Source organism: Paenibacillus agaridevorans (assembly GCF_003112455.1).
GTDB classification, from domain to species: domain Bacteria; phylum Bacillota; class Bacilli; order Paenibacillales; family Paenibacillaceae; genus Pristimantibacillus; species Pristimantibacillus agaridevorans.
Map to the genome: position 1 here is coordinate 136,938 of NZ_BDQX01000339.1, position 54,232 is coordinate 191,169.

The 54,232-nt window shown below is 52.8% G+C and carries 45 protein-coding genes, 2 pseudogenes and 1 other annotated feature; of the genes and pseudogenes, 32 read left to right on the forward strand and 15 right to left on the reverse strand.

Features of this window, described 5'->3' with window-relative positions:
* A pseudogene (locus PAT3040_RS26965) lies at positions 1-1,152 on the reverse strand (hypothetical protein); the annotation flags it as partial.
* Between the two features lie 219 nt (positions 1,153-1,371).
* Here PAT3040_RS26965 and PAT3040_RS26970 point away from each other — a divergent pair.
* Both PAT3040_RS26970 and PAT3040_RS26975 read left to right on the forward strand, forming a co-directional pair.
* Positions 1,372-3,099, forward strand: a complete 1,728-nt coding sequence (locus PAT3040_RS26970) for a putative bifunctional diguanylate cyclase/phosphodiesterase (RefSeq protein ID WP_108995119.1) — start codon at positions 1,372-1,374, stop codon at positions 3,097-3,099.
* A gap of 158 nt (positions 3,100-3,257) precedes the next feature.
* Positions 3,258-4,058 carry an undecaprenyl-diphosphate phosphatase gene (locus PAT3040_RS26975; protein WP_087572083.1) on the forward strand — a complete coding sequence of 267 codons (801 nt, stop codon included), beginning with the start codon at positions 3,258-3,260 and terminating at the stop codon, positions 4,056-4,058.
* Between the two features lie 609 nt (positions 4,059-4,667).
* Here the strand turns inward: PAT3040_RS26975 and PAT3040_RS26980 are convergent.
* Positions 4,668-5,702 (reverse strand): ABC transporter substrate-binding protein, encoded by a 1,035-nt coding sequence (locus PAT3040_RS26980; RefSeq protein WP_181376860.1) that lies wholly within the window; start codon positions 5,700-5,702, stop codon positions 4,668-4,670.
* Between the two features lie 108 nt (positions 5,703-5,810).
* Positions 5,811-7,436 carry an AraC family transcriptional regulator gene (locus tag PAT3040_RS26985; protein WP_181376861.1) on the reverse strand — a complete coding sequence of 542 codons (1,626 nt, stop codon included), beginning with the start codon at positions 7,434-7,436 and terminating at the stop codon, positions 5,811-5,813.
* A gap of 863 nt (positions 7,437-8,299) precedes the next feature.
* Here PAT3040_RS26985 and PAT3040_RS26990 point away from each other — a divergent pair.
* A complete protein-coding gene (locus PAT3040_RS26990) occupies positions 8,300-9,277 on the forward strand; it encodes a diaminopimelate dehydrogenase (RefSeq protein ID WP_087572081.1) in 978 nt (325 codons plus the stop codon).
* 117 nt (positions 9,278-9,394) lie between these two features.
* Positions 9,395-10,765: an NADP-specific glutamate dehydrogenase gene (gene gdhA / locus PAT3040_RS26995; RefSeq protein ID WP_108995122.1), complete on the forward strand. Its 1,371-nt coding sequence runs from the start codon at positions 9,395-9,397 to the stop codon at positions 10,763-10,765.
* A gap of 110 nt (positions 10,766-10,875) precedes the next feature.
* Here the strand turns inward: gdhA and PAT3040_RS27000 are convergent, their stop codons facing one another.
* Positions 10,876-12,246 carry a stalk domain-containing protein gene (locus PAT3040_RS27000; RefSeq protein WP_181376862.1) on the reverse strand — a complete coding sequence of 457 codons (1,371 nt, stop codon included), beginning with the start codon at positions 12,244-12,246 and terminating at the stop codon, positions 10,876-10,878.
* Between the two features lie 482 nt (positions 12,247-12,728).
* Between PAT3040_RS27000 and PAT3040_RS27010 the strand changes: the two genes are divergently transcribed.
* The 5 genes from PAT3040_RS27010 to PAT3040_RS27030 all read left to right on the forward strand — a co-directional run bounded on the left by PAT3040_RS27010 (position 12,729) and on the right by PAT3040_RS27030 (position 16,546).
* Positions 12,729-13,115: a hypothetical protein gene (locus PAT3040_RS27010; RefSeq protein ID WP_087572079.1), complete on the forward strand. Its 387-nt coding sequence runs from the start codon at positions 12,729-12,731 to the stop codon at positions 13,113-13,115.
* Positions 13,116-13,183: 68 nt separating this feature from the next.
* A complete protein-coding gene (locus tag PAT3040_RS27015; RefSeq protein WP_258235178.1) occupies positions 13,184-13,657 on the forward strand; it encodes a GntR family transcriptional regulator in 474 nt (157 codons plus the stop codon).
* Between the two features lie 52 nt (positions 13,658-13,709).
* Positions 13,710-14,477: a hypothetical protein gene (locus tag PAT3040_RS27020; protein WP_108995125.1), complete on the forward strand. Its 768-nt coding sequence runs from the start codon at positions 13,710-13,712 to the stop codon at positions 14,475-14,477.
* Positions 14,474-15,799 (forward strand): hypothetical protein, encoded by a 1,326-nt coding sequence (locus PAT3040_RS27025; RefSeq protein WP_108995126.1) that lies wholly within the window; start codon positions 14,474-14,476, stop codon positions 15,797-15,799. Before PAT3040_RS27020 ends, PAT3040_RS27025 begins: the two co-directional genes overlap by 4 nt.
* 15 nt (positions 15,800-15,814) lie before the next feature.
* Positions 15,815-16,546: an ATP-binding cassette domain-containing protein gene (locus PAT3040_RS27030; RefSeq protein WP_087572075.1), complete on the forward strand. Its 732-nt coding sequence runs from the start codon at positions 15,815-15,817 to the stop codon at positions 16,544-16,546.
* An 11-nt stretch (positions 16,547-16,557) separates the two neighbouring features.
* On the opposite strand, the gene PAT3040_RS27035 is transcribed toward PAT3040_RS27030, so the two are convergent.
* A complete protein-coding gene (locus PAT3040_RS27035; protein WP_108995127.1) occupies positions 16,558-17,436 on the reverse strand; it encodes a LysR family transcriptional regulator in 879 nt (292 codons plus the stop codon).
* A gap of 107 nt (positions 17,437-17,543) precedes the next feature.
* Here PAT3040_RS27035 and PAT3040_RS27040 point away from each other — a divergent pair.
* A pseudogene (locus PAT3040_RS27040) lies at positions 17,544-18,220 on the forward strand (adenylosuccinate synthetase).
* A gap of 49 nt (positions 18,221-18,269) precedes the next feature.
* On the opposite strand, the gene PAT3040_RS37470 reads toward PAT3040_RS27040, so the two are convergent.
* Positions 18,270-20,063, reverse strand: a complete 1,794-nt coding sequence (locus PAT3040_RS37470) for an S-layer homology domain-containing protein (RefSeq protein ID WP_181376864.1) — start codon at positions 20,061-20,063, stop codon at positions 18,270-18,272.
* A gap of 180 nt (positions 20,064-20,243) precedes the next feature.
* Positions 20,244-20,516: a binding site (T-box leader), on the forward strand.
* Positions 20,517-20,829: 313 nt separating this feature from the next.
* Between PAT3040_RS37470 and asd the strand changes: the two genes are divergently transcribed.
* From asd to PAT3040_RS27085, 8 genes are all read left to right on the forward strand, one after another.
* Positions 20,830-21,921, forward strand: coding sequence for an aspartate-semialdehyde dehydrogenase (gene asd / locus PAT3040_RS27050; RefSeq protein WP_087572072.1), 1,092 nt, complete (start codon positions 20,830-20,832; stop codon positions 21,919-21,921).
* A 158-nt stretch (positions 21,922-22,079) separates the two neighbouring features.
* Positions 22,080-22,373 (forward strand): RNA polymerase alpha subunit C-terminal domain-containing protein, encoded by a 294-nt coding sequence (locus PAT3040_RS27055; RefSeq protein ID WP_087572071.1) that lies wholly within the window; start codon positions 22,080-22,082, stop codon positions 22,371-22,373.
* Positions 22,374-23,061: 688 nt separating this feature from the next.
* The gene (locus tag PAT3040_RS27060; RefSeq protein ID WP_108995128.1) at positions 23,062-23,952 is read left to right on the forward strand and encodes an ABC transporter permease; all 891 of its coding nucleotides are present in this window, start codon (positions 23,062-23,064) and stop codon (positions 23,950-23,952) included.
* A 3-nt stretch (positions 23,953-23,955) separates the two neighbouring features.
* Positions 23,956-24,849 carry a carbohydrate ABC transporter permease gene (locus PAT3040_RS27065; protein ID WP_108995129.1) on the forward strand — a complete coding sequence of 298 codons (894 nt, stop codon included), beginning with the start codon at positions 23,956-23,958 and terminating at the stop codon, positions 24,847-24,849.
* 71 nt (positions 24,850-24,920) lie between these two features.
* On the forward strand, positions 24,921-26,594 hold the full coding sequence (locus PAT3040_RS27070) for a type 2 periplasmic-binding domain-containing protein (protein WP_108995130.1): 1,674 nt from the start codon (positions 24,921-24,923) through the stop codon (positions 26,592-26,594).
* A gap of 115 nt (positions 26,595-26,709) precedes the next feature.
* Positions 26,710-28,515 (forward strand): cache domain-containing sensor histidine kinase, encoded by a 1,806-nt coding sequence (locus tag PAT3040_RS27075; protein WP_108995131.1) that lies wholly within the window; start codon positions 26,710-26,712, stop codon positions 28,513-28,515.
* Positions 28,512-30,101 (forward strand): response regulator transcription factor, encoded by a 1,590-nt coding sequence (locus PAT3040_RS27080; RefSeq protein ID WP_258235179.1) that lies wholly within the window; start codon positions 28,512-28,514, stop codon positions 30,099-30,101. Before PAT3040_RS27075 ends, PAT3040_RS27080 begins: the two co-directional genes overlap by 4 nt.
* 249 nt (positions 30,102-30,350) lie before the next feature.
* Positions 30,351-33,254: a DUF8487 domain-containing protein gene (locus tag PAT3040_RS27085; RefSeq protein WP_108995132.1), complete on the forward strand. Its 2,904-nt coding sequence runs from the start codon at positions 30,351-30,353 to the stop codon at positions 33,252-33,254.
* Between the two features lie 132 nt (positions 33,255-33,386).
* On the opposite strand, the gene PAT3040_RS27090 is transcribed toward PAT3040_RS27085, so the two are convergent.
* Both PAT3040_RS27090 and PAT3040_RS27095 read right to left on the reverse strand, forming a co-directional pair.
* On the reverse strand, positions 33,387-33,590 hold the full coding sequence (locus PAT3040_RS27090) for a hypothetical protein (RefSeq protein WP_108995133.1): 204 nt from the start codon (positions 33,588-33,590) through the stop codon (positions 33,387-33,389).
* Between the two features lie 157 nt (positions 33,591-33,747).
* Complete coding sequence (locus PAT3040_RS27095) at positions 33,748-34,590, reverse strand: AraC family transcriptional regulator (protein ID WP_108995134.1); 843 nt, start codon at positions 34,588-34,590, stop codon at positions 33,748-33,750.
* 116 nt (positions 34,591-34,706) lie between these two features.
* Between PAT3040_RS27095 and PAT3040_RS27100 the strand changes: the two genes are divergently transcribed.
* The 4 genes from PAT3040_RS27100 (at position 34,707) to PAT3040_RS27115 (ending at position 38,297) form a co-directional block, all read left to right on the forward strand.
* A complete protein-coding gene (locus PAT3040_RS27100) occupies positions 34,707-36,692 on the forward strand; it encodes a beta-galactosidase (protein WP_108995135.1) in 1,986 nt (661 codons plus the stop codon).
* A gap of 176 nt (positions 36,693-36,868) precedes the next feature.
* On the forward strand, positions 36,869-37,198 hold the full coding sequence (locus PAT3040_RS27105) for a group II intron maturase-specific domain-containing protein (protein WP_108995136.1): 330 nt from the start codon (positions 36,869-36,871) through the stop codon (positions 37,196-37,198).
* 254 nt (positions 37,199-37,452) lie between these two features.
* The gene (locus PAT3040_RS27110; protein ID WP_087572065.1) at positions 37,453-37,803 is read left to right on the forward strand and encodes an ArsR/SmtB family transcription factor; all 351 of its coding nucleotides are present in this window, start codon (positions 37,453-37,455) and stop codon (positions 37,801-37,803) included.
* Complete coding sequence (locus PAT3040_RS27115) at positions 37,800-38,297, forward strand: SRPBCC family protein (protein ID WP_108995137.1); 498 nt, start codon at positions 37,800-37,802, stop codon at positions 38,295-38,297. Before PAT3040_RS27110 ends, PAT3040_RS27115 begins: the two co-directional genes overlap by 4 nt.
* A 305-nt stretch (positions 38,298-38,602) precedes the next feature.
* Here the strand turns inward: PAT3040_RS27115 and PAT3040_RS27120 are convergent, their stop codons facing one another.
* From PAT3040_RS27120 to PAT3040_RS27135, 4 genes are all read right to left on the reverse strand, one after another.
* Entirely contained in the window at positions 38,603-38,881 is a 279-nt protein-coding gene (locus tag PAT3040_RS27120; RefSeq protein ID WP_108995138.1) for a hypothetical protein, read from the reverse strand.
* Complete coding sequence (locus tag PAT3040_RS27125; RefSeq protein WP_108995139.1) at positions 38,862-40,304, reverse strand: radical SAM protein; 1,443 nt, start codon at positions 40,302-40,304, stop codon at positions 38,862-38,864. The genes PAT3040_RS27120 and PAT3040_RS27125 overlap by 20 nt, the downstream gene beginning before the upstream one ends.
* Positions 40,305-41,066 carry a prolipoprotein diacylglyceryl transferase gene (locus PAT3040_RS27130; protein WP_108995140.1) on the reverse strand — a complete coding sequence of 254 codons (762 nt, stop codon included), beginning with the start codon at positions 41,064-41,066 and terminating at the stop codon, positions 40,305-40,307. It abuts the gene before it with no gap.
* A gap of 366 nt (positions 41,067-41,432) precedes the next feature.
* Positions 41,433-41,864, reverse strand: coding sequence for a DUF4395 domain-containing protein (locus PAT3040_RS27135; RefSeq protein ID WP_307719180.1), 432 nt, complete (start codon positions 41,862-41,864; stop codon positions 41,433-41,435).
* 169 nt (positions 41,865-42,033) lie between these two features.
* Between PAT3040_RS27135 and PAT3040_RS27140 the strand changes: the two genes are divergently transcribed.
* A complete protein-coding gene (locus PAT3040_RS27140; protein ID WP_108995141.1) occupies positions 42,034-42,390 on the forward strand; it encodes a nucleotide excision repair endonuclease in 357 nt (118 codons plus the stop codon).
* A 1,060-nt stretch (positions 42,391-43,450) separates the two neighbouring features.
* On the opposite strand, the gene pdxR is transcribed toward PAT3040_RS27140, so the two are convergent.
* Complete coding sequence (gene pdxR, locus PAT3040_RS27145) at positions 43,451-44,869, reverse strand: MocR-like pyridoxine biosynthesis transcription factor PdxR (protein WP_108995142.1); 1,419 nt, start codon at positions 44,867-44,869, stop codon at positions 43,451-43,453.
* Positions 44,870-45,004: 135 nt separating this feature from the next.
* Here pdxR and PAT3040_RS27150 point away from each other — a divergent pair, with 135 nt between their 5' ends.
* Together PAT3040_RS27150 and PAT3040_RS27155 are read left to right on the forward strand one after the other, a co-directional pair.
* Positions 45,005-45,715, forward strand: a complete 711-nt coding sequence (locus PAT3040_RS27150) for an aspartate/glutamate racemase family protein (RefSeq protein WP_108995174.1) — start codon at positions 45,005-45,007, stop codon at positions 45,713-45,715.
* A gap of 217 nt (positions 45,716-45,932) precedes the next feature.
* Positions 45,933-47,639: a hypothetical protein gene (locus tag PAT3040_RS27155; RefSeq protein ID WP_146200569.1), complete on the forward strand. Its 1,707-nt coding sequence runs from the start codon at positions 45,933-45,935 to the stop codon at positions 47,637-47,639.
* A gap of 54 nt (positions 47,640-47,693) precedes the next feature.
* Here the strand turns inward: PAT3040_RS27155 and PAT3040_RS27160 are convergent, their stop codons facing one another.
* Complete coding sequence (locus PAT3040_RS27160) at positions 47,694-48,203, reverse strand: SRPBCC family protein (RefSeq protein WP_258235180.1); 510 nt, start codon at positions 48,201-48,203, stop codon at positions 47,694-47,696.
* 50 nt (positions 48,204-48,253) lie between these two features.
* On the reverse strand, positions 48,254-48,592 hold the full coding sequence (locus PAT3040_RS27165; protein WP_258235181.1) for an ArsR/SmtB family transcription factor: 339 nt from the start codon (positions 48,590-48,592) through the stop codon (positions 48,254-48,256).
* 133 nt (positions 48,593-48,725) lie between these two features.
* Here PAT3040_RS27165 and PAT3040_RS27170 point away from each other — a divergent pair, with 133 nt between their 5' ends.
* From PAT3040_RS27170 to PAT3040_RS37475, 7 genes are all read left to right on the forward strand, one after another.
* Positions 48,726-49,496, forward strand: a complete 771-nt coding sequence (locus tag PAT3040_RS27170; protein ID WP_087572089.1) for an NUDIX domain-containing protein — start codon at positions 48,726-48,728, stop codon at positions 49,494-49,496.
* Between the two features lie 57 nt (positions 49,497-49,553).
* Positions 49,554-50,204: a nicotinamide riboside transporter PnuC gene (gene pnuC, locus PAT3040_RS27175; RefSeq protein ID WP_108995145.1), complete on the forward strand. Its 651-nt coding sequence runs from the start codon at positions 49,554-49,556 to the stop codon at positions 50,202-50,204.
* On the forward strand, positions 50,197-51,189 hold the full coding sequence (locus tag PAT3040_RS27180; protein ID WP_108995146.1) for an AAA family ATPase: 993 nt from the start codon (positions 50,197-50,199) through the stop codon (positions 51,187-51,189). Before pnuC ends, PAT3040_RS27180 begins: the two co-directional genes overlap by 8 nt.
* Positions 51,190-51,234: 45 nt before the next feature.
* Entirely contained in the window at positions 51,235-52,146 is a 912-nt protein-coding gene (locus PAT3040_RS27185; protein ID WP_181376865.1) for an ADP-ribosylglycohydrolase family protein, read from the forward strand.
* A 100-nt stretch (positions 52,147-52,246) separates the two neighbouring features.
* The gene (locus PAT3040_RS27190; protein ID WP_108995147.1) at positions 52,247-53,251 is read left to right on the forward strand and encodes a helix-turn-helix transcriptional regulator; all 1,005 of its coding nucleotides are present in this window, start codon (positions 52,247-52,249) and stop codon (positions 53,249-53,251) included.
* The gene (locus PAT3040_RS27195) at positions 53,244-53,546 is read left to right on the forward strand and encodes a putative quinol monooxygenase (RefSeq protein WP_108995148.1); all 303 of its coding nucleotides are present in this window, start codon (positions 53,244-53,246) and stop codon (positions 53,544-53,546) included. The genes PAT3040_RS27190 and PAT3040_RS27195 overlap by 8 nt, the downstream gene beginning before the upstream one ends.
* Before the next feature lie 388 nt (positions 53,547-53,934).
* Positions 53,935-54,232: hypothetical protein (locus tag PAT3040_RS37475; protein WP_181376866.1), on the forward strand; the 298-nt coding region annotated here is incomplete at its 3' end.

A 54,232-nucleotide genomic window follows, 5' to 3' on the forward strand; every position in this document is an offset into this window, starting at 1 on the left:
CATGCGCTTGACATTGCGTCGGCCTTCGATATAGCCGGCCGCGCCTCCCGCCATGTAAGCCGCGCCGCCAATAATTGCGCCGGCGCCGGCAGCCGCGGTAGCCGCGCCATTGAGCGCCATGCCGGATACCTGTCTAACGCTGTTGACCGTGCCCGCGGTAACTCTCGCCAGGTCAGCCGCTCCTCCGGCGCCTTCGCCCGCGACGACCTGCGCCTTGCCGGCTGCGCTGAGCGCGCCGTCATAATTTTGGCTCGCATTATAGATTTGCGACACCGCGGCAACGCCGCCCAGCCCTCCCGCTATCGGAGCGGAGACGAGAGCCGTGCCCTTGGCGCCGGCCGCGCCAAGCGTCTGGCTGATCGTGGAGGAGCCGGATACGCCGCCTGCCGCGCTGGATGTGCCGATCGCCGCGTAGCTGGCGTAGTCGCGATCCTGATCGGCATTGTAGTTGGTGGTGTCGATCTTTTTCGCTTCCCTAACAATAACGGAGAACTTGTCCCAGTCGACGGACTTGCTGATGAAGCCGGACATCATGGTTTTCTTGACGGCGTCGACGGAGATCGCTCTCGCGCTGCCCGCCATCGTGCGGATGGCGCTCATCTTCTGTTCCGGACTTAAAGTATCAAAGAAGCCGAACAGATCCGTCTTTTTGGAGGAAGCAGCCTGCGCCTTCAGCCAGCTGTAGACCTCGCCATAGCCGCCTCGGCCTTGCAGATTCGGCGGTGTCCGGACTGCCGGAACGTCGGCGGCCGGGGAAGACGCCGATGAAACTGCCCGAGCGGGCGTCTCGACGACCGGCGTTACCGAAGCGGCAGTCGATGGGGCGGCTATCGAAGCGGTAGGCGTTGCTGCGGTCGATGGAGCTGCCGGAGTTCGTGTGGATTGAAACATATTGCCGGGACGCGTGATCTGCCGTTGAATCGGAGCCTGCGTGCCCGGGGCCGCCGCGCTGCGATCCCGGAACAGCTGCAGAACTGCCTGATTGCCGGAGGAACGCTGCAACTGCATGACGTCGGCAGGCGACATGCTGCCTTGCCTGAAGTTCGACAAGGCTTGTCCAGGAGCTGCTTGAGGCGTACTTGCGCTGCGCCCCGCGGGGGCAGGAGATGCGGTGGATTTGGATTGATGCACGTGATCGGCGGTTTCGGCCATTGCAAACACCCTCTGCTAAGTGGGAATCTATCTTTGTTTTTTACCATTCCGTGCTAGATTAGACAATTATATAGTAGCATAATCCTGGTCCTTTGGCACTAGGCAATACTTTGCGAGCAGGGTTGTGTGAAAGAGATTGAAATAACGGCAGTCTAGTGGGAAAATATATAGAACACAACATAGAAACGAAAAAAGACAGAGGATAGAGGCGAAGCCGAATTGAATAGCACATACTCCCTGGACGACGGCAACAGCGGGATATCCAGCAGCATCAAAGAACTCGCCGCGATCAAATACGCGCTTGACGTATCCTCCATTGTGGCCATGACGGATGCGCACGGCGTTATTACATATGCCAACGATAAATTTTGCGAGCTTTCGAAGTACAGCCATGACGAGTTGATCGGCAACACGCACCGCATTCTCAATTCGGGTTATCACAGCAAGCAGTTCTTTCGGGAAATGTGGGCGACGATCGCATCGGGCGAGGTGTGGTCCGGCGAGGTCAAGAACCGGGCGAAGGATGGCTCGCACTACTGGGTAAAAACTTTCATCGTGCCGTTTATGAGAAATAATAAGCCCTATCAATATGTCTCGATCCGCACGGACATCACGGAGCATAAACGCGATCAGGAGCTGATCCGGCATATCGCTTATCACGACACGTTAACAGGATTGTTTAACCGGGACAGTCTTCAACAAAGTCTGAAGCAGTCCATCGAGAGGGCTAAGCCGGACAATCGCAGCGTCTCGATTCTGTGTATCGACCTGGACCGCTTCAAGTTCGTAAACGATTCGCTTGGCCACTCGTACGGGGATTTGCTGCTCAAGCAGGCTGCGGAGCGGATGTTGGCATGCATTCGTCCGAAGGATATCGCCTCCAGGCTCGGCGGGGACGAGTTCATGATTTTGCTTCCGGATACTTATGTAGAAGAAGCCTATCAAATGGCGGAAAAGATTGTATCCCGGCTGTCCGAGCCCTACCAATTGGAACACTATGAAGCTTCTATTACGGCAAGCATCGGCATTAGCGCTTTCCCAAATGACGGAGAGCATCCGGAATCGCTGCTGAAGTATGCGGATGCAGCCATGCTTCAGGCGAAGCAGGACAATTCGAACCCGGTCAGAACGTTCTCATGGGAGATGAGAAGGGACTTCGAGCAGACGATTGATCTGGAGAAGGGGCTGCGAGAGGCGCTGGCGGGAGGAGAGTTTTTGCTCCATTATCAGCCGCAATACCACTCGCAAACCGGTCGGATTACGACGCTGGAGGCGTTGGTGCGATGGAATCGGGCAGGCGTGGGGCTCGTATCTCCAGCGGAATTTATCCCTGTGGCGGAATCCACGGGCTTGATCGTGCCGATCGGAAATTGGGTGATGAGAACGGCCTTCCAGCAGCTCAAGGCGTGGCATGAGGAAGGACTGCCTCCCGTCAAGATTGCGATTAACATCTCCGCGTTGCAATTCCAGGCGCAGGACTTCATCGAGGTCGTCACGGCATTGCTGCGCGAGACGGGGCTTGATCCGCAATATGTCGAGCTGGAGTTGACGGAGAGCATAGCCATGCAGGATGAGAAGCATACGCTGGCGACGCTGGGCGAGCTTAAGCGGCGCGGCATTTCTATCGCGATGGACGACTTCGGCACCGGTTACTCGTCCTTAAGCTACTTAAAGCGCCTCCCGCTGCATACACTTAAGATTGACCGCTCTTTTATCCAGGACATAACAAGCTCTGAGGAGAATTTGGCCATCGTCCGAACGATAATCGAGCTGGCGCGCATCCTCCGAATGGATGTTATTGCCGAAGGAGCGGAGACGGGAGAGCAAGTAGAACTGCTGAAGCTGCAGGGCTGCTTTAACGTACAAGGCTATTATTACAGCAGGCCGCTGCCGACGGATGACATGACGGAGCTGCTTAAAGGCGCTTTTAAGTCCGATAAAAACTAAACGGGTTACAATATTGTAAGCTTTCTGTCATTCATTTTCGATTGATTATTGACCCGTTCTTCAACTAAACTAATAATACGTGTGTTGAACAACCTCTAAATAGAGTTTGGGATTTTGGCGGGCAAGAGGCAGACTGTAGTGAAAGGCGGAGTTATGGCATGCAGGATTTTATTAATGCGATTATATTGGGTATTGTAGAAGGATTGACGGAGTTTCTGCCGGTCTCGTCCACGGGCCATCTTATTTTGACCGGCGACCTGCTGGGCTTTGACGGGGAAGCGAAGAAGACTTTCATGATCGTGATTCAGCTAGGCGCGGTAATGGCGGTTCTGCTGCTATACTGGAAACGGTATATGTCGATGCTTAAGGATATGGTAAAGCTCGACTTCAAGAAAAAGAAGCTGAACGTCATACATATGATTTTGGCGATGATTCCGGCACTGATTGTGTACTTGTTGTTTAATGATTTTATCAAAAGCGTGCTGTTCGGATCCGGTCCGGTGCTCATCAGCCTCGTTGCCGGCGGCATACTGCTCATCATCGCGGCGCGGGTAAAACGTAAGATCACCGCCGAAGAGACGGACGACATTACGTACAAGCAGGCGCTTGGCATCGGCCTCTTCCAATGTCTGGCGCTGTGGCCCGGCTTTTCCCGCTCCGGTTCTACAATCTCTGGCGGCTTGCTGCTAGGGACAAGCCAGAAGGCTGCCGCGGACTTTACGTTTATGATCTCGGTTCCCGTCATGCTTGGAGCGACGGTACTGGATCTGTATGACAGCCGCGACATGCTGACCTCGGATGATCTGCTGCTGTTCCTTATCGGCTTTATTGCCGCATTCGTAGTCGCTATGGTCGCCGTCGTGACTTTCCTTAACCTGATCAAGAAGCTCCGTCTGGAGTGGTTCGCGATCTACCGGTTCGTTATCGCTATTCTGTTCTATCTGTTTGTAATGAGATAACAGTATTATCAGGTACAACTTAACGTAGTTTTCCAATGAAAGTACACATGCATGCAACACTTTGTTATAGGGTGTGCGGCGTATGTGTACTTTTTTTGTGCAGCAATCAAGCGGTTTTGGGGCATTTCTTGTGCTTGCATAACCTGCAGCTAACGAACTTGATGGATGTAATAGAGTCTCTGTATTGGTACGCACAAGTAAAGACCGAGCCGTCGGCTCGGTCTTTACTTGTCCTCGTTTAGGAAATGATGCGACATACCAGACTGAAACGCCGATGGTTCGTGAAGTAACTTTGATTAGCGTCCATAGGCGTTAGTAACGCTTATGGCTCCGAAAAGTAGGCGAACGAGCAGCTGTAGGCGTTAAAAACGCCGATGGACCGTGAAGTAACTCTGATAAGCGTCCATAGGCGTTGTTAACGCTTATGGCTCCGAAAAGTAGGCGAGCGAGCATCTGTAGGCGTTAAAAACGCCGATGGACCGGAAAGTAACTCTGATTAGCAGCATAATCGGAAATAGCGTCTATGAAACCAAAATGTGCAAGTCTTGCAGCCACAATGCTAGCAAAGCCAGTTACATACCGTACTCGCTCGCCCTAGAGCCTGCGTTCCTATTGCTGCGTTGCTTGCAGCAGTTCGGCGAAAGCGTCAAGCTGCTTCATGGTGGAGAGCGGATCGGTCGTGAAGTACGTATCCCAATTCAGATCGAAGACTCGATTGTTCCCGGACGCGGGGAGGTTCTTCCAAATCGCTCCTTCCGTCACTTCGGCAGCTCGCTCGGTTCCGCCGTCATTTGCGAGCACGGAGAGGAAGACATAGTCGGAGTTTGCATATTGCGGCAGCAGCTCTAGCGAAATTTCCAGCTGTCCGAGCCCTTTGTCAATGACCTCCTGCTGAACGATTTCCGGCGCCTTCAGATCTAGCAGGTCATAGATGACGTAGCCGCCCATTGCTTTGTTGCCGTAGATAAATTGATTGGCAGGACGAATGTTGAAGATCGTAACCGTCTTGTCTTCGCCAATGATAGAGCCGACGGTTTGCTTCGTCTCCGCGACTTTGGCATCGAATTGTTTCTGCCAAGCCTCCGCTTCGGCCTGCTTGCCCAGAATATCTCCGAAAAGGGCGATCTGACCAGGCGGATCGTATTGAAGCCAAGGAATCCAGATGGTTGGCGCTATTTTGGACAAGGCTTCGTAGGTGTCCTCGACATGTGTCACGATCAGGTCGGGGTTTAACTCGACGATTTTCTCAAGATTCAAGCCTGTCCAAGAATCGCCAACATGCTCGATGCCTGCCCACTCTTGTTCCAGGAGAGGGTACTTGGCCCATTCGTTGTCCGCGCCGACGGGCTTGACGCCTAGCGCTAGCATGGCGCCAGTATATTGAATCGCTACGACACGTTCCGGGTTAGCGGGGATGACGGTGACGCCTTTGCCGTGTTCGAATTCTCTGGTCTCGTTTTCTCCGCTGTTGCTTGCTGCATTGGAACCGCCAGTTGTGTCTGTCGATGCGACTGTTGCCGATGGCGAAGGCGAGGTCGAGTGACTGGCCGTATTCGCGTTCGAACTGTTATTCCCGCAAGCTGCGAGCAGGAAGACTGCCAGCAATAAGAGGCTTGTCATCCATAACTTTTGTTGTGCTTTCACTTGTATTACCTCCTGATATTGATTCTCATTGTCGTAAAGAATCATACCAAAGGTACCTTTGGGCGACCATAGTCTAGTGTAAGAAGTTGTTTGGACTATTGTAGGAAGTTACTCCGGTCTGTCCAGCCATTGCTGGATATCCAACAGCTGCCACTGGATAGACAGCGGATCGTAGCCATGCCAGCGACTCATATCGGCATGGCGGACAAGACCGCCTTGCTTGCGATACTTCACCCACAGCTCGCTGGCCAGCATGTCTTGCGTTCGGGCTGCAGCAAGGGGGGAAGGTGCGGTAACTACAATCATGAGATCAGCCTCAAACCCGGGAAGAATGTCGCAAAGTTCGATTGCCGCGGAAGCGCGATCTCCTATGGCTGTCCTGACGCCGGGCGGCGGATTAAACTTGAGCTCTTTATAAACAACCTGGCTGCCCATGCCTCTGTTGAGGTAAACATAGGAAGTCGTATCCCTGATGTTAACAATAGTAGCGGTAAGGCTAGCCATGCCGCTTTCCGACATGGCCAACCTTACGCAATCGACCTTCTTATCGAATTGTGACAGCCATTCCTTTTCCTCGACGGAGCGCCGACACACTTGCGAGAGTATATGGAAGTGGCCGCGCCAATCGCCGATATACCAGGGCAATACAAGCGTGGGGGCCAATAGCCTGCATGCATGCAGGCGCTCGTGATCCAGGTTGTCGATGCCGATCAGGAGATCGGGACGAAGGACGGCAAGCTCATCGTTCGTGAAATCAGTCGTCCAGTCCCGGCATTCGCATCCGGCGCCCCTCAGAAGGCTGTCGTATTCGCCGAAGCCCCAGGGGTAGGCGGAAGTGGCGGCAGGAACAATTCCAAGCGCGAGCAGATGCATCGTCAGATGGGGATTAAGCGAGACGATTCTTTTGTCCGCAAGAACATAATTCGTAGGAGAGATGCCGACCTCTTGCTTGAACCGCCGGCTGACATAATATTCATCCTTGTAACCGACTTCCTTGGCGACATCGCTTAACCGTGCTCCTGCAAACAACAGCCTTTCTTTAATGTGGCGGATACGCAGCATTGTTATGTAATCCGTCAGACTGCGACCGCTAATTTGCTTGAATAAGGAAGAGAAATATTCAGGACTGAACCCCGCCATCCCGGCAAGTGCGCTGCGCTTTAAATTCTCGTGGTAATGCAAATCGATGTATTTCATAACACGATTTATAACTTCCCCGTTGTCTGACTCGATGTCCGAGGAATAGGTATTGGCGGCTGTCAGCTCGTACATCCATTCGTGGAAGCAGCGTTCCCTCCGGGCAACGCCCAGCAGGTCGTGGCTATGACCAAGATCCGCCATATCTCGCGCGAGCTGCAGCATCCGCTCTGGCATTGGAGAAGCCAATTCTCCCCAATCGGCAAAGCCGCCGTCCTCTCTGGCGTATCGAATGCTCTCCGCGCTACGTTCCAAGGGCATGAGCCTGTCGAATCGGACCAGAATGGCAGCAAATTCGTTGAAATAGGGCTCAATGGAAAAGGGCATGTTAGGCAGCGCGTAATAGCAACGGCCCGAAGAGACGGGATATTTGCGACCGTTCAACGTTAAGGCGCCCATTCCCGATTCGACGATCAGTACGGCGTGCTCATGCGGCAATCGCAGTTCAGCGTGGAGGCTGTAACGGTCGGCGGATACGAACGCATTAATGACGGGAGAAGAAGGCGCTTGCCTTCCGTAGAGGGGGGCATCCACCATGTCGTTTACCTCCATAATAGAAACAGTTGAATCCAATAGTTTTAGTCTATTTGACCACAATAGAATTTACAAGCTCGAGAACTCGGAGACGATTTCCCATCAATATCAAAGTCAACGGCAACCGAAGCCGGCCGCAATTGTGGCAATTGTCGGAACAAAATGTGCGAGAACAGGCGTCAAAACAGGCTGGATACAGGGCCATTCGGGCTAATGAAGCTTTCCAAGGACGTTTTTTTTTGTTTTTTTGGGAAGAAAATAGTAAATTTGTTTAGTTGAATCGGACAAATCGTGTTAGATAACGTACTGTATGGAGTGTATATAAGTTGAATATGAACATGATTGTAGATATATGTCATGTTGTTTAACTTTATGAGTAACTAAATACCTCAAAGATTAAGGCGGAAGAGGAATATATGTACATTTGCTAGCCGTTTTAATGCCATTTTGTATGCGCTTCTTTAAGCCGGGAACTGATATTATTCGGTTGAAAACCTGGATGGGTTACACTGATTCATTAGTCTTTTTAAATTGCAAAACAGTGCGTCTAGTCAGTAAATGCTGATGTAAAATCACCATTTTTCATGCATTTTTATGCATCCGAAAAAGGCAATTGAAAAAATGGTCATCACGTCGGCATTGCATCAATTTTCCACTGGCATTTGCTTCGGATTAGAATTGCTTACTCATGTTAGATTACCTGCGTTTGCATGATTTAATTATTTGTTTGCATAATTGCGATAGATTATTTAAAATAAAACGATATTATGAGGTAAATGAACTCATTTTCGGCAAGAGCGGCAAAATCTTGGCTAAACTCCTAAACGGGATTGTAGGGGTGTGTGCTTTATTTTAGGAGGAGCAAAATGGAAACTGTGAAAGTAGGCATCGTGGGATACGGCAACCTTGGCAAAGGAGTCGAGCTGGCCATTAAACAAAATCCAGATATGGAGCTTGTTGCGATCTTTACGCGCAGACAGCCGGATCAGATGGCTTCGGGTGACGCCAAGTTTGAGCATATTTCGGCGACTGAGCAGTACATCGGCAAAATCGACGTCATGATTCTATGCGGCGGCTCTGCGACGGATCTTCCGGAGCAAACGCCTTTTATGGCTAGCATGTTCAACACGGTAGACAGCTTTGACACGCACGCCAAAATACCGGAATTTTATGATAAGGTTAATGCTTTAGCAGAGCAAAGCGATAAACTGAGCGTAATCTCAACGGGCTGGGATCCTGGACTGTTCTCGCTTAATCGACTGCTGGGGCAAGCCATCCTGCCGGAAGGCAAGGACTTCACGTTCTGGGGCAAGGGCGTCAGCCAAGGACATTCCGACGCGATTCGCCGCGTTCCCGGCGTAAAAGCAGGCGTGCAGTACACGGTGCCCGTGCAATCGGTCATCGAGCGTATCCGCAACGGCGAGACGCCTGAATTGGAGACGCGCGAGAAGCATCTTCGCCAATGTTACATCGTTGCAGAAGAAGGCGCGGATCGCGATGCCATTGCAGAGACGATCGTATCCATGCCGAACTACTTCGCCGATTACGATACGACTGTCACGTTCATCACTGAGGATGAGCTGAAGTCCGAGCATAGCGGCATGCCGCATGGCGGCTTCGTCATTCGAAGCGGCGTAACGGGATCGGGCACGAAACAAATTATCGACTTCGGCCTAAAGCTGGAGAGCAACCCTGAGTTTACAGCAAGCGTGCTTGTGGCCTATGCAAGAGCAGCTAAGCGGATGAGCAAGGAGGGCCAGACGGGAGCGCGCACAGTATTCGACGTACCATTGTCCTATCTGTCGCCGAAGTCGGCCGAGGAGCTTCGCCGCGAGCTGCTGTAAGGCATACCGCATGAATCACGATTGTCGCAATATATATGCTTTACCCTATTCATAGCGCAAACTTCGGATTACCTGTACTAAGGTCCGACGTTTGGAGCCAAAGGAGCGACCACATAAGTGAATGAGTTATTGACCAAGCAGCAGTCGGCGAAAGACTATGTACAATCCGTCTACGAGTTGATTATCCACCGCAATCAAGGCGAAAAGGAATTTTTTCAGGCGGTAAAAGAAATTCTGGATTCGCTTGTTCCGGTTCTGGAAGCGAACCCGCATTACATCGAGCAAAACATTCTGGAGCGGATTACCGAGCCGGATCGTGTTGTCTATTTCCGCGTGCCATGGGTGGACGACAAAGGCAAGGTGCAAGTGAACCGCGGTTTCCGCGTACAGTTTAACAGCGCACTAGGTCCGTACAAAGGCGGACTTCGCTTCCATCCTTCCGTAAACACAAGCATTATCAAGTTCCTCGGCTTCGAGCAGATCTTCAAAAATGCGCTGACCGGCCAACCAATCGGCGGAGGAAAAGGCGGCTCTGACTTCGATCCGAAAGGCAAGTCCGAGCAAGAAGTTATGCGTTTCACGCAAAGCTTTATGACGGAGCTGTATCGTTACATCGGGCCGGACATCGACGTTCCAGCCGGTGACATCGGCGTTGGCGCGCGCGAGATCGGTTATATGTTCGGTCAATACAAGCGGATTCGCAGCGGCAACGAAGCCGGCGTTCTGACGGGCAAAGGCCTGCAATACGGCGGAAGTCTGACGCGTAAGGAAGCGACAGGTTACGGCTGCGTGTACTTCGTTAACGAAATGCTGCAAGCAAAAGGTTTGGAACTGGAAGGGAAAACGGTAGTTGTCTCCGGCTCCGGCAACGTATCCATCTACGCGATCGAGAAGCTTCAACAAATGGGCGCCAAAGTCGTTGCCTGCAGCGATTCCGGCGGTTACGTGCACGACGAGGAAGGTATCGATCTGTCCCTCCTGAAACGCTTGAAGGAAGTTGAACGCAAGCGGATTAGCGAATACGTTCAGTCCCGTCCGAACGCGACTTATACAGAGGGCTGCGAAGGCATCTGGTCCATTCCTTGCGAGATCGCTCTACCTTGCGCGACTCAGAACGAGATCGACGAAGATGCGGCGAAGCTGCTTGTCGCTAACGGTGTTATCGCAGTAGGCGAAGGTGCGAATATGCCTTCCACGCTGGCGGCGATCGACGTATTTATCAATGAAGGCGTACTATTTGGACCTGCCAAGGCAGCCAATGCCGGCGGCGTAGCCGTATCGGCGCTGGAGATGGCTCAGAACAGCATGCGTCTGTCGTGGTCCTTCGAAGAAGTGGACGCCAAGCTGCATGACATCATGCGCAACATCCACCGCAATGCCGAAACGGAAGCGGCCAAATACGGCCATCCGGGCAACCTTGTCGTTGGCGCCAACATCGCTGGTTTCGTCCGCGTAGCTGATGCTATGATCGCTCAGGGCGTTGTATAAAACGACTAAGCTATTATTTTCTTTAATAACCATATGAAAGCACCCCGCAGCTACACTCTAAAAGTGCAGTTTGCGGGGTGTCTTTGTACTTGTTTAGGAAATCATGCTATTTAGTCGGAATCGATATTGACGAATTGGCTTTTACCATCCCAGCTCACTTTTTTCTTAAGCGATTCCCCAATAAATCGAAGGGGAACATAAGTTGAGCCATTCGCGATTCGAGGCGCTTCGGTCAGCTCCATCGCATTTCCATTTACATAGGCGGTGCGCGAGCCAATGGAGAGCTCCAGGCGAAGACCTTCCTTGGAGCCTGTTATTTTTTTGCTGCTGGAATCCCAAGCCACTTTCATACCGTAAGCCTCGAACAATGATCGGAATGGAACCAGTACCGTTCCTTTTTCGTTAATAGGTTTTACGGATAACGGGAGCGGCAAATTATCCGAATACACCTGTACGCCTTTTAAGCCAAACGCGACAATGCCGATATCATGATTAATGGAATAAATATTGTCGTTGGCGCCGATGACGATTTCGGTTATCCTGTGCCAGAAGCCGTTTCGGAGGAACGCGAATATTTCATGGCCTTTGCTATCCAATCCAATTATATTACCGACGCCGGTCGGAAAATAAACATTCCCTTTACTGTCCGTAGCTAAAGGTTTTAACGAGCCTACGCCGTATTTTTCGGATTCTCTAGGAATATACATCCACTTGGAGTTGCCATTCGCATCTATCTTCTGTATAGATCCCCTTATCGAAATATAGTACCCGCCTTGCCCGTCCGTAGGGATGCCTGAGGAGCGAATATCATCGTAATCGAATAAAGAGGCAGCTTTCCTATTTTGACCGTTGCGGCTATCCAAGCCATGAAGCCCTTTATCCGTCAGCATATAGATAGATCCTGTACTGGAGAAGAAAGGATGAAAAGTATTAAAGGAATCGAGATACTTTTGAGGCTGCGAAGTCCATCTCTCGTTTCCTTCCGGGTCCAAAGAGATAATTTGTTGTTTGTTGTTATCTACATAAATATTCCCTTGAAGATCCGTAAATACTTGGGCTTGATGGCCGTTATACTCGACAGGGGGAGAAGTCGTAATGTCGCCATTAATCCAATTAATATCGCCTTGAGCGTTTCTTGAAACCAGCCCTTCATTCGTGAAATAAATCAAGTTGCCGGAAACATCCCCTGAAAATTGGCCTTCAAAACGGCTGATGATATTGTCTGATTCGAGCTTCCACTTGATAGCTCCCTCTTCGGACAGCGCAAAAACCGTCGTTCCGCTCCCCTGATACAAGATGTCGGAACTATAAGCGTATAGGGTTCCGTCATTGCCCAGATGTAAATTGAAAACGGAAAGATCTTGGTCCGAGGCAAGTTGCGTGCTCCATTTTTCCTGGCCGTTGGGATAGATGGCTTGAATCCTATTATCACTGTCTGAAATGTAAAGGATACCGTTACGGGCTTCGGCGATTTCGAACATGAGCGGGTTATCCAGCTTCCATTTTACGGCGTATCGAGCGGAATTAAGAAGTCGGGGATAGGGACGTTTCGGCGGAGTTTCAGTATACTCCCACTGGAGTTCAATACTTGACGAATCGGGTAAATAAAAGCTTGCATTGGCCAATCCGAGATTTGGAAAGCACAACAAGGCACAAATAACCAAGAGCATAAAATGTTTTTTCCTCATTTTGCAATAGCCCCCAACTTTTAATTAATATTATATCTATTATAATTGCTGAGAATGCCTTCACAATACCTAAGAGATGACAAAAAGACGGCTACAAAAAAGAAGCTGCTCGAGATTTCCGAGGCGCTGTTCCCGATCGGGGACTACCAAGGCGTCGCCGCTGCGGAAATCGGGAGGGAGGCCGGGATCGCTGCAGGTCTAAGTTTCTTGTTTCAAACTTTTAGGACTGGGGTAAAAGAACGAGTTGAATTCCTTACAACCGGGAGGTGATTGGCATGAATGCGACTTGGATCGGAATGGCGATCGTTGCCTTTTCTCTGCTGACTTTACTGTTTATAACGATTCCTCTGCTGCGACGGGGACTTCAAAATTCCGGCCGGGAGGATCGTGTTACGGCTAAAAAGGTATTGGAGGAAGGAACGGAGGCCAGAGCTGTCATTCGTTCCATAAAGCCTACAAATGCGAGGCTTGGCGGCGAGCCCGTCGTGATCTTGGAACTGGACGTCTTTTTGACGGACGGCAGTACCAGACGGACCGACGTCAGAACCGCCATACACTCCGTTCATATACCCGCCTTTCAACCAGGCCAAGTGATTGGCGTCAAATACGAGATGGGAACTGGCGGGTTCGTCGTTGCAGTGGAAGGCGCTTATTTGCCTTAAGAGAGATATGCGAATAAGAGGGAATGCCGCTACAGCCTACCCTGTCCGTTGGACAGGGTGGGCTGTTTGTGATATTGAGGTACCGCTTAATAGGGAAAAGAGACTTTACAACATTCGTGTATTACGCATATAATACAAAAATAGAAAGGATCGGTGACGGAAACGTGCTTTCATTCCACGAATTGGCGCTGGACGGCAAGGAGCCGGTCTATATGCAGATTGCCGGCTACATCAAGCGTCAAATTGTCCTCGGCAACGTCTCCTCCGGAGAGCGGCTGCCGTCCAGACGAGAAATCGCCGCGCAGCTGAACATCAATCCCAATACGGTACAAAAAGCTTTTAAGATGATGGAAGACGAAGGTTATGTCCATACGAGCGGCAATCAGGGAAGCGTCATCTTCGCTGATGCGTCTATGCTGGCCAGGCTGGAGGAGGAGTTGACCCAGGGGCTCGTGCTGTCATTTATCTCATCCGCCAAGGAGATGAACCTGTCTTTTAAGAAGATTATCGACTTGGTGAGCGAGCATTGGGAAGTAGAATGAGCAATTTTTTTGAGTATCATGTATTAGTCGAGTAGTACATGGAGGGATAACATTGAAATCATGGTATCGGTTATGGCAATACGAATTCAGCCTGCTGTTTCGCGGGACGCTGTTGCTCGCGATTGGAGCGGTCGTGACGCCGCTGCTGTTTCTGCATGCGGAGATGGGCAAGGACTATGCGGAAATCCGGCGGTACGAGCATCTTTTCGCCGAATCGGGGGCGCTTGCGTCCCTGCTTGTCTACTTTGTTGCCTTGCTCGCTCTTTTTCTGAAGTCCATTTATTCCGGCTATTGGGGCGGCAAAAGCATGTACGCAATGCTGACGTTGCCAGTCCGCAGAGAAAGCTTGTATTTGGGCAAGCTGGCGGCCTTCGCGGTTAGCATGCTGGTGTTCTGGGCGGCTTCGGTCCTGGGGATCTGGCTCGGCTTCGGGCTGCTGGACGATAGGGTTCTGCATGCGACCAACGGCATTGGCATTCCTGCTAATGGCATGTTTCTGGCCGTTATTCGCTCCGATTATTTGCGATTGATAATACCTTATGGCTGGCAGGGGCTCCTGTCCACGATCAGCATAGGCACTGCAGTGACGACTGGCATCTATTACGGCGTTTTGTGCGAGCGCAGCAAGCGGTATTGGGGGCTCTTCCTTGTTGCCGGATCGCTGTTCCTCGTTATCAGAGTGCTGATCTATCGTATCGGTTTGCCGCATCCGTATTTGACGGATTTTAACTTGAACGCCAGCAGCGTAGCCTTGCTGATCTTTGTCCTGTGGTTCGCCGGGCACAGCATTCGGTTGATGAGAAGGGGGGCGATCGTATGAGAAGGGATGGAGTTGCAAGAGTAAAGCGCCTGCTGAAACGGCATGCCGCTCTGCCGCTGATCGCGATAGGACTGGCGATATTGATCATTCTCTACTTTCAGATCTCGGGGGCCAGAAATAACGGGAAGCTGGAGCTGGTCGATCTTTACGGTGATCGCTCTGCGCTCCGGGACGTTGTATTGTCAGGTTACGTCCAGGATAGTTATCACAGGATGAGCTTCGAGCTTACCGAGGACAAAATAGACAAAGAGACAGTCGTGTTTGGCAAGCCTAGCCAGCCGATCGCGAATTATTCTCCCGGTATGCCGTTGCCGAGCGGGGATATGGCTTATCAAATTTTTCCTGGTTTCTATGCCGGAATCGGGTTTGAAATTCAAGCTTGGCGCATGCAAGAAGGCTACAGAATGAACGTGGAAGGAACGGCATTGGTGGAAACGGCTCTGCAGTACAAAGGGACGGCTGACGGCTATTCGTTTTCCAACCATCAGGAAAAGGGGCTGGCTTTCGTAGGAGAACGTATCTTTTACGTTCCTCCTACAACCCGGTACTATACGGGGAAGAGCGGCATTTACGAGGTGCTGCGCTTCGGGGATCGGAACAGTATGCAGAAGCCCGAGGAAGACGAGACGCGCGTATTGGTCGAGCTGAACATGGAAGGGAATCGGCAGGAAGCGTGGCAGGGACTCGAAATTCTAGGGTTGGAGGCTGTCGGAGACAAGCTGGCGCTTATTGCCTTGGAGGATGGAGAGATCGTGGTAAGCGGGTATGACAGCGAGACGGGAGATTCGCTAGGTCGGGTTCGGCTAGCCGAATATGTGTATATGCTGGGCCAAGGAACGGAACCGCCAAAGGCCGACGATTATTACGAGGATTATGAAGCATATGTCGATGAGGATCTTGGCGTGTTGAATCTGAAGTTTTATAATACGGGGTCGCCGGAGAATGAAACGAGGCATATGGTCGCAAGCATCTCCATGAAGGATGAAGTAAAGCTCATCAACAAGCAGGAGTTAAGCTACAAGGGACGGGACCGCTCCCCGTCGGGAGCGTCGAATAATTGGTTCAGCTTCCGGAATGGAAGGTTGTACGTCATGAAGGTCTCCAGCGTAGAGCCGGAAATGTATACTTTATTCGAAGGTTTGTATGACCAGCAGGTCATGATCGAAGTGTATGAGAATGGCGAGAAATTGTATGCCGGCGAGCTCCGTACCGATGTAAACGACGATGTCATCGAGGATCGATATTTGGCTTCGACGCACTTCCAGCAAGAACGCAGCGAGTATCGCGAGATCGGCGGCCTGCGGATCGGCAATGCAAAGTAGAGAGGGGGAGCATGAATGTTGGAGCTGAAGCAACTCTATAAGCCGTTCGGCAAAGGGGCCGCGGCGGCGCTGTCCATCGGCAGCCTGACGATCCCGACGGGCGAAATCGTGGGCGTGCTTGGCCTTAACGGCGCCGGCAAAACCTCGCTGTTGAAAGCCATTGTGGGGCTGGGCGAATTGCAGGAGGGGGAGGTGTCGTGGCGCGGTCGGCCGGTTCAAGAGCAGTATGGCGAAGTCGCCTACATTACGGAAGAAGGCAGCTTTCCGCCTCATATGAACGCTTCCGAATATGCGGACTTTCTTGCCGACTTCTATCCAAAGTTCAACCGGGAACGATACGAGCGCCTGATGAAATTTTTCGAGCTGGACGAATACGTCCGGATGGGGAAAATGTCCAGAGGCCAGCGGGCAAGGATGGAGATTTGCGCCGGCTTCTCCAAGGGGGCCAAGCTCATTTTGATGGATGAGCCGTTTCTCGGCAAGGACGTATTCGCAAGACGCGACTTCCTAAAGCTGATGGTGACCAGTCTGCAGGAGGACGAAACCTTTTTGATCACGACCCATCTGGTGGACGAGATAGAGCATGTCATCGACAGGGCGCTTATTATCCATCAAGGCGCCATACGGGCGGATGTGTATATGGAACAGCTGCAAGAGGGCGGCAAACGGCTGGAATCGCTGCTGGCCGAAGTCGTCGGACATGACGGAGAGCGGTATCGGCGGTTCCTGAGCGGCCCTTCGGATTGAAGGGTCTCGCCTTAGGGCAGCATATCCAGAAACGTTTTGCCCGCTGAGGATAACGGGACTCCTCGCAGAGTAGCGATGCCGATATGGCGGGAAGGCAGAGGGAGCTGGAGGGGGATCTCGACGAGAGAGCCCGATTCCAGCTCCTTTTTTACGTAGTCCCGAATGACGAAGGCAGCACCGAAACCGCTCTGGGCGAACTGGACGAGCAAATCCACGCTGCCCAGTTCGAATTCCGGTTGGAGCGAAATGCCGTGACCGGATGCATAGGCGTCAAGAAAACGTCTCGTGCTGGAGCCTTCCTCCAGCATTAACAGCGGAAGCCCGTCAAGCGCCTCCAGCGTAAGAGGCGGTCCGGCGGCGAGCTCCGCATACTTTTTGCCTCCTACCAGGCAGTCTTGCAACGGAACGCTGCTCTTGAAATGGATGGCGGGGTCGGATGCCGGCAAGCTGACGATGCCGAAGTCGATTCGGCCTTCCTTGAGCAGTGCGAGCGTCTCCGGGGTCGTTCGGTTCGTTACGCCAATGCGGACGCCGGGATACCGCTCATGGAACATCTCCAGGTAGGGCAACAGGTAATGCTTGCACAACGTGTCGCTTGCTCCGATCGTTATTTCGCCACTATGCAACCGATTCATATCCGCGATCGACTTCTCGCCAACCTCGATGGCCGCGAAGGCTTGCTCCAGCTGCCGGTAAAGGATGGCCCCTTCGTTCGTTAAAGTGACTCCCCTGGACGTTCGGAAAAATAACGGACCGCCAAGCGCGTTCTCGAGCTGCTTGATGGTCTGGCTGACCGCTGGCTGCGTAATGTGCAGCCGAAGGGCGGCTTTCGTGAGGCTGCCGGTTCTGGCAATCCAGTAAAATACGCGATACCATTCAAGGTTGATCATGAGATTAGTACTCCTTATATTAGATATTAGTAATATCAATTATTCTAATACATTTTTCTTCCGTTATCATTAGTTTTGTAGGTTAACAAGGATGCGGAGGGGAAAAAATGACGGTTACGGCGATTGTTGGAGCGAATTGGGGAGACGAGGGCAAGGGGAAGATGACCGACGTATTGGCCGCGAAATCTTCTTATGTGGTCAGGTTTCAGGGCGGGAGTAACGCGGGACATACGATTATTAACGAATTCGGAAAGTTTGCGCTGCGCATGCTGCCTTCCGGCGTGTTTAACCCGCATGTTCGAAACATCATCGGTCCGGGTGTGGCGCTGGATATCGACGTATTGGTAGACGAGCTGGACAAGCTTGAGCAGCGAGGCGTGCCTAAGCCGCGATTGATGGTCTCGGAGCGGGCGCAAGTCGTGCTGCCGATCCATCGTGGTTCGATGCCGTGGAGACGCGTTACGGCTGCATGCTGCAAGGCGCCACTACGGTCGCGTTAACGAATCTAGACGTGCTGGGTTATCTCGACGAAATTCCGGTATGCGTGGCCTACGAGACGGCGGATGGAGTGACGGAAAGCTTCCCGGTCACCTCCAAGCTTGCCGTTGCCCGGCCGGTCTTGCGGTGTCTTCCAGGGTGGCGATGCGATATTTCGCAGATAACCCGCTATGAACTGCTGCCGGAGGCTGCGAAGCGGTATGTCCAATTCGTCGAATCTGCCATTGGCGTCCCCGCCTCCATCGTTTCCGTGGGACCGGGGAGAGAACAGACTTTGATGCGGTGAAAAAGAAATGCCCGGCTCGTTGGAGAGCTGGGCATTTCTGATGCAGCAGTTACACTGGAGCAATTACGGTCGTTTCGCAAGCAATCTGTGTTATATTGCTGTTGCTTGCATTTTTGAGGGCGCCTTGTTTGAAGGTTACTCGAACGACGTCACCAGAGTTGAAACTCGTCCCCGGAATTATAATACTGAGGGATGGTGGGAGGATGAACATTCCGCCACCGCCAGGAGAAAACGGGTTTTCTTCGTCCGAGTTCAAATGTTCTCCACCTGGGTACAGAAACCATGTGATATCCGTTTGGACTCCAGTGAGATCAATAGAGAATGGAGTGCCGTTCGCAGGCGTTACAGTGATGGACGCGATTAAATCTGCGATCTCTTCTATTGAAGTTGTGGACGAACTGAGAAACTCATTGAAATTCACGGTCAACGAGTTCTTCACTCCTGCTCCCAATGGCTGGAGATGGAAGACCTCTTCTACAACCGGGCCAGGATCCGACGAGTAGGTGCTCACACTGTAGCCTACAGCATTACCGTTACTATCCAGGGCAACCAAGATAACCGTTGTTTTACCACCGCTGACATCAATGTTATTTCCCTGTGTATATGGGATTCCTCCGAATGGTGCTCCAGCTGCGGGAATGTCCATATCAGTTGTACCGGATTTGACCTTCCAGGAGAAGGCGCCTTCTGGTAATACTAATACTTCAAACTTTGCTTTGCCGTCCTCGGACCCCGGCGTGAGGTCTGAGTATTCGGTTAATAGGAGGTGATCTGGGGCCTCAGCAATCTGGTCGCTGGTAGGCGTAATATTTGCGAATTTCACAATAATGTCGTTCGAGTTTACTTCGTATAATCCGATATTCTTGCCGCTACTTAGTTGTTTAATGTCGTTGCCGATTGTATAGAAACTAGCGTTCAAAATCGTACTAATATTAGTTCCCATGTATGGAACGGCAATTGCTTGTTCGGTAATAACGATCCGCAGAGTGTTGTTCGCTGCGGTCTCATAGGAATTGATTTTCGACGAAAGAGCAACGGAGCCTTTCGTTACGTCAAAACCTTGAATCGGCGGTACGGTTGGCGTAGGTGTCGACGGCGGGTAATACGGCGTCGCCGTTGGTGTAGGCGTCGGCGTTGCCGTAGGTGTTGCTGTCGGTGTAGGCGATACCGAAGGGCTTGGCGATACAGGAGGGACATATTGAGCCTTGGCCTCATAAGCGCCTAACACAAGCAGATCCCTTGTGGCACTGGACGTTCCGCCGAATTTACCGTCTGCGCCATTTGCAAGCAATTTTAGCTGCAACGCTAAATCTACATAACCCTTGGCCCAATCTGATACAGTGCTGTCGTTGACGCCTTCTTCTTTTTTGGCCTCATCATCCTTGCCTAGTCCACGAATCAGGAACGTTGCCAACTGTTCCTTAGTAACGTCGCCGGCCGGGTTGAACCTCCCATCGCCCATGCCATCCGTAATGCCAGCTTTCTTGATAGCCTCGATATACGGAAGAGCGTAACCGTTGGAGGGGTCGTCGGTTTTGACATCCGAGAAAGAAGAGGTTTTCAATTTGTCGTCGACCTTTAACCCGTAGATCAACGCCGCCACCTTCGCGAACTGGGCGCGGTTCATCTGATCCTTCAATCCGAACGTGCCATCGCCGACGCCTTCGAAAATGCCCGCGCTGATCATGGCATCGAACTTGGCTTTGGTAGCCGCGTCCAAATCCTTTAGATCGGTGAAGTCCGCCGATGTTTTAGCCTCGGCTTGATCCGGCCCGAATGCGAGCGCGGAAGAGGCAAGCACGGCAGCCAGCCCGGCGAGGATCATCGTTTTTTTTCTTTTCATTTTTTATTAGTCCTCCTTACAAAATGTGGACAATTCCAGAACTATCTTACAGTGTATCATCCACGGGTCAAGCAGCCAAGGAAAATTTAACACTGTTGGAACATGCGATTTTCAATATTTTTTGAGGAAATTGCGAATAGTGGTTTACCTAAGGGCTAGAAATTGATATTATATATGACAACAAATGCGATGACGAGACAAGTAGGTAAATGGATTCTTTATCAGAGAGCTCCGGCCGGTGAAAGGGAGCAAAGAAGACTTTATCCGAAAAAAGACTCCGAGCAGCGCGTCGGAACCTGAACCCGGAATGGGCGGGGGGTGATGCGACAGGAGCTCCTGTTACAGAGCTAGAGTATAAGCGAGGGGAGACCCGCGTCGTACTTGAAGAGGCGCATGCGGCGACGTATACGCGAATTTAGGGTGGTACCGCGAGAGTTTAATCTCGCCCCTGAGACTGATAATAGTCTTGGGGGTGGGATTTTTTTGATTCTAGGCATCCGCGCGATTTCGCTATATGATGAGCATAGAAGGTCCAGAGTTGCATATTCAATAGGCAGAGGGGCAAGCTGGCTGGCTGTAAATGGAATTGCAAATATGCCGGCAGTAAGCGGGATTGCAGATAAACTGGATATAAACGGAAATTGCAAATAAGCGGGCTGTACCGGAATCGCATTTTAAAGCAAGAGGTTCCGAAATATGCGCAATAAACATGTAATGAAGGTATAGAGGACTCAGGTTTACTACTATAGAGGAGGCAACGAAACAGATGACACAATTATTGAAAGTCGGCATTGTAGGCGGTACGGGAATGGTAGGTCAGCGGTTCGTGCAGCTGCTGGACGGCCATCCGTGGTTTCAAGTAACGGCAATCGCGGCGAGCGCGGGCTCGGCGGGCAAGACTTACGAGCAATCCGTGCAGGGTAGATGGAAGCTGGATACTCCGATTCCTGAGGGAGTGAAGTCCATTGTGGTGCAAGACGCTTCGAAGGTAGAAGAGGTTGCTTCCGGCGTCGACTTCATCTTTTGCGCGGTCGACATGAAGAAGGATGAAATCAAAGCGTTGGAGGAAGCCTATGCAAAAACGGGCACTCCGGTCGTATCTAACAACTCCGCACACCGCTGGACGGCGGATGTCCCTATGGTTATTCCGGAAATTAACCCGGGTCACCTGGACGTCATTGCGGCTCAGCGCAAGCGCCTTGGCACGGAGACGGGCTTTATCGCGGTCAAGCCGAACTGCTCTATCCAGAGCTATGTGCCGATGCTCAATGCGCTTAATGAATTTGGTCCCAAGACTGTCGTTGCTTCGACGTATCAAGCCATCTCCGGAGCGGGCAAAAACTTTACCGACTGGCCGGAAATGTTGGACAACGTCATTCCTTACATCGGCGGCGAAGAAGAGAAAAGCGAGCAGGAGCCGCTTCGTATCTGGGGCAGCGTAGAGAACGGCGAGATCGTGAAGGCAAGCGCGCCGCATATTACGACGCAATGCATTCGCGTCCCTGTAACGGATGGCCATCTGGCGACGGTATTCGTATCGTTTGAAAACAAACCTTCCAAGGAAGAAATTCTGGATCGTTGGAGCAGCTTCAAAGGTCGCCCGCAAGAGCTCGAGCTGCCTAGCGCGCCGAAGCAATTCATCACGTACTTCGAAGAAGAGAACCGTCCGCAGACAGGACTGGACCGCGACATCGAAGGCGGCATGGGTGTATCTGCGGGTCGTCTACGCGAAGATTCTCTCTACGATTTCAAGTTCGTCGGACTGTCGCATAACACGTTACGCGGTGCGGCTGGCGGAGCGGTACTGATCGCCGAGCTGCTGAAGGCAGAAGGGTATATTACGGCTAAGCAAGGCTAACATTTTCTGTTTCGTTCCACGCAACTTTTACGTTGCAAAGGTGAGTGCCGCATGACGGTTGTTTTTGACATGCAGGATGGCAAGGCCGCCACATAGCTTCCGAGGCGGCGACAGTGGAGAGCGCACCTTCACCTTCAATGGACAGGAGGAATACGATAATGGTTGCAGCACCGAAGACGCTGAGAATATGCGAGAAAGGGCATCGCTACTATAAGAGCAGCGAGTGCAACACTTGTCCGAAGTGTGAGAGCGGAAATGCGCCTGAGACCGGCTTTATGGCAAACTTGGCTGCGCCGGTGCGTCGCGCGCTGGAAACGCAGGGCATCTCCACGCTGTCTGAGCTTTCCGCTTATTCGGAGAAGGAAATTCTGAAGCTTCACGGCGTTGGTCCGTCTTGCATGCCGATACTCCGTGAGGCGCTCCGGGAAGAAGGTCTGTCTTTTAAGGCTTAGTCTGGTTGGGACCCTTAGCGACTGCGGCAAAGGAATCCCGAGAGACACCCCGCACGTATAATATTAACAATTGACGTTTATGCCGTGGCTTTCACCAAATGGTGGGGGCCACGGCTATTTTAATTGTCACTTAGAAAAGTTGCTATATACCTCGGGGCAACAGTGGGAGCAGCAACCCGAGAAAAGAGACTCTCGATTAATTATGCATAAGTTAAATTGTAGGCATGTGTCTGGTAAGAAATGAACGGAGCAACTGTAAACGGAACTGAAAGGCTTTATTTCATCAAAAAGCGCGATTTCGCAATTCTAACGGAACTGACAGCCCTTAAGAGGGGCAAAAGTTCGCGGTTTGCCTAGATTTCTCATGAATAACGTCGCCCAGTTCCATTAGATTCTAGTATCACGTCAAATGATCAAAATAAGGCTTCTCAGTTCCTTTACAGGTTGTCGATGATCGATTATAGCTTCATTTCCAGCTTTGCACACAATGAATCGACAGTCTCGAAAACAGGGTTGCAGTGCGCCGCGGAGCGCTAAGCCCCGCCTTGTTTTGGTCATTTCTGGGCATACTGACAACGCAACCTGCACGCGAATAAGAAACAACTAATGATTTCGATAGATAACCAATCGTTGTTATATGGTTCCCCAATCTTGAAAGGCTTATCATTTAAAGCAGGAGGGGAACCGGATGGGAAGATTTTATAAATATCGCTGGCAATATGCCATGATTTTGCCGGCAGTCGCGCTGCTATTTCTATTCAACTACGTCCCGATGGCGGGCATTCAGATCGCCTTCCGGGATTTCCAGATCGGGTCGTCGATTTGGAACAGCGCTTGGGTGGGCTTCGATAATTTCGCCTTTTTTAAAGAACCGCAATTTTGGGTCGTTGTCACCAATACGATGTACATTTCAGTGCTGAAGTTTATCTTCGGCTTTCCGGCTCCAATTTTATTGGCATTAATGATTAACGAGGTTCTGCATTCCGGCTTCAAGAGATTCGTTCAGTCCGTGAGCTACCTGCCACACTTCTTCTCTTGGATCGTCGTGGCGTACATTTTGCAATCGTTCCTGACGCTGGACGGCGGACTCGTAAACGATGTTATTCAGAAGACGGGCAACGAATCGATTTTCTTCCTGGGCTCGACAGAATGGTTTAGGCCAATGATCGTCGGGAGCGGACTGTGGAAGGAAGTCGGATGGAATACGATTTTGTACTTGGCAGCCATTACGGCTATCGATCCGCAGCTTTATGAAGCGGCGAAGGTAGAAGGTGCGGGCAAGATGGCGCAGATTCGTAACATTACGCTGCCCGGCATTATGCCAACGATCACGATCGTACTCATTCTGAGCATTCCAAGCTTGATTACGGTCGGCATGGATCAGATTTACCCGATGATGAACTCGGCGAATATGTCGGTATCGGACGTCCTGGATACGTACGTACTGCGAAGCGGTCTGCAGCAAGGTTACTTCGGGATGGCAACGGCCGTAGGTTTAATATCATCGGTCCTTGCTCTGGTGCTTGTTCTTCTGACAAACGCGATATCGCGCAAAATTAACGGCGAAGGGCTTTGGTAACTCATGAGATTATCAGTAGGAGAAAAGGTCGGACAAACCGTTATTGTCATATTGTTATCGCTGCTTTGTCTCAGTGTCATCTATCCGTTTTTGTATATGCTCGCGATCTCCTTTAACGAAGGAGCGGATGCGGCAAAAGGCGGCGTCTACTTGTGGCCGAGATCGTTCACGCTCATCAACTATGAGATCGTGCTTGGCAACGAGGTTATCCGCAGCGCTTATCTGATTACGATTGCCAGAACGGTTCTCGGCACCATCGTTGGCATGCTTGTGACGCTGATCGCGGCCTACGGCTTGTCATACCGGGGCTTGCCGTTCCGCAAAGGCATTTTGGCTTACGTTCTGATCACAATGCTGTTTAGTGGCGGCCTGGTGCCGTTCTACATCCAACTGTTCAATCTGGGACTTACGAACACGTTCCTTGTGTACATCATCCCGACGGCATTTTCGGCCTGGAATATGTTCGTCATGCTGAAGTTCCTGCAAGGCATTCCGGAGGCGCTGATCGAATCGGCAGAGCTCGACGGAGCGGGTCCCGTGCGGATCCTGTTCCAGATCATCATACCGCTCTCAAAGCCGATGCTGGCCGCGCTGGGTTTGTTTACCGCAGTGGGTCACTGGAACGATTGGTTTGCCGGAGCGTTCTACGTCACGGATCAATCCTTGATTCCGGTCCAGACGTTCTTGCAGCAGTTGCTTAATGCTTCCGACTTGTCGGCCGTTATGGGCTCCAACAATAACCAGGAAGCACTGGCTCGCGGATCGCAGCAGAATATTACGCTGATGTCGATCAAGATGGCCGTCGTTATGGTAAGCGCCATTCCGATCTTGTGCGTCTACCCGTTCTTGCAAAAGTATTTCGTCAAGGGCGTACTGATCGGCTCCGTCAAGGGTTAAGACTTACAGGGGTATAATGATCCAACCATATACCGATAACGTTAAACAATCGTAAGGGGAGGCAGACAAACATGAAGTGGGGACTAAAAAGCAAAGGTACGATCGCGGCGGCGCTGGCAACTACGCTGGTGCTGGCTGGCTGCTCCGGCGGCGCAAACGAAGCGCCATCGGAAACAGGCGGCAATGCGGCAGCCGGAGGCAACACGGCATTTAATTTGTGGCTCGGCTGGTCGGCGACGATTAACAACGACAGCTCCGTTCAGAAACATTGGAAGGAGAACGAACCGGGAGTAGCTGTGACGCTGGAAGCGACGCAAGGCGACGTGGCCACAGCTCTGAACCTGAGGCTGAACACGGACGGATTTAAGGACGCGGCGATCTTTAACCGCAGCGAAACGGTGGAAAGCGCGATGCAGCGCTCCAAAAAAATCTTGTCGCTGGAGCAATATTTCGACATGCCGGACAAATATCCGGGACTCGCTTCTATTCCGAAACAATATCTGGAGGAAATGAAGGACGAGAACGGCCAGATCTGGTCGATCCCGACCTGGTTCGATCAGAATCCGGACAATCCATGGCCGGGCTGGGCTTCGCAAACATGGCTCGTTCGGACGGACGTGCTGGAGAAGGTCGGTATGACGATGGACGATCTGGCTACGCTTGAAGGCATGGAGGAATACCTGAAGGCAGCCGCATCCGTGAAGGATGATGCCGGCAAAACGCTGAATCCGATGGGCTTCCTGATGGATCCGAACGATACAATCGGCTGGAACGATGAAAATGCAATTCTGAGCGCCTTCGGCGTAACGACGGGTAGTGCTGGCGGCGTTATTCCCGTTGCCGAGAAGAATGGCGAGTTCGTCCTTCTGTACGACGATCCGCAGTTCAAAGCCGCTTACCAATGGCTGAACGAAATGTATCTTGCCAAGCTGATCGACCCAGAGGTTGTAACGGATAAGAAAGAGCGTTACAAGGAGAAAAACAAATCCGGACGCACAGCATTAAATGTAGGCAGCTTCTTCAACGTCGACAGCTCGTTGTGGGAGACGCTGGAGGGTCCGACGGAACCGGGGTGGTACTATCAAGTCGTGCCGTTCCCGAAAGTGGAAGGCGTAGACCAAGTCGGCGCGAACCAAGTCGTGGACCCGTATCCGGGCTACGATGTATACGTAAGCAAGGACTCCAAAAATCTTGAAGCCATCCTGAAGTTCTTCGATTACACGCTGCAGCCCAAAGCGGAGCAGCAGCAGGTGATCAACGAAGGTCCTGAAGGCGTCTTCTGGGGCTGGGTTGACCAGCCTCTGGGCGAGTGGAAATATATCGACGAAGCTTACAGTGCCGAGCGCAACAGCGGCGACGCAGCTCGCAAGTCGACGGTTACACCTGAATTATATATGGCTTCGTCGTATAATAATGATTGGTACCCGTGGTGGAACTATAACGTGACAGTCGGAGCGAAACGTACGTCGGAATTTACGTCCAAAGTCGGCGCAATGGGCGGCGTACGCGGCGCGGAGCTATACGACATGGTAAAAGCGGAGTCGGGCGGTCTATGGGAGAAATACGGACCGGAGCTTGAGACCGTACGTAAAGAGTACAGAGCCAAGCTGATTATGGCAAAGGATGCCGCGCAATTCGAGACGACTTGGAACCAATTCCGCGATGCGCTGGAGAAGCGCGCGCATTGGAGCGAGCTGAAAGAAGAATGGCAAACATCCTATGACGCCTTGCTCGCAAAGCAATAGCATATAGGCAGGCTGGAGCAATCCCGTAAAGGGGGTTGCTCCGTTTGCCTTTTCTCCTGCGGGGAGTGTTTCTCTTTCATTTAAACGGAATGATACGGCTGGGAGTGGTTGAGCAATGGTGCTGCGATTAATCGAACGAACGGCGATACGTGTGACGAGGGGACTCCATCTCCGCGGAAAAATTTTGTTGCTATACGTGCTCATCGTTTTCGTGCCTACCGTTATTCTCGGTATCGGCGCGGGATACTTCGCATTGCAGAGCGTACGCGACAATTACATGGTCACGATCAGGGAAGCGGTTCGCCAGACTTCTCAGAACATCGATTTCCGAAAGCAAGCCTACGATCTCCTGGCCGTCCGTACGGCGACCGACGGGGAGTTGTCGGCGAGATTGTCCAGAGAACATGCCGACATGTCCGACCAGCTGCTCTCGCTGGAATACGTGGACCGGTCGTTTTTATCGACAAGCAAGTTGCTGCCAGGCATCGACATGTTCCGGATCTATCACACGAACGACACTCTCGTCCAGGACGGTAGGCTGCTGTGGAAGCCGGAAGGTCGACCGCTCGCCGGACGGACGGAGACGGATTGGTACAGCGAGACGCTGGCGTCAGGCGAGTCTTTGCGGTGGATCAACGTACCGGGCGAGACCGACCAGCTTCTGGTGTCGCACAAGATTTTTAACACGAACGGCTCTACCGTCGTCGGCGCCACCTACATGCTGCTGGATTACGATTCCGTGTTCGGCGACCTCTTTGACAATCCCTTCAACGGGGCCGGCGATATCTACATTATGGATCACAACGGACGTATTGTAGCTTCGTCAAGCGAGGATCAGATCGGGACTATCGCGGCGCGTATTCCGGAGCTTAAGCAAGCCGAAGGCATGGGGGAAGGGGCGTTCTCGGAAGGGGTCATGCTGGATGACAAACAGATGATCGTCGAGACGCTGGCTTCGGGATGGAGCGTGGCCGCGGTGCTGCACATGGACCAGTTGGAACGGCAATCCAAGGGGATTGCCTACGGTATCGTGGGCGCTATAGCTTTCTTCCTGCTGTTGTCCATGTTTATGGTCATGACGGTGCTAAAGAACGTCGTATGGCGGATTCGCAAGCTGGGCAGCCGGATGAACGACATTGCCGAAGGCGAATTCGATGTAACCGTCACCAGCAGGGACAAGGACGAGCTCGGCGAGCTGGAGGTTTTGTTTAATTCCATGACGGGCAAGCTGGGGACGCTGGTCAACGATATTACGAAGTCGAGACTGAAGGAGAGGGAGCATTCGTTCCGCGCGCTGCAGGCGCAGATCAATCCGCATTTTATCTATAATTCGCTGAGCTTAATCAGGTGGCGTGCCATGGATCAGGGAGATAAGACGCAGATTCGCGCGATCGACGCACTGACGACGTTCTACCGGCTTGCGCTTGACAACAGGGTAAACGTGACAAGAGTGGAGACGGAGCTGCAGCATGTCGAAGCTTATCTCGATATCCAGGAGCTCCGCTACCCGGACCAGGTACAGATCGAGTGGGACATCGATCCTGAGGCGCGGTCTTATTACACGATCAAAATGCTGCTCCAGCCCATCGTCGAAAACTGTTACGTGCATGGCGCCATTATGCAGAAGGAAGATGCGTTCATTCGGATCTCGGCCAGGAAGGAGCAAGACCGCATCCGGTTCGTCATTCACGATAACGGGGCAGGGATGTCCGAGGAAACACTGGAATCGCTGCGCGAGGGCAAGCGGACCGGCTCCGGCAATGGCTTCGGCACCGCCAACATTAGAGAGAGGCTTCTGCTTTATTTTGGCAGCGGCAGCAGCATGACAATCGACAGCGCCCCAGGGGAAGGGACATTCGTGTCGATCGATATTCCCGCTTATCTGGAGCAGCCGGAAATCAGGAAAGGAGATGGCTTATGATACAGGCTTTGATTGTGGATGACGAGCCAACGCATATACAAGGATTGGTCAGGCATGTCGGGTGGGAGGCGATCGGCTACGCGCCGCCGCTGACCGCGCAATCCGGAGAGGCGGCACTTGCTCTGTTGCGGAATCATGACGTCGACGTGCTTATCTCGGACGTGTCGATGCCGATCATGACGGGGATTGAGCTCGTGTCGCGGTGCAAGGAGCTGGGGTATCGGCTGCAGGTGCTCATTATCAGCGGCTACAACGAGTTCGAGTTCGTACAGGAAGCGATACATGTCGGCGCACAGGCTTACGTGCTTAAGCCGATCAAGACCGAGGAAGTGGAAGCGAAGCTGACCGCATTTCGCGCGGCGATCGAGAAGCAGCGGGACATCGAAGCGGAGACGAACGAGCTGCAAGAGAAGGTGTCCGGCAGTCTGGATGTCGTCAAGGAACGTTTCGTCCATGATCTTGTGTTGGAAGGGCTCGCGGACGACGATACGAAGGAGTCCTGGATCAAGCTGCTGGAGCTCCCCCCGCTGATGCGGGGAATCAGCGTCATCTCCTTCGGATACGACCGGTTTATGGACGGCGGCAGGGATGCCAAGAGTCGAATCGTGCGAGGGAGCGGATTTCTGAAGGCGGTAAAGGTCAGCTTGGCGGACTTCCCCGGCGTCATCGCCGCCAGCATGGGATCGGAGGAGGTTGTCGCCGTGCACCTCAACCCCTTGCCGGAGGAGCAGGTTCGTATGGAGAAGGGCATCGCGTTTGTGCAGCAGTGGATTCGAGAGCAGTACGGCTCCTCGGTGACGGTCGGACTTAGCCGCATCTTTAAGGATTGGGGTGAGGCCCCCATCGCGTATAAACGCGTGAAATATATGATGGCCAAAGCGCGGCTGCTGGAAGGCGGACAAGTGCTGTACGAGGAGCGGCTGGACGAGACGGAATTTCTGGAGCACCGCGTCAGGGAGGAGTACATTCCGGAGATCGTCCGAATGCTGGAGAAGGCTGACGAAGCGGGCAAGGCGGTCGAATATACCAGCAGCGTGCTGGATATGCTTATCGCTCATCATCCCTTCACATACATTCAGGCGTTCGGGCTAGGTTTGCTTAGCGAGCTGGCGCGCAAGCGGAAGCTGCAGGACGATGCGATGGCCGATCTCAACATTCCTGTCTGGCAGCGTCTGATCGACTGCACGACGGTGCCGCAGGTCAAGGATGCCGTGATGGAATACGTCAAGAGGTACGCGGAGGCGGAGCAAAACAAGCAGAACTCGCAGCAACACAATTTGATCCAGAAGATCTCGGACTATATCGAAGCCCATATTCATGAGAATGTAACCGTCAAGCAGCTGGCGGAGCTTCATCACCTGAACGCGAGCTACCTGAGCGTGTTGTTCAAGAAATCGACCGGCAAGACCGTATCCGAATTCGTGCAGGAGACGCGGATGAACAAAGCGATGGAGCTGCTGCGCGACCCGCATGTCCGCGTCTATGAGGTGGCTGAGCAGGTTGGGTTCCAAACGGCGGCTTATTTCACTTACCTCTTCAAGAAAACAACGGGATATACCCCGCAGGAATATAGGGACTACCACTAAAATACGTGTTCAAAAAGTTCGGTTTTCAGCACCGAGAAGATTGGATGAAGGTAGAAACTGAGGAGCGGAGCGTAGTGGAAGCTACGTGAGCACCTGCAATGTTTCCGGAGGAAACATACTTCGCAAGCATTCGCTTAGTTTCGCCTGAATTCAATATTCGATGTCGAGTAAGCTTCTTGGCATACTTCGTGATCAAAAGCGGACTTTTTGAACTACCACAAACAGGATAAATAGGAGCTGGGGAACGAGATGAACACGAAGATTGGTCTGGAAGGACAATGGCGGCTGCGGCTGGATCCGGAGAAAACAGGAAACGAGGCAGAGCCGTTCGATGATGTCATGACGTTGCCGGGAACGACGTCCCATGCCGGCAAAGGCCCGACGAACGAGGAGGCGCTGGCGGGTTCGCTGACGGACGCCTTCAAGTTCGAGGGTTACGCCTGGTTCTCGCGCGAGGTGGACATTACGGCGGAGCAAGCGGGATGGAACTCCATGCTTTATCTGGAGCGTACGCGGGTCACGACCGTCTGGATCGACGGCGAGGAGATCGGCACGCGGAACAGCTTGTGCACGCCGCATGTCTACGAGCTGGGCAAGTTGCTGACGGAAGGGAAGCACCGCATTACAATCCGAGTCGACAACACTTCGTATCCGACAAAAGGCGGCCATATGACGTCTGCGGATACGCAAACGAATTGGAACGGCATTACAGGCCGATTGGAGCTGCAATTTGTAGGTGAAACCTATCTGGACGACGTACAAGTATATCCGGATGCGGCAAACCGTACGTTTACGATTCGGGCGAAGGTGGGAGGCGAACCTCAGGGGACTTTGACGATTGCAGCCTCTACTATTGCTGCGGGGATTCGGATCTGGGCGTCTGAAACGTCTGGCGCCGGCGAGATCGCTGGTCCAGGAGGAGATAGACGGGCCGAGTCGCAGGCGGTTGAGGGAACGGATGGCGGAGTCCATCGGGCAGAGCCGGTAACGGTCGCGGTAACGGCAGGCGAACTTGAAGTTGTCTATACGCTTGGCGATGATGCGCTGCTCTGGTGCGACGCCGCCCCGAACCTTTACGAGCTGAAGCTGCGTCTTGTCGGCGACGGGGGCGTTCTGCTGGACGAGCGGACCATCGTGGCCGGCTTGCGGGACTTTAAGGCGGACGGCGACAAGTTCACGATCAACGGCGCGAAGACGTTCCTGCGGGGCAAGCATGACGGGCTGATTTTCCCGCTGACGGGTTATGCGCCGACGACGTTGGAAGAGTGGCTTCGCATTCTGGGCATATCGAAATCTTATGGCATTAACCATTATCGCTTCCATACCTGCTGCCCACCCGATGCGGCGTTCGAAGCAGCGGACATGCTCGGCATTTACATGGAACCAGAGCTGCCGTTCTGGGGCACGATGACAGAGAAAGGCGACGAGAAGCATAACGAAGCGGAGCAGCAATATTTGATCCAGGAGGGATTTGCAATTCTCCGTGCCTTCGGCAATCATCCGTCGTTCGTGATGATGTCGCTAGGCAACGAGCTGTGGGGCAGCAAAAGCCGGATCGCGGAAATTATGCGCGGATTTATGGCTTACGACAGCCGCCCGCTCTACACGCAAGGCTCTAACAACTTCCAGTTCGTGCCGGTCATTCTGGAGGAGGACGACTTCTACTGCGGTGTTCGTTTCTCCAGAGATCGTCTGTTCAGGGGCTCATACGCGATGTGCGATGCGCCGCTAGGGCATATCCAGACGGATAAGCCGAGCACGATGAAGGATTATGACGAGGAAATCATCCCGAGCGGACGCGCAGGAGACAGTGGCACGAATGGCGGCGAGCTCCAGATACAGTACGGGACCGAGGCGATCACGGTCAAGGCGGAAGCGGCATCCGAGCTCATCCCGTCCATTCCCGTCGTGTCCCATGAAATCGGGCAATTCGGCATGTATCCGAATTATGCGGAGATCGAGAAGTACAAGGGGCCTCTCAAGGCGCGCAATTTCGAGCTGTTCCGCGAACGGCTGGAGATCAAGGGGATGGGGCATCTCGCGGACAAGTTCTTCCAGAGCTCCGGCAAGCTCGCCGTAGAATGTTACAAGGAAGAGCTGGAGGCGGCTTTCCGTTCGCGGCAGCTGGCAGGTTTCCAGCTTCTTGACCTGCAGGACTTCAGCGGACAAGGCACGGCGCTCGTCGGCGTGCTGGACGCCTTCATGGATTCCAAGGGATTGGTGGAGCCGGAGGAATGGCGCACTTATTGCTCCGATGCTGTGCTGCTGGCACGGTTCGAATCCTATGTCTGGGTGTCCGGCGATACGTTCCGCGCCAGCGCGGAGCTGGCCTGGTTTAGACCGGAGGCGCTTGGCGCAGTGGCGGTGCAGTGGGAGCTTCGTCTTGGCGGCGAGGTGCTCACAGAAGGGAACCTTAGTGCGGCAGATGACGAGGGGAGTCCGTACATCGATCTAGGAGCATTTGAGGCTGCGCTGCCTTCGCTGGATGTTGCCCGGCAGCTCGAGCTTCGTCTCTGGATCGAGGGAACCGATGTGCGCAAGTCTTACGCGTTGTGGTTGTTCCCACATGTAGATGGCGGCTCGGAGCTGGACGGTCTGCATTTGTTCGACGAGCTGACGGACCAAGCCGTGTCGCTGCTGGAGAAGGGCGAGAACGTCGTGCTGTTCGCGAAGCCGGATGCGCTGGCAGACAGCATCGAAGGCACGTATTGCACCGACTTCTGGAACTATCCGATGTTCCGCTCTATCTCGGAGAGCATGAACAAACCCGTGCCGGTTGGCACGATGGGGCTTCTGATCGACAACGAACATCCGGCGCTGCAAGGATTCCCGAGCGACACGTACTCCACTTATCCTTGGTGGAGCATCGTCTCCTGTTCGCGCTCGCTTATCCTGGACGACCTGCCGCGGGAGCTCAGCCCGATCGTACAGACGATCGACAACGTAGAGCGCAACTACAAGCTCGGCTTGCTGTTCGAATGCCGCGCATTAAACGGCAAGCTGCTCGTATGCGGCGCCGAAGCAGGCTCGCTGGCGGAGACGCCGGAAGGTAGGCAGTTGCTTCGCAGCATCGCGGACTACGCCAAGTCGGACGCCTTCCACCCGGCGGCGGAGATTGAATTGACTGCGCTGCAACGGCTGTTCAGCGCATAGAGATAGTGACTAAGACACTAAGTTGCGTTTCGGCGTTGCTTGGTGTTTTTTGTTTTGTCGGTCATACCGACAACTGGGTTGTCAAAGTAGCCGAACCGCGCTAGTTTGTCGATCACGCCGACGAACTGCTCATCAAACCATCGAATTATTTAATATATTCACCCAAATGAACTTGCGGATGTCTTTCTTGGACACGCCGTGCAGATCAAGCAAGATCGCTTGATATCCCTGATGCATCCTTAAGTCTTTATTCGCTTTGATGGCTGCTTTTATCGCCTGGATTTCAGGATTGTTCTGATCCTCCTGGAGGAGTTTGGGTAGTTTCGTTTTTTGCACCTCGTTGGCTCATAGGCTAATGATTTTACGATATACGAGGTTGTGTATTTAGTCTGGGAATTTATTCCAATGGATTACTGCCGAATATATAGATGATCTTTAGTTGAACTTATATAGGTATACATTTACTCCCGAACGCACTTGGACAGTACATATGTTACGACTTCTGATAGCTGCGGCGGAAGGCGCCGGGTGTGAGCCGTTCCAGCTTCTTAAAGATTGCTCCATAATAGCTGGCAGATTCGAAGCCGACTTGATGAGCAATATCCTGCATCCCGTGCTGCGCATTGTCGAGCAGCAGTTCCTTGCTCTTGTTGATCCTTACATGATTGACATAGCTTATGGGACGAATACCTGTCGTCTTCTTGAACAAATGGCAGAAGTATTCCGGTGTGACGCACATCAGTCCGGCAAGCGTCTGCAAAGTAATCTCTTCGGCATAATGTTGGTCAATATAGTCCAGAACCGGTTTTAACCGCTCATACTGTTGCCCGACGGTATCGCTGCCATCGACAGAGATGCGTTGAATAATCTCGGTCAATAAGGTATAGAGGATGGCGGAACAGGCGTAATTGCTTAACGTTTGCTCTTGCGGCGTAAGGGCAGCTTGCAGCAACTCTCGCATTCGGGATAGAAGGTATTCGGGCGATGCGAGCGTGAATACGCTTATGTCAACAATGCCGACTGTTTCAAACAAACTCGCTGATCCGCTGCCATCAAAGATGATCCAGTCAACTTCCCAGCTCCCCGATAAAGCATGGTATTCGTGCTTCTGGCCGGGGAACAGCAGCATGCCCATGCCTTGCTTGATGATATGCTCCGTATCACTTAGCTTGAGCTTGCCCTCGCCACTGCGGCATTGAATCCACTGATAATCCTGAATACCCGGGTCTCGGCGGATATGCTCCTGTTCATGTTGCAGACCAATGCCAAGCAAATAAAAAGGGAGTAGCTTGTCTCGGGCGGATAGTACTGGGAAAGCGCGATTGGGATGAGGCATGCGACCAACTCTCCTATTATCTTAATATTATTATATTGTATTAAATATTTAAGATGTTCACTCTAATTAATATAGCATATAATCGCAATATATTGATGAATAAAGGAGCTCACAGGATGACGATTAGAATCGGAATTGATTATTATCCAGAGCAATGGACTCCCGAGCTATGGGAGAAGGATGCAGCTCTTATGCAAGAAACGGGTGTTGCTGTTGTGCGAATGGCGGAGTTCGCCTGGAGTAGAATGGAACCGACCGAGGGTGATTATCGGTTTGAATGGTTGGATGCAGCTATAGAAGTATTTGCAGCGCGCGGCATGGAAATCGTGTTATGCACACCTACCAATACTACGCCGAACTGGATGACTTCCCGTTATCCAGATGTGCTGCCAATGGATGAGCAACGTCAAATAATCAGGTCGGGTGTGCGTGGACATCGTTGTAACAACAGCTATTCCTTGAGAATGCTGGGCTCCAAATTTATCGAAGCAATGTCGCAACGCTATGCGAAGCATCCCGCTGTCATTGGCTGGCAAATCGATAACGAGATGCACTTCCAAGAATGCCATTGCGATACGTGCAATCGTGCATTTGTAGCTTGGTTGCAGAAGCGATATTCCAGTCTGGAAAAGCTGAACCAGGAGTGGGGCACGGTCGTCTGGAGCGGGGAATACAGCAGTTGGGCCGAGGTAACGACGCCGCTTGGTACCAGCAAGCCGAAGAATCCTTCCTATCTTCTGGAGTACAAACGGTTCTGCTCGGACAGCGTAGGCTATCTGCTGGGGTGGCAGCTTGAAATTCTGCGCAGCAACTGTCCAGGCCAATTCGTGACGCATAATATGTGGCAATACCCGAGTAGCCTGGACTATTATGATCTCCACAAAGATCTGGACTTTGTCTCTGTCGATTATTATCCGAATGAGCTGTATCGCGATTATGGCGATCGATCTCCGAAGAACGGAGCGCTGTCGCTAGACTTGGTTCGCGGCATCAAGCGCCGCAATTTCTGGGTAATGGAACAGCTGAGCGGAGCGCAGGGCGCCTGGATGCCGATTCAGCGCACCCCTTACCCTGGATTGATTCGAGCTCGTTCCTGGCAGACAATTGCACGCGGCGCCGACATGGTTGTCCATTTCCGCTGGCGGAGTGCTGTCGTCGGAGCCGAACAGTTCTGGCATGGGCTTATCGACCATAGTAATGTTCCTGGACGCAGGTTCAGGGAGTTCGCAGAGCTTACTCGCGAGGTAAAACAGTTAGGAGAACTGTTGGCTGGCTCGACAATCGATACCCATATTGCGATTCTTCATTCGCATGATCAGCATACGGCGCTTTCCCTTCAGGCGCAAACAGAGGGGGGAATGCACTATATGGACAACTTGTCCTCAATGCACAATGCATTTCTGAAAATGGGCGTCGGTACGGACGTTATCAACTGGACCGAGGAGCTCGATGGCTACAAGCTGGTCATTGTCCCTTCCCTCTTTCTGTTAAGTGAAGAAGTAGCGCAGCGGCTGGAACGATTCGCAGCCGGAGGCGGCACGGTTGTACTCACCAATCGGACAGGCGTGAAGAACATGAGGAATGTATGTGAGATGCTGCCTCTGCCGGGGCTGCTGGCGAAAGCGGCGGGTATTGTCGTTAGTGAATATGATGCAATCGGTAACAGCGAGCATTGGATTCGGAACTCGGAGGGCCAGACATTCGCTGCGAAGCAATGGTGCGATCTGCTGGAACTGCGAGGAGCAGAACCGATTGCCTGGTATGACAACGACTTTTACGAGGGCGTGCCGGCAGTTACTGTCAATAAGTTTGGTGAAGGTGAAGTGTATTATGTCGGAACTTGGCCGGAACCATCGTATTTCTATCAGCTGTTCGAAAGCATATTGAAGGAAAAGGGCTTGGCTCCCAAGCTCCAGCTGCCGGAAGGTGTCGAGCTGTCGATTCGAACGAAGGGTGAGGAAAGCTTTTTGTTCCTGATCAATTTGACGAATGAGCAACGAGAGGTTACGCTTGACGTTCCTTATCTCAGCTTGTTGACAAGCGAGAGGTTGGAGAAAAAAATGACGCTGCCAGCTCTGGGGGTAGATATTCTAACTATATAGGATCAACGGCATGCATCTTTGCGAAGGGCTGTCTCACAAGGCTGTATACCTTGGGAGACAGCTCTTTATCGCTGTTCAACAGAAGATTTGATGGAAGCGTATTATAATGAAAGCGAGCTCGTCTGGTCAGCCGGACGACAGCTTCAAGCCGGACAACAAAATGACAATGGCCCAATATATGGCCGTGTTGTACCTGTCCTTATCTACGAGGATGGGGGAACTACTTCGGGCATGGGCATGGGAAAAGCTATCTCAAGGAAATGGACAGCTGGATTCGCAGGAGACTCCGAGCCATGCAACTCAGAAGTTGGCGAAAGATACGTAAGCTTCACAGGGAGTTACGTAGAAGGTTATTCAAAGGAGATCTCCCCAAGCTTAGAATGACAGCTTGGAGAAACTCGCAATGCATGCATGTCCATTTCTCGATGCCAAATAACTTGTTTAAGGAACTCGGTCTATGCATACTTGTCGATCTTTACAATAATCTACATCCCCAAAGGGGATAGCACTATTCTTTTGTCGGTGTTAGCGCTGATCCGCAAAATGTAGCAGTAAAATCCGCTATAAAGGGTCACACCATGCCTGATCCGGTGTTACCCACAACTGGTTCATTATCCAGCGTAAACGCGCAATTTCGTCGGTGTGATCGGCAATTAGGCCGTCAAACCAGCCGACCAAACTAAGGCTGTTAAAACAAAAAACAACCCCCCCCCATTAATTAAGTATATACTTAATTAAGTGTTTACTTTATAATAAGCGCATGGACAAATTTACAGCGATTGCAGACATCACGAGAAGGCGTATCATCGAGCTGCTCGCCACCGAAGGCGAGTTGTCGGCCACGGACATATGTGGACACTTTCAAGTCAGTCCTCCAGCTATCTCCCAGCACTTGAAGGTGCTAAGAGAAGCGGGCGTCGTAAGTGTGGAGAAGAGGGCGCAGCAGCGGATCTATCGGTTAAATCCGGAGGCGATGGCTGAGGTCGAGGACTGGGCAAAGCAGTTCCGCGAGATGTGGAGCAGAAGATTCGAGAAACTAGATGCGTTGCTGGAAGCGCGCATGAAGGCAGGACAACAATCCAAACCATCGGAAGGGAACGATGAATCATGACAACAGTCAATGAAACGAAGCTGATTGCGGAGCCGGGCAGCCAAATGATCAAGATCGAAAGAGAATTCAATGCGCCGAGAGAGCTTGTATTCGAAGCATTTACGGATGCCAAGCTGTTCGTAGAATGGATGGGGCCACGCATTTTGAAGATGAACCTCGAGACGTTCGAACCGCGCGACGGCGGCAGATGGAAGTATGTGCATAGCGACAATGACGGCAACGCCTATGCATTCCGCGGCGTGTTCCATGAAGTGACGGCGCCGGTGCGCATCATCCAAACGTTCGAGTTCGAGGGACTGCCGGAGAAGGGACACGTTTCCCTGGAGACAGCGGAATTCGTCGAGCTGCCTGGAGGACGTACCCGAATCGTGATGGAATCCATCTTCCGCTCGGTAGCCGACCGCGACGGCATGCTGCAATCCGGCATGGAAAGCGGCATGAACGATTCCTTCCTGCGGCTCGGAGAGCTGCTTGAGAAGCTGCAATCGAAGTAGCGGCCAGACAACGACATCAGCTCCGAGCCAACTCCGACTCCGACACCTGCGCCACTACCAGGTCAGGCGATCGTATCCGTCTATCCAACCCATCGCAAAGAAGCATCCACGTCACCCGCAAAGTGGCGCCGGAAGCTTTTTTGCGATTGTAACCGTCTATCCAACCCATCGCAAAGAAGCTCCCTACGTCACCTGCAAAATGGCGCCGGAAGCTTTTTTTGCTTAATAAGAACTATCTCTCAATTTCTTGGAATGAAGCTGTCCCCATGATCTAGCGCAGCCAGCCAACTTGCGAAAGCTCAGTGCTACGAAAACGTCATGGTCATAACTATGCCAAAGCAGGCGGCATTAAGCAGAAAGGTAACGCCAGCTCCGATAAGCAGCCCTTGTACGATGCCTCCACGCTTTCTGCATATGATGATCGCGGGCAACAAATACAAGAGTTGAACAACGCCTATAAAAAAGAAGCTGACGGGAAATAGAAACAGCAGCAGATGGAGCACGGCCAGCAATCCGATGCCGAGCCATACGTCTTTCGTATGCCCGGGCGGCTTGTTGTTCCCGTCATTCTTTCCAGTCAGCATATACTTTCCCTCCTGGCCTCATATCGAATTCGGCTCTCAGCGCTTCCAGCTTTTTCTCTTGATCGCCGCGATAGAACATATTGTAGGTATCGAAAGGAATGATTCGCCCGTCGGGATGCACGATATGGACGCAAGACTTCTTGACGGATCGGACGTCGAAATTGTACGGGTCCAGGAATTGCATAATAATGACCCGGAACACGTTGTCGTAGCCGATATGCTCGGGCACGGATACCATCGGCAGGCAGCACAGCAAGTTTTTCAGCGACAGGGCCGACGAATCAGGCGAGTGGGCGGTCGAAAACAGCTCGAAAATTTTGGACTTCAGCGTCTGATCCTGCTCGAATACGATCGTGTTGCGTCCGCCCTCCAGCAGAATCTGAGGATCGATCAGGCCGGTAAGCGGCAGCACTTCTTCGCCGAGCTTCAGTGCGTAACCCATTGCCAGGCAGTCGGGATGGCAGGGTACGGGGATGATGTCCTCTTCGCGGAAGATGCCGGATTGATCTATTATGCTCTGCCGAACCTCGCTGAGCGTCAGCCGATCCTTCGCCGGATCGAATTCCTCCAGTCGTCCTGCTGCCTGGATCGGTTGGAACGTGACGCCGCGCACGGCGGGCTGCTTCAGTCCAAATTGGATGATGTCGCCGATCTCGTCGTCGTTAAGTCCCTTCTTGAGCGTAACGACGAGCGTGGTCGAGATGTTGAATTCGTTCAGATGGTCCAGCGCCCTCCTCCGAACGTCACGCAAGTCGACGCCGCGCAGCTCTCGCAGAGCTTCCTCCCGGAAGCTGTCGAATTGCAGGTAGATCTCGAATCCGGGCGTGTATTCGGCAAGTCTCTTCACGAACGCGCGATCCTGGGCGATGCGCAGGCCGTTCGTATTGACCATGATATGTTTGATAGGCTTGCTCTTGGCGAGATCCAGTATTTCAAAAAACTGAGGGTGAATCGTCGGTTCGCCGCCGCTGATCTGCACGATGTCGGGTTCCGCTTCATTGCGGACGATGGCGTCCAGCATAAATTCGATCTGCTCGAGCGTGCGCCACGATTCCTTGTGCGGAGACGATTCCGCGTAGCAGATCGGGCATTGCAGATTGCATCTCTCGGTCACCTCGAGCAAGGTCAGACAGCTGTGCTGCTCGTGGTCGGGGCATAATCCGCAATCGTACGGACAGCCGTAACAAATGGGGGTATTCCAGTGCATAGGCATCTCGGCAGGCTTCAGAAATTCACGGCATCGCTTATAATAAGCCGCATCGCTCGCGATCAGCACCTTCTCGCGTCCGTGATGCCCGCAATATTTCTGCAAGAAGACCTGGTCGTTTTCGATAATGACCTTGGCCTCCACCTTGCGCAGACATTTCGAGCAAATGCTGTTCGTCAGCTCGTAGAAGAGGTAAGGCCTGTTCTTCGTCGTCATCTACAATTCCTCCTTGTGCGAATGCTGCGGCCTTCTGAGCCTGCTGCTCATCAAATAGCCGTAATAGATCAAGCCGGCTATGCATGCCAATTGGACATTGTTTAGCCCGAGATAAGGATGCGGGGTCGGTTTGATAAAATCGACTGTGAACCGAAATAGCAGATAACCCGTCATAAATAGCTGGAAAACCATGCCTTCCGGCATTGCGCCTTGACGTTTCTTGCGATACAGAACTACGCCTAGCACCAGAAGAAAAACGATCTCGTACAGCTGTGTTGGATGTCTCGGAATGCCATCGCCGAAATCGACGCCGATCGGCCAGGTAGTGGCTGTGCCGTAAGTGTGATCGTCCAGACCGGTCATGAAGCAGCCAATGCGCCCGATCATCATGCCCAGGATGATGGGAAGGGCCATGTCATCGCCTGTGGAACGAGTGATGCCGACGCGTTTCTTCATCCACTCCACGCCTATCAGCCCGCCAAGCAGTCCCCCGACAATTGTTTTGCCTTCCATCATATAAACGTAGTCGTTCCAGTTCTCAATCGTCCTCGCGGGATCTTCCAGCCAATACAGCAGCTTGGAGCCGATCGCGGCTCCGAGGATGGCTCCGACGATGACCCAGATGCCTTGCGCAAGGGGAAGCTTATCTTTGCTGCGGGTAAGCAGATACACTCGAAAGCCAACAAAGTAAGCCAATGCTTCGAAAACCGTGTGTGGGTGCAGTTTGATAAAACCAAGATCGATCCAGATGGGAAAAGTCATCGCATTCTCCTGCTACCTCAGTATTGGAATCGTTTTCTCTTACATTCGATGGAAGCGCGTGGGATTCCTCCCCTTTTTCCAATACATTCAAAAGATCATAACAATCTCAAGGTCCTATTACGCGCGCCGAGATCGCGAAAATCGTAGCGGCGTTTGTCAAATAACGAAAAAACCGGGAGCGGCGTATGCTCCCGGTTTTTATTTTTACCACAATAGAATTTATAACTTTTCGAGCATTCGAAAACCGAAATTCTATTTGGCGATAAATCCTACCTCTAAACGCGGTCGCTCACCCTCGAAAGGCCTCGATAGAGGATTTCTCATCATTTCGCCATAACGCAGGCTAGTTGCATATATCCACGAGGCCTATTGAGATCCATGCCGCAATCTTCTAGCGCGGAACTGCTTGTATTGGAAGTAGATCGTGCAGCCGATGCAATAGCCGAGCAGGGCGGCGAGCGCCGCGGCGCCCATCATAGCGGCAAAGATATTGCCCGCGGTGCCGAAGCCTAGCAGCAGACTAACAAGCGAAGCGGTCAAGAACAGAACTGCGAGCAAATTGTTAAATCGCTGGAGTTCGACAGCCTCGGTGCCGGAACGTGATACGAGGCTGCCCAAGAACGGGCGAGCGATGCGGACGAATAGATTGGCCTTTGCGCCAAAGGCGAGGCCGATTGCTTGTATGAAGAACAAAACGGCGATAATCCAAACGGACTGAGTGATGAAGAAGGCAATTAGTGACAAAACGATGCCCGCCTGATTGCTCCTTACGTATGGAATAGGAATTTCCTTCACCATTAAACCAACTTTCTTGATTGGAATTAAAGTCATTAAACTGAGTATAATCTGACGCGAAATTTTTGGCAATGGGAACGATGAGAGGATGACAATGAAGATTCCTCTAAACATTCGGGCTGTATTGTGATAGTATGGTTCTGTCTAATGTGAGAAGAGGAAGTGACAGAACATGATCAATATTACAATCCCGGAGCCGGATGTTACGATTCTCAAACAGAAGGATCCGCAGCTCAGCCATATTTACGGCTTTACCGATTTCCACTTGATCACGCGGGAGAAGGGCGGATTTTTTGCCTTCTATAACGACAAGGACGAGCTGCTGTTCGTCGGCAAAGCGAGGAAGCTCAGACAGCGAATCAAAAAACACTTTGAGGATACCGTATCCGTGATGAAGAACCATCGGGAAGAGGTAACGAAGATCGAAGTGTTCGAGAACGAAAGTCCGCTAGAGCGGGAGCTGTATGAGACGTACATCCTTAACACGCGGCAAGCGAAATATAACGTAGAAAAAGTGTTCTACAAGTAAGAGGACCGCGTCAGCGGGCTATATAAAAAGCAATTCGCAGACAGGAATGCATAGGCCTGTGCGGATTGCTTTTTTTTATATAATAAAGTCATTTTTTCCATTTCGGAGCGAAACGCGCTGCTTTGCCAAAGGACGGCGACGGCCGTTCACCGTGCCACATAATAAAGTATAAGTTTTCGGTCTTCGAAAACGGATTTCTTATTGGCGATATTACCTACCTTATGCTTCCGAAGCGGCTTTACTTAGCAAGCTGGAGGTCGATCATCTTCGAGAGGCGAGGGTAGAAGTTTTCTCGTGGCGTTCTCTGATGTAGATGTGTTTGTACAGTTTATGCCAATATTCCAGCTGAGGGCTTGGCGCGTTTGGTCGCGGATGGTGGTAATTGGAGTGCTGGAGTTGGATTGCTGTTGCTGGAGTGCTTGCGCTAGTATACGACCTTGGATATTTTCACATGCGTTATAACAATTGAGCGAAAATACACAATTATGATGTGGATAGAGCAATGAATTCGTACATTTGTACATTTATACACAAATTTTGTTTCAAAAAGGTCCCTAACGACGATATGAGGAGAGGATTTGTGTATTTTCGTACAATTTGATGTGCAGGAGGCCCATCTCTTTAAGAAATTGGGGAGAAATGCACAAATGTGTAGAGCGGTCGATTTCCTGGCCATACCATGTACAGCCTCGGCAATGAGTTCTCTATAGGAGATGGTGCGATACGAATAGGGGCGACGAGTGGTCTACAGCGGGACGTTCGTGGTGATGTCGGCCGTGCTGACCTTAGTCCCCGAGGGTGGAACTTCTCGTCGAGTAGATGTTGGCGTCTACTGAGAGAATTGGAGTGATAGCGTCGCTGATGTCCGTTAAGTTCGTGGTGCGCGGTGAGGCGGAGTAATATCGAGTTTTATTTGGTAGGAGCTGCACGTATAGCACCATGTGGCTGCTGCACCCGCACGTATAGCGCCGTGGGTACAGCTCCGGTACTTCGAGCACCATGGGATCCGCGCCCGCCAGGGGAGAGATTCGTCTCCCCCTTCCCCTTTGGCTTCACCCCGTCAGTCCGCCGCCGTTATCGCTCGGGCCAACCGTTCGACGCCGTCCGCAATGTCCTGCGGCGTTAAGCCGCCGTAGCCCATGACGATCCGGTTCTCGTGCCGACCGCGCACAAGCGCGTAATGCTCCACGGCGTAGACATGGACACCTTCGCGGGCAATTTGCGCCATTCGTTCTTCGGTGAAACGGACTCCCGGCACTTCCACGACGAGATGCATCCCCGCGGACTCGCCCAGAATGCGGGCCTGCGGGAGATGCTTGCGGAGATTGCTCGCCAGCGTCTCGCGACGCTTGCGATAGATCTTCCGCATGCGGCGAATATGCCGGTCAAAGTAACCTTCCTCCATAAAGCGGGCGAGAATAAGCTGCTCCAGCATGGCGGTGTGGCGGTCGGCGAACCACTTTAGCCGGCGATATTCCTCGACGTAACGGATGGGCAGGACGGCGTAGCCGATGCGGAGTGACGGAGATAAGATTTTGCTAAAGGTGCCGACATAGATGACCCGTTCCGGGTCCAACCCCTGCATGGAGTGGACGGGCACGCCTTCGTACGTGAATTCGCTGTCGTAATCGTCCTCCACAATGAGGCAATCGCTCCGTCTGGCGTATTCGATGAGCTGGATGCGACGCTGGATGGGGAGCGTGCCGCCGAGCGGAAACTGATGGGACGGAATAACGAAGACGAAGTCGGGAGCTTCTCCCGCCGGGAGCTCCTCGGGCAGGATGCCCGTATCGTCGACGGGGACTGGCAGCAATTCAGCCCCGGCATAGGCGAAAATCGTGCGCATCTCGTCGGTGACGGGATCCTCTACCGCTATGCGCGCCCGCTTGTCCCGCGAGAGCAGGCCTGTAACTAGCTGCAGCGCTTGCGTCGCGCCCGTCGTAATGACGATCTGCTCCGGGTGGCAGCGGACGCCTCGCGCCTGCAGCAAGTAGCGGGCGAGCACGCTGCGCAGCTCGGACGCTCCTTCCGGGCTGCCATAGCCAAAAGCGCGCTCCGGCGCATACAGGCAAATCTCTTTCGCCAGCCTGCCCCATGCAGCGCGGGGGAAGTAGTCCGCGGCGGGATGCGCGGCCCGAAAGTCGATCATGCCCGGGGGAGGGGGTGGCCTTGCGATTGAGGCAGCGGACTGCCCCTCGACGTCGCTGGACATGGCCTGGGCGATGGTCGGAAAATGTGAGCCGGCCGCCACGTAAGTGCCGGACTGTGGACGTATTTCCAAATAACCCTCGGCAAGCAATCGATCGTAGACTTCCAGTACGATATTGCGCGACACGCCGATAGAGGAGGCGAGCTCGCGGCTGGAGGGCAGACGCTCGCCTTCGACAAGCTCGCTTCGCAGGATGCGCTGCCGCAGCTGCTCGTATACTTGAACGGTCAGCGAAGACTCGGCGGAACGGTCAACGGGAAACCATAACATGTGCGGAACCTCTCCTTACATACGTCTTGGCATTAGAACTGGTACTATGAATATGTGCCATTCCTGGTCCTTATGGAAACCAGTATACCATGTTATGCTGGAGTTATATAAGCGGGAAGGGACGTGCGGGTAATGATGAAGACGATCGGATTAATCGGCGGACTGAGCTGGGAGTCGACGGCCGACTATTACAAATATATTAATCGAGGCATCAGCGAACGGGCGGGAGGATTGAGTTCGGCCAAATGTTTGCTGTACTCCTGCAACTTCGAGGAGGTCGTGCAGCTGCAAAAGGCGGGAGAATGGAAGCGGGCCGCCGAACTGCTCGCCGATGCCGCGAAGAAGCTGGAAGCCGGCGGCTGCGATACGATACTGATCTGCACGAATACGATGCATGTCGTCGCGGGGGAGGTGCAAGAGGCGGTAAACGTGCCGCTGCTGCATATCGTGGAGACGACGGCGGCGCAGATCAAGAAGAACGGACTTCGCCGCGTAGGTTTGCTCGGGACCCGTTACACGATGGAGCAAAGCTTCTACACGGATCGCTTGCGCGAGCATGGCATCGAAGCTATCGTGCCGGACGAGGAAGATCGGATCCGCGTGCATGATGTTATTTTCGGCGAATTGTGCAAGGGAGAATTAAATGCGTCTTCCAAGGCGGAATATATCGCGATCATCGAACGTCTGCGGGCACGGGGAGCGGAAGGCATTATTCTCGGCTGCACGGAAATTCCGCTGCTCCTGAAACAAGGGGATATCGACATGCCGCTGTTCGATACAACGCGCATCCATGCGGAAGCAGCGGTGGAGTTCGCCCTTGCGTCTGTGCCTTCCGTCACTGTATAGATGCTGCCCATCAATCGCAAAGAGTTAAACGAGAGTCCTGTCCACCGCTGTAATAGCGGATCGGTCAGGGCTCTTTATGCTTCTAGAAGCTATTTATCTGCGCAGATAACAGGCTTTCATGAACAGATTCCCGGCAAGCAGAGCAACTTTGAAGCCGGTTGGAGCGTCCAATAGATGGAAGATAGTGGCTGGTTGTATGCAGAAAGGGGCGGTTGTATTGAAGTTGTTTAGTCGAAAGCGGATATTTTTCGTTCTGATCCTGTCCATAATTATCGTACAAGCTTGCAGCAAAAACGGTGAACTAGATAAAAACACGGCTAGCTTGGCTTTGCCTTCGGAGATCCAAGTCGTTAAGGTCATTAACGAAGAGAGCGGCGTTGTGACGGAACATCGCGATCTTGACGGGATCGAAGCCATCGTGGCAGGACTGGAAAAAGCGGAGCTCTCTTATATTGGCGATCCGGAGCAATCAGGCATTCTGTACAAGCTCGAACTGGTCGGAAGCGATAGAAGTTTGATGCTCTCGCTGAACGACTTGCGCCAAACCAATGGTTCGGCTCCCAGCGGCAAGGTGTATGCGGAAGGGACAAACGAATCCGGCGCCCAGGCTTGGGCATTAACGTCGGAATTGATCCAGCGGATACTCCAGGGAGATCGAGATGATAGCGAGCCCGAGCTGACGGTCACCATCGATGAAGACAGCGATACGGTCCTTTTGATCGGCAACCGGGATATGGATCGGGAATCGGTGGAGCTTGCGATCCAATCGACGATATATGATGCCAGTAGTTTGGGAACGCTTGACTATCGTTATGCGGTGGAATGGACCGATAATCGACGCGCGGTCGTCCGGTTTACGGAGCTGCCACCGGAGAGCGCTGTCGGATTTATGTTAGAAGGAACAATGACGTCGGAAGGCAAGCCGGTTAAGGCTGTATTGCCTTACGAGGGAAGAGCGGTCATCGTGCATGCGGGCAAGGCATGGAGCGGGATCAGGTGGACCAACGTCCAAGGAAAAGTCGTTAAGGAGCATGCCTTCGACTCGGCGGTGTATATCGGTACGTCATGCTGCCCAGGGGAAGGCGGAACAATTATCATGTACGATCGGGACGGCAATCTGGACCGGCTGGATCCCGAAACGGGCGAGGTGTCTCGCGTAGACCGCGTGGAATGGCCGGAATTGACGGTGAGCAGGTCGAGCGACAGCGGCGTTCAAGATTTGTATGCTTTTCCCGCGCAAGGGGAAACCTACTATATCGCTAAAGGGTTGGAATTTGTCTATCTGGTGGATCAGGCGGCCGATTTAAAGAAACGAATTTATCATTCGGAGGAAGCTTCGATATATGGGATTGCGTCATCGCCGGATGGCGACAAGGTTGCCGTACTGACGGATTCGGAGGGCTTTTTGGGCTCGTACGCGGATTTGTGGATTTTCGATGCGACGGGAAAACGGTTGGCTCATCACGAGAAGGCGGCTTACATCGGACATAGCGACGGATGGCATTTCGTTTATCCGATGGCTTGGCTGGATTCGGATACCGTTGCCGTACCGCTTATCGGCCGTTCGGATTTGGTTATGGGACGCGGCAAGGCGATTTACGATGTAAAGAAGGGATTGCTCGCCGAAGAAGCAAGCGTGACGATGCCTGAAGTTGCGTTAGAGATCTTAAAAGGAGCGATTCCGGGCTGGAGCGGTGAACGGATGGAAATTATTCGTGCATTGCCGATGCCGCAGGCGGGCGACGAAAGCGACCGATATTTCGCCGCACACATCGCCGGACAGGGCACCTTCCTGATCGACTTGCAAGAGAAACAAGCCTCCCGGGCAGGGGCGGGAGCATTGTTAGGCTGGACATCGGATGGCAGCTTGCTGACCTGGTATTCCGCGGAAGGGAAGTATCCCGAGGTTTCGCTGTTGGATTGAAAGCGAGCAGGACCGCAAGCGTCGCGGATGCGAGGTTTGCGGTCCTGCTGCCGATTATTGAAGCTCCGCCAGGTAGCCATCGAGCTCGTCGAAGGAGCCGTCGAAGCCTTGCCGCATAGACTCGAACATGCTCTGGTAGAAGGCTTGCTGCTTTGGCGTCGCGTTATGGGGACCGACGGTGATCGTAAGGGTCGTTCCTCCATCTGCTTCTGCAAATGATATATCATGGTTCACTTCCAGCGGGAAATCGACAAACTCGGGGCCGAACGGAGCGGGGAATGTGTTGCCTTCTTCATCCGAGAAACAATTCAGGAAGACAAGCTTCTCAGGCGCATCAATCTCGCGATAAATGAACTTGGCCCACATCTGGTGGCCGTCCGGGTTTGTCAGGCGATAATGAAAGAGGCCCTGCGGCTTCAGCTCATGCTTCGCGACATGCAGCGTCGAGCCTTTTGGCCCCCACCATTTGCTCAGATGCTCCGTCTCCGTCCATACTTTGAACAATAAGTGGCGCGGAGCCTTAAATGTACGAATGATCCGCAATTGTCCTTCTGTGGTTGTCATGTTCATACCTCCATTTGTGTTTGATGATCGGCTACCGGCCCTTATACGCGTTATTCATCCGAACCTTCTTGTATTTCCTGCAAATAATCGTCCAAACGATCCAGTCGCTCGTCCCAGATTCGCCGGAATGTGCCGACCCATGCGTTCAGCTGTTGCAGCGGTTCTGGACGAAGCTTGCAAATTCGGCGGTTTCCGTCGGGAATCATCGTGACGATACCGATTTCCTGAAGCACGCGAAGATGCTTCGACACCTGCGGTTGATTCAGGCTTAAGCGTTCCACTATATCGCCAACAGTGAGCTCTCCGTCCCGCAGCAGCTCGACGATTCGAAGGCGTGTGGGTTCAGCGATGGCTTGTAATATTTCGTTCATGACCATAATATACGTCATGAGGAATATTCCTGTCAAGGCATGTAGTGTATTGACGAGGGGGAGTCTTGACATTTCAATCAATTATGTCATAATGATGTTATCAAATCGACATTCCGTGAACGAGAACAAATTAGTTAAGCAGGTGAATTCAATGTCTAACGAAGAACATTCCGACGCCTATTCGCCCGAAAACTTCCGTACGCCGGACGGCGCTCCAAGCGATATCGTCATCTTTACGATAACGTCGAGAGAGAAGGCGACGCCGAAGAAGGCATTGCCGACGCGCGAGCTGCAGGTGCTGCTGATCAAGCGGAAGGTCTGGCCCTACGAAGGCAAGTGGGCGCTGCCCGGCGGCTTTTGCAAGGAGACGGAAAGCATGTACGAATGCGCGCTGCGCGAGCTGAGGGAAGAAGCGGGCGTAACGGACGTGCATATGGAATACTTCAACGTTTACAGCAAGCCCGGCCGCGATCCGCGGGGCTGGATTCTGTCCCATGCTTACTTCGCATTGGTGCACGAGCACAAGCTTATCAATCGGAGAGCGGATACCGACGCGTCCGATGTCCGCCTGTTCCCTCTGGAGGAGGCGCTTGCGATGGAGCTTGGCTTCGATCATGGCGACATGCTTCGCGACGCGCTTGCGAGAGTGCGGGAGAAAATGCTGACGACGACGATCGCGCGGGAGTTTCTGCCCGAGGAATTTACGATCAGCGAGCTGTACCAGGTCATACAGACCGTTGTACCGACGTTCGAGGAGCCCAACTTTATCCGCAAGATTACGTCCACGCAAAGCCGCCAAGGCATTATCGAAGAAGCGCGGGATTCCGAAGGCCGGCCCAAGTCGTCCAATCGTTATTCGCAGCGTGCGGCCCAGCTTTACCGATTTACCGAATATTCGCCGGGGCTGTCTATTTACGGCTAGGCGATTTTCTTCTCGATTTTGATATTATCATATCGACAATATAAGGAGGCGCTTATCATGAACAACAAATGGCTCCTGCCGCTATTATTCGCCGCGATGCTGGCCATCGCCTGGTTCACGTCCTCGACGACGCTGGAAATCGTCGCTACAACTACGGGACTGCTCAGCGTATGGCTGACCGCCAGGCAGAATATCTGGGCTTGGCCTGTCGGATTGGTTAATGTCGGCTGCTTCTTCTTCATGTTCCTGGAGGTGAAGCTGTATGCCGACATGATGCTGCAGGTCGTGTTCTTCGTGCTCAGCATCTACGGCTGGATCGTCTGGCTGACCAAGCGGGAAGGCGCCAAGGTGCGCCCGACGCGGAATCTGACGAAGCCGCTTGCGATTCTTCTCGGCATGCTGGCCGTCGCCGTGACGGCGCTATGGGGGTACTTGCTTCATACGCACACCGACGCTTCGATTCCGTACGCGGATGCTTTTATCGCCACGCTCAGCCTGATTGCCCAATTTCTGCTCTCTTCGAAAATTTTGCAAAACTGGCTGGTCTGGATCGCCGTCGATGTATTGTCCGTCGGGATGTACTTCTACAAGGAGCTTTATACGCTGGCGTTCCTGTACGTCATCTTCCTCGGCATTGCGACGAGTGGATATGTTTCGTGGAAGCGGGATTACGATAGAGCTGTGAAAGGGGGAACCACCCTTGGATGAGCGGCGGATCGGATTGACGCTGGGGAAGTTCGCTCCGCTCCATAAGGGGCATCAATTCATGATCGAGACTGCGCTCGAGGAGATGGATGAGGTCATTGTGATCATTTATGACTGCCCCGAGACGATTTCGATCCCGCTGCATGTCCGCGCCGACTGGATTCGCAGGTTGTATCCGGGGACGGATGTCATCGAAGCTTGGGACGGACCCAGGGAGACTGGCTATACGGCGGAGATTATGAAAGCTCAGGAGGACTACGTCCTGGGTCTGCTCGGAGAGCGCAAGGTCACGCATTTCTACTCCAGCGAGCCGTACGGCGAGCACATGAGCGTCGCGCTGAACGCCGTTAACCGCCAAGTCGATCTCCAGCGGCTGACTGTTCCCGTATCCGGTACGGCAGTGAGGAACGCTCCTTATGAAAACCGGCATTATTTGAATCCCATCGTGTATCGAGACTTGGTGACCAAGGTCGTATTTTTGGGCGCGCCTTCGACGGGCAAGACGACATTGGCCGAAAGTATGGCGAGGCATTATAGAACGGCGTGGATGCCGGAGTATGGCCGCGAATATTGGGAGCAGAACCAGATCGACAGAAGACTGACCCTGGAGCAACTGGAGGAGATTGCGTCCAGCCATCTGGAGAGAGAAGAGAAAAAGCTCCAAGAGGCGCGCGATGTGCTGTTCGTGGATACCAATGCCATTACGACGTATATGTTCTCGCTGTATTACCACGGAGAGGCTACTCAGGGGCTAGCGAGATTGGCCAGGGAGGCGGAGACAAGATACGGACTTGTCTTCTTATGCGATGCGGATATTCCGTACGACAATACTTGGGATCGTTCGGGCGAGGTGCAGCGCGGGGAATTCCAACAGGCGATCATGGACGATCTCAGGGAGAGAGGCGTGCCGTTCCAGATTCTGCGAGGTACTCTCCGGGAGCGGGAGGAGCAAGTGGCGGAGGCTCTTAAACGTTTGGATCCGCTATGAACATTGCTGAAGGTCGAATAGGTTTCATGGAAGGAGATTCGGGATATGGCGGATGTGAAAGTTTTTGACCGATTAAAGGGAGGCTTATATGGCGTAGCTATTGGCGATGCGCTCGGAGGAACGACTGAGTTCATGAGCGTAAAGGAGATTGAAGAGAAACACGGCTTCTTGACGGAAATCATCGGCGGAGGAGTCTGGCGTCTTGCGCCGGGCGAGGTGACGGACGATACGATGATGACGTTATGCGTGGCGGATGGCATCTTGCTACAGCCCCGCCAGCCGCTCGATTCAATCGGCGAGAAGTTTCTGGAGTGGTACGAAACGCGGCCGAAGGATGTCGGCAACATAATCCGCTATGCTATCGAGCACTACGAAGGGAATTGGTTCGAAGCCGCCCTGTATACGGACCAGATGATGGGACAAAGCGCCGGCAACGGGTCTCTGATGCGATGCCTGCCCGCTGCGCTGGCATATCCGGGATTGGCCGAAGCGGAGCATATCGCTCGCCTGCAATCCCGCATGACGCACTATGATTCGAGGTGTGACGAAGCATGCGCGATCTATACGCGTATCGCATACAGACTGTTGCAAGGAGAGGAGCTGCGTGATGCTCTCTGGACGGAGGTGAAGGGCACGGAATACGAGCCTGCGCTGACGGTACCGCCGAATTGCGAACCTGGAGGTTTCGTCGTCCATACGATGCTTTGGGTTGTCTATCTGCTCGCAACGTCGACCGACTTCGAGCAAGTGGTGCAGCGGGCAGCCAACCTTGGAGGGGATTCCGATACGATCGGTGCCATTGCGGGGGGCTTGGCAGGTATTTATTGCGGTTACGCGGGAATTCCGGCTCGTTATGCGGAAGCCATTATGATTCGGGAGCGGCTGGATGAGACCGCGGCGGCGTTAATGGATATTCGCCAAGGCAGCAATGGCCAAGTAATACAGGCCGGAGGGTAGATATTATAGATTTAAGAAACTATCCCTGACCGTCTTTGTCAGGGATAGTCGGTTATACTAGACATATAACCGTCTACCGAATTAGGGGAGGGTGGTTGGAATGGGCAAAGCTGATAATATGCTGGCGATCCTATGGATGCTTCGCTCCGGCAAACGTATGACCGCGGGGCAATTGGCCGAGGAGCTTGGCATTCATGTAAGGTCTGTTTACCGCTACATCGACTCGCTATGCGCCAGCGGCGTGCCGATCGTGGCGGACAGCGGCCCGAGTGGCGGCTACAGCATCCTGAGCCGCTTCAAGGACTCGCCCCTGCTCTTCGATCACGAGGAACAGAGGAGTCTTATCCATGCCTCCGTGTTCGCCAGGGAAGCCGGTTACCCGCATTCGGTCGCTTTGGAGCGGGCGGTAGGAAAGCTGAAGCAATACGCGAACGAGAAACAGCTGGATCTTTTGGAGCGGCATGAGCAGGGCTTGTCCGTCATTTCGCCTCCTCTCGAAGAAAAGTACCAGCACTTCCTTCGGATGCTGGAGGATGCCGCGGGTCAAGGGCAAACGCTTCGGATGGCGTATGACAAGGGCAAAGGCGACCAGGTACCGGCAAGGCTGTTCGACCCGTACGGAATCGTGTACTGGAAGGGCAACTGGTATGCGGTTGGCTATTGCGGATACCGCGAAGATATTCGCAGCTTCCGCGTCGACCGAATGACCGGACTGCATGCAACGGAACTCGGCTTCCATCGGCCGGCCGCATTTTCCGCTAGAGATTTCCTGCTTTCGCATCTGCTTCCGTCCGAAGGAGACAGTCGGAGCATGAAGACTGTTCTCATTCGGGGACAAGAGCAAGTGTTGAACGAATTATGCCGGCACTGGCTGTTCGGCCATGCTTTGGCCGAGCGTCAGCCGGAGGCCGCCGTCTTCCGATTGGATAGCGCCTTGTTGTCGACGTATGTGCCTTATTTCTTAATGCCGTACAGCACCTCGCTTACCATCGAATCGGTGCCTCTGGCCAGACGCATGGCGGAAGCGTGCAGAACCATGGCGGAGCATTACGGGGCGATGTTAACGAATCTGGAGTTACGAGGAGAGGGAGAAGAAGATGGATAAATTTACGATGTTTGGACAACTGAAGGCTCATCCTGGCATGAGGGATGAGCTTGCGAGACGGATGCTTGAAAGCGCGGAGACTTTGGAAGGAATGGATGGCTGCCTCTTCTATATTTTAAACGAGTCGGAGGAGGATCCCGATGCGTTATGGATCATGGAGCTGTGGGAGAACAAGGAAGCCCACGCCGCGTCGTTGAAGAACGAGAAGGTGAGAGCTTTGATTCAAAGCTGCATGCCTTTGATCGCGGGAACCAGCTCCGTGCCGATACGTCCTATTGGCGGGAAAGGTTTGTAAATTTAGCGTCGGAGGTTTAATTCCGACTATTTCTATCCGAAATGCGTAAAAAGCATTGACAGCAGGGGGAATGCCCCTTATGATGGGTTCAGGCGAATTTGTATCACGAACTAGGACAACTAAAGAGCACAGCATCCACTGGACCACCAGAGATTTGTTTGAAAGCGCATGGGCGCTTTTCGACGAGTCTCTTTTTTTATCCTGAATTCACAAGTTGAAAGTAGCTGCTGCTGCCATTCGTCAGTGTGCGGCGTTCCATTCCATCCGAGAAATAGAGAAAGCCTATGCTTCCTGTATTTCAAGAAAAGGAGGTTGTTCCCCTCTAGCTTACTTGTTGCATGGTATTTTACTATTATAATTCCAATTAATTAGATCGGAGATGTGTGAAATGAGCGAAATCAAAAAAACACGCCGCTTTGTTTCCCTGCTGCTCGCCGCCGCGATCGCGGTTCCGGTGTTCGGCGCGGCCAACGTCAGCATACAAGCAGCGCCTTCCGTCGTTCCGGCAGCTCCCGGCAACGCGGGATACTTCGGCGACCGTTACGAAGCATTAGCAGGCAAAGAACATGTATTCGAGACGGCAACTTATTATGAGCTGGACTACCTGTTGCGCAATGCGCCGACAGGAGCGGACGACAACTACGTCATCCTTTTCGGCGGCTCGTGGCAGCCGGAGACGCAAGCCG

Bases quoted from the DNA above. Each gene is read 5' to 3' on its own strand.
- PAT3040_RS26975 (WP_087572083.1), top strand. From the start codon at position 3,258: ATGCAGGATTTTATTAATGCGATTATATTGGGTATTGTAGAAGGATTG.
- PAT3040_RS26985 (WP_181376861.1), bottom strand. From the start codon at position 7,436: ATGGTGGATGCCCCCCTCTACGGAAGGCAAGCGCCTTCTTCTCCCGTC.
- PAT3040_RS26990 (WP_087572081.1), top strand. From the start codon at position 8,300: ATGGAAACTGTGAAAGTAGGCATCGTGGGATACGGCAACCTTGGCAAA.
- PAT3040_RS27000 (WP_181376862.1), bottom strand. From the start codon at position 12,246: ATGTTCGAAATCGCCGAAGCCCGTAACGGTATCCTTTACATTTCAGAC.
- PAT3040_RS27010 (WP_087572079.1), top strand. From the start codon at position 12,729: ATGAATGCGACTTGGATCGGAATGGCGATCGTTGCCTTTTCTCTGCTG.
- PAT3040_RS27025 (WP_108995126.1), top strand. From the start codon at position 14,474: ATGAGAAGGGATGGAGTTGCAAGAGTAAAGCGCCTGCTGAAACGGCAT.
- PAT3040_RS27030 (WP_087572075.1), top strand. From the start codon at position 15,815: ATGTTGGAGCTGAAGCAACTCTATAAGCCGTTCGGCAAAGGGGCCGCG.
- PAT3040_RS27035 (WP_108995127.1), bottom strand. From the start codon at position 17,436: ATGATCAACCTTGAATGGTATCGCGTATTTTACTGGATTGCCAGAACC.
- PAT3040_RS37470 (WP_181376864.1), bottom strand. From the start codon at position 20,063: ATGAAAAGAAAAAAAACGATGATCCTCGCCGGGCTGGCTGCCGTGCTT.
- asd (WP_087572072.1), top strand. From the start codon at position 20,830: ATGACACAATTATTGAAAGTCGGCATTGTAGGCGGTACGGGAATGGTA.
- PAT3040_RS27055 (WP_087572071.1), top strand. From the start codon at position 22,080: ATGGTTGCAGCACCGAAGACGCTGAGAATATGCGAGAAAGGGCATCGC.
- PAT3040_RS27060 (WP_108995128.1), top strand. From the start codon at position 23,062: ATGGGAAGATTTTATAAATATCGCTGGCAATATGCCATGATTTTGCCG.
- PAT3040_RS27065 (WP_108995129.1), top strand. From the start codon at position 23,956: ATGAGATTATCAGTAGGAGAAAAGGTCGGACAAACCGTTATTGTCATA.
- PAT3040_RS27070 (WP_108995130.1), top strand. From the start codon at position 24,921: ATGAAGTGGGGACTAAAAAGCAAAGGTACGATCGCGGCGGCGCTGGCA.
- PAT3040_RS27075 (WP_108995131.1), top strand. From the start codon at position 26,710: ATGGTGCTGCGATTAATCGAACGAACGGCGATACGTGTGACGAGGGGA.
- PAT3040_RS27080 (WP_258235179.1), top strand. From the start codon at position 28,512: ATGATACAGGCTTTGATTGTGGATGACGAGCCAACGCATATACAAGGA.
- PAT3040_RS27085 (WP_108995132.1), top strand. From the start codon at position 30,351: ATGAACACGAAGATTGGTCTGGAAGGACAATGGCGGCTGCGGCTGGAT.
- PAT3040_RS27095 (WP_108995134.1), bottom strand. From the start codon at position 34,590: ATGCCTCATCCCAATCGCGCTTTCCCAGTACTATCCGCCCGAGACAAG.
- PAT3040_RS27100 (WP_108995135.1), top strand. From the start codon at position 34,707: ATGACGATTAGAATCGGAATTGATTATTATCCAGAGCAATGGACTCCC.
- PAT3040_RS27110 (WP_087572065.1), top strand. From the start codon at position 37,453: ATGGACAAATTTACAGCGATTGCAGACATCACGAGAAGGCGTATCATC.
- PAT3040_RS27115 (WP_108995137.1), top strand. From the start codon at position 37,800: ATGACAACAGTCAATGAAACGAAGCTGATTGCGGAGCCGGGCAGCCAA.
- PAT3040_RS27120 (WP_108995138.1), bottom strand. From the start codon at position 38,881: ATGCTGACTGGAAAGAATGACGGGAACAACAAGCCGCCCGGGCATACG.
- PAT3040_RS27125 (WP_108995139.1), bottom strand. From the start codon at position 40,304: ATGACGACGAAGAACAGGCCTTACCTCTTCTACGAGCTGACGAACAGC.
- PAT3040_RS27130 (WP_108995140.1), bottom strand. From the start codon at position 41,066: ATGACTTTTCCCATCTGGATCGATCTTGGTTTTATCAAACTGCACCCA.
- PAT3040_RS27135 (WP_307719180.1), bottom strand. From the start codon at position 41,864: ATGGTGAAGGAAATTCCTATTCCATACGTAAGGAGCAATCAGGCGGGC.
- PAT3040_RS27140 (WP_108995141.1), top strand. From the start codon at position 42,034: ATGATCAATATTACAATCCCGGAGCCGGATGTTACGATTCTCAAACAG.
- pdxR (WP_108995142.1), bottom strand. From the start codon at position 44,869: ATGTTATGGTTTCCCGTTGACCGTTCCGCCGAGTCTTCGCTGACCGTT.
- PAT3040_RS27150 (WP_108995174.1), top strand. From the start codon at position 45,005: ATGAAGACGATCGGATTAATCGGCGGACTGAGCTGGGAGTCGACGGCC.
- PAT3040_RS27160 (WP_258235180.1), bottom strand. From the start codon at position 48,203: ATGACAACCACAGAAGGACAATTGCGGATCATTCGTACATTTAAGGCT.
- PAT3040_RS27165 (WP_258235181.1), bottom strand. From the start codon at position 48,592: ATGACGTATATTATGGTCATGAACGAAATATTACAAGCCATCGCTGAA.
- PAT3040_RS27170 (WP_087572089.1), top strand. From the start codon at position 48,726: ATGTCTAACGAAGAACATTCCGACGCCTATTCGCCCGAAAACTTCCGT.
- pnuC (WP_108995145.1), top strand. From the start codon at position 49,554: ATGAACAACAAATGGCTCCTGCCGCTATTATTCGCCGCGATGCTGGCC.
- PAT3040_RS27185 (WP_181376865.1), top strand. From the start codon at position 51,235: ATGGCGGATGTGAAAGTTTTTGACCGATTAAAGGGAGGCTTATATGGC.
- PAT3040_RS27190 (WP_108995147.1), top strand. From the start codon at position 52,247: ATGGGCAAAGCTGATAATATGCTGGCGATCCTATGGATGCTTCGCTCC.
- PAT3040_RS27195 (WP_108995148.1), top strand. From the start codon at position 53,244: ATGGATAAATTTACGATGTTTGGACAACTGAAGGCTCATCCTGGCATG.